The sequence below is a fragment of the Streptomyces sp. NRRL WC-3742 genome, assembly GCF_000720635.1.
Classification (GTDB): Bacteria; Actinomycetota; Actinomycetes; order Streptomycetales; family Streptomycetaceae; genus Kitasatospora.
The window spans coordinates 1-54173 of record NZ_JOCF01000002.1; the positions used below are offsets into that span (position 1 = coordinate 1).

General features: G+C 72.8%; 54 protein-coding genes (1 of these 54 running past the window's edge). 20 read left to right on the top strand and 34 right to left on the bottom strand.

Features of this window, described 5'->3' with window-relative positions; genetic code table 11:
- Window positions 1-436 precede the first annotated feature (436 nt).
- Together IH61_RS0101435 and IH61_RS0101440 are read right to left on the bottom strand one after the other, a co-directional pair.
- Window positions 437-1132, bottom strand: a complete 696-nt coding sequence (locus tag IH61_RS0101435; protein WP_031063615.1) for a response regulator — start codon at window positions 1130-1132, stop codon at window positions 437-439.
- On the bottom strand, window positions 1129-2250 hold the full coding sequence (locus tag IH61_RS0101440; RefSeq protein WP_158844510.1) for a sensor histidine kinase: 1122 nt from the start codon (window positions 2248-2250) through the stop codon (window positions 1129-1131). The genes IH61_RS0101435 and IH61_RS0101440 overlap by 4 nt, the downstream gene beginning before the upstream one ends.
- Before the next feature lie 398 nt (window positions 2251-2648).
- Between IH61_RS0101440 and IH61_RS0101445 the strand changes: the two genes are divergently transcribed.
- Window positions 2649-3227 carry a hypothetical protein gene (locus tag IH61_RS0101445; RefSeq protein WP_234326980.1) on the top strand — a complete coding sequence of 193 codons (579 nt, stop codon included), beginning with the start codon at window positions 2649-2651 and terminating at the stop codon, window positions 3225-3227.
- Window positions 3228-3242: 15 nt separating this feature from the next.
- Here the strand turns inward: IH61_RS0101445 and IH61_RS0101450 are convergent, their stop codons facing one another.
- The gene (locus tag IH61_RS0101450) at window positions 3243-4214 is read right to left on the bottom strand and encodes a DMT family transporter (protein WP_031063626.1); all 972 of its coding nucleotides are present in this window, start codon (window positions 4212-4214) and stop codon (window positions 3243-3245) included.
- Between the two features lie 517 nt (window positions 4215-4731).
- Here IH61_RS0101450 and IH61_RS0101455 point away from each other — a divergent pair.
- On the top strand, window positions 4732-5439 hold the full coding sequence (locus IH61_RS0101455; protein ID WP_234326981.1) for a peptidylprolyl isomerase: 708 nt from the start codon (window positions 4732-4734) through the stop codon (window positions 5437-5439).
- Window positions 5440-5606: 167 nt separating this feature from the next.
- The gene (locus IH61_RS0101460; RefSeq protein WP_031063632.1) at window positions 5607-5936 is read left to right on the top strand and encodes a MazG-like family protein; all 330 of its coding nucleotides are present in this window, start codon (window positions 5607-5609) and stop codon (window positions 5934-5936) included.
- 118 nt (window positions 5937-6054) lie between these two features.
- On the opposite strand, the gene IH61_RS0101465 is transcribed toward IH61_RS0101460, so the two are convergent.
- The 7 genes from IH61_RS0101465 to IH61_RS0101495 all read right to left on the bottom strand — a co-directional run bounded on the left by IH61_RS0101465 (window position 6055) and on the right by IH61_RS0101495 (window position 14077).
- Window positions 6055-7359, bottom strand: a complete 1305-nt coding sequence (locus IH61_RS0101465; RefSeq protein WP_051836126.1) for a geranylgeranyl reductase family protein — start codon at window positions 7357-7359, stop codon at window positions 6055-6057.
- Between the two features lie 141 nt (window positions 7360-7500).
- Window positions 7501-8196, bottom strand: coding sequence for a demethylmenaquinone methyltransferase (locus IH61_RS0101470; RefSeq protein ID WP_031063636.1), 696 nt, complete (start codon window positions 8194-8196; stop codon window positions 7501-7503).
- Window positions 8197-8386: 190 nt separating this feature from the next.
- Complete coding sequence (locus IH61_RS0101475; protein ID WP_031063639.1) at window positions 8387-8974, bottom strand: hypothetical protein; 588 nt, start codon at window positions 8972-8974, stop codon at window positions 8387-8389.
- A 285-nt stretch (window positions 8975-9259) separates the two neighbouring features.
- Window positions 9260-9967 carry an imidazolonepropionase-like domain-containing protein gene (locus tag IH61_RS0101480; protein ID WP_031063642.1) on the bottom strand — a complete coding sequence of 236 codons (708 nt, stop codon included), beginning with the start codon at window positions 9965-9967 and terminating at the stop codon, window positions 9260-9262.
- A gap of 14 nt (window positions 9968-9981) precedes the next feature.
- Window positions 9982-11202 (bottom strand): cyclic dehypoxanthinyl futalosine synthase, encoded by a 1221-nt coding sequence (gene mqnC, locus IH61_RS0101485; RefSeq protein ID WP_051836087.1) that lies wholly within the window; start codon window positions 11200-11202, stop codon window positions 9982-9984.
- Window positions 11203-11291: 89 nt separating this feature from the next.
- Window positions 11292-12959, bottom strand: a complete 1668-nt coding sequence (locus IH61_RS0101490; protein WP_031063650.1) for a serine/threonine-protein kinase — start codon at window positions 12957-12959, stop codon at window positions 11292-11294.
- Between the two features lie 215 nt (window positions 12960-13174).
- On the bottom strand, window positions 13175-14077 hold the full coding sequence (locus tag IH61_RS0101495; RefSeq protein WP_051836088.1) for a menaquinone biosynthetic enzyme MqnA/MqnD family protein: 903 nt from the start codon (window positions 14075-14077) through the stop codon (window positions 13175-13177).
- A 374-nt stretch (window positions 14078-14451) separates the two neighbouring features.
- Here IH61_RS0101495 and IH61_RS0101500 point away from each other — a divergent pair, with 374 nt between their 5' ends.
- Window positions 14452-14655, top strand: a complete 204-nt coding sequence (locus IH61_RS0101500) for a cold-shock protein (protein WP_031063656.1) — start codon at window positions 14452-14454, stop codon at window positions 14653-14655.
- A gap of 284 nt (window positions 14656-14939) precedes the next feature.
- On the opposite strand, the gene IH61_RS0101505 is transcribed toward IH61_RS0101500, so the two are convergent.
- Window positions 14940-16271 carry a dicarboxylate/amino acid:cation symporter gene (locus IH61_RS0101505; protein WP_037971322.1) on the bottom strand — a complete coding sequence of 444 codons (1332 nt, stop codon included), beginning with the start codon at window positions 16269-16271 and terminating at the stop codon, window positions 14940-14942.
- 397 nt (window positions 16272-16668) lie between these two features.
- Here IH61_RS0101505 and IH61_RS0101510 point away from each other — a divergent pair, with 397 nt between their 5' ends.
- Window positions 16669-17883 carry an MFS transporter gene (locus IH61_RS0101510; RefSeq protein WP_031063659.1) on the top strand — a complete coding sequence of 405 codons (1215 nt, stop codon included), beginning with the start codon at window positions 16669-16671 and terminating at the stop codon, window positions 17881-17883.
- A gap of 141 nt (window positions 17884-18024) precedes the next feature.
- On the opposite strand, the gene IH61_RS0101515 is transcribed toward IH61_RS0101510, so the two are convergent.
- The 4 genes from IH61_RS0101515 to IH61_RS0101530 form a co-directional block, all read right to left on the bottom strand.
- The gene (locus IH61_RS0101515; protein ID WP_051836089.1) at window positions 18025-19107 is read right to left on the bottom strand and encodes a LacI family DNA-binding transcriptional regulator; all 1083 of its coding nucleotides are present in this window, start codon (window positions 19105-19107) and stop codon (window positions 18025-18027) included.
- 17 nt (window positions 19108-19124) lie between these two features.
- Window positions 19125-19472, bottom strand: a complete 348-nt coding sequence (locus tag IH61_RS0101520; protein WP_031063663.1) for a DUF4229 domain-containing protein — start codon at window positions 19470-19472, stop codon at window positions 19125-19127.
- 120 nt (window positions 19473-19592) lie between these two features.
- The gene (locus IH61_RS0101525) at window positions 19593-20120 is read right to left on the bottom strand and encodes a GNAT family N-acetyltransferase (RefSeq protein WP_031063665.1); all 528 of its coding nucleotides are present in this window, start codon (window positions 20118-20120) and stop codon (window positions 19593-19595) included.
- 56 nt (window positions 20121-20176) lie between these two features.
- Window positions 20177-21502, bottom strand: a complete 1326-nt coding sequence (locus tag IH61_RS0101530; RefSeq protein ID WP_037971326.1) for an MFS transporter — start codon at window positions 21500-21502, stop codon at window positions 20177-20179.
- Window positions 21503-21684: 182 nt separating this feature from the next.
- Here IH61_RS0101530 and IH61_RS0101535 point away from each other — a divergent pair, with 182 nt between their 5' ends.
- A complete protein-coding gene (locus tag IH61_RS0101535) occupies window positions 21685-22656 on the top strand; it encodes a GlxA family transcriptional regulator (RefSeq protein WP_031063668.1) in 972 nt (323 codons plus the stop codon).
- Window positions 22657-23172: 516 nt separating this feature from the next.
- Here IH61_RS0101535 and IH61_RS0101540 read toward each other — a convergent pair.
- Window positions 23173-23646 carry an ATP-binding protein gene (locus IH61_RS0101540; RefSeq protein ID WP_063763112.1) on the bottom strand — a complete coding sequence of 158 codons (474 nt, stop codon included), beginning with the start codon at window positions 23644-23646 and terminating at the stop codon, window positions 23173-23175.
- A gap of 658 nt (window positions 23647-24304) precedes the next feature.
- Here IH61_RS0101540 and IH61_RS0101545 point away from each other — a divergent pair.
- Together IH61_RS0101545 and IH61_RS0101550 are read left to right on the top strand one after the other, a co-directional pair.
- Window positions 24305-24988: a sigma-70 family RNA polymerase sigma factor gene (locus tag IH61_RS0101545; RefSeq protein ID WP_063763113.1), complete on the top strand. Its 684-nt coding sequence runs from the start codon at window positions 24305-24307 to the stop codon at window positions 24986-24988.
- The gene (locus IH61_RS0101550) at window positions 24985-26184 is read left to right on the top strand and encodes a zf-HC2 domain-containing protein (protein WP_031063675.1); all 1200 of its coding nucleotides are present in this window, start codon (window positions 24985-24987) and stop codon (window positions 26182-26184) included. Before IH61_RS0101545 ends, IH61_RS0101550 begins: the two co-directional genes overlap by 4 nt.
- Window positions 26185-26233: 49 nt before the next feature.
- Here IH61_RS0101550 and purU read toward each other — a convergent pair whose 3' ends face one another.
- Together purU and IH61_RS0101560 are read right to left on the bottom strand one after the other, a co-directional pair.
- Complete coding sequence (purU, locus tag IH61_RS0101555; RefSeq protein WP_420713817.1) at window positions 26234-27100, bottom strand: formyltetrahydrofolate deformylase; 867 nt, start codon at window positions 27098-27100, stop codon at window positions 26234-26236.
- A gap of 176 nt (window positions 27101-27276) precedes the next feature.
- Window positions 27277-27711 (bottom strand): SCO4402 family protein, encoded by a 435-nt coding sequence (locus tag IH61_RS0101560; protein ID WP_420713818.1) that lies wholly within the window; start codon window positions 27709-27711, stop codon window positions 27277-27279.
- A 256-nt stretch (window positions 27712-27967) separates the two neighbouring features.
- Between IH61_RS0101560 and IH61_RS0101565 the strand changes: the two genes are divergently transcribed.
- Window positions 27968-29266 carry an ABC transporter substrate-binding protein gene (locus tag IH61_RS0101565; protein WP_051836090.1) on the top strand — a complete coding sequence of 433 codons (1299 nt, stop codon included), beginning with the start codon at window positions 27968-27970 and terminating at the stop codon, window positions 29264-29266.
- Between the two features lie 67 nt (window positions 29267-29333).
- Here IH61_RS0101565 and IH61_RS42370 read toward each other — a convergent pair whose 3' ends face one another.
- Window positions 29334-30473 carry a hypothetical protein gene (locus IH61_RS42370; protein ID WP_031063684.1) on the bottom strand — a complete coding sequence of 380 codons (1140 nt, stop codon included), beginning with the start codon at window positions 30471-30473 and terminating at the stop codon, window positions 29334-29336.
- 201 nt (window positions 30474-30674) lie between these two features.
- Complete coding sequence (locus tag IH61_RS0101575) at window positions 30675-32051, bottom strand: hypothetical protein (protein ID WP_031063686.1); 1377 nt, start codon at window positions 32049-32051, stop codon at window positions 30675-30677.
- Window positions 32052-32357: 306 nt separating this feature from the next.
- Here IH61_RS0101575 and IH61_RS0101580 point away from each other — a divergent pair, with 306 nt between their 5' ends.
- The gene (locus IH61_RS0101580; protein ID WP_037971329.1) at window positions 32358-33065 is read left to right on the top strand and encodes a bifunctional DNA primase/polymerase; all 708 of its coding nucleotides are present in this window, start codon (window positions 32358-32360) and stop codon (window positions 33063-33065) included.
- Window positions 33066-33442: 377 nt separating this feature from the next.
- On the opposite strand, the gene IH61_RS0101585 is transcribed toward IH61_RS0101580, so the two are convergent.
- Window positions 33443-34135, bottom strand: coding sequence for a metal-dependent transcriptional regulator (locus IH61_RS0101585; RefSeq protein ID WP_031063690.1), 693 nt, complete (start codon window positions 34133-34135; stop codon window positions 33443-33445).
- A gap of 220 nt (window positions 34136-34355) precedes the next feature.
- On the opposite strand from IH61_RS0101585, the gene IH61_RS0101590 reads away from it, so the two are divergent.
- Window positions 34356-35120: a sugar isomerase domain-containing protein gene (locus IH61_RS0101590; protein ID WP_031063692.1), complete on the top strand. Its 765-nt coding sequence runs from the start codon at window positions 34356-34358 to the stop codon at window positions 35118-35120.
- Here the strand turns inward: IH61_RS0101590 and IH61_RS46675 are convergent.
- Window positions 35114-36409: a glycosyltransferase 87 family protein gene (locus IH61_RS46675; RefSeq protein ID WP_051836091.1), complete on the bottom strand. Its 1296-nt coding sequence runs from the start codon at window positions 36407-36409 to the stop codon at window positions 35114-35116. The genes IH61_RS0101590 and IH61_RS46675 overlap by 7 nt on opposite strands.
- A 245-nt stretch (window positions 36410-36654) precedes the next feature.
- On the opposite strand from IH61_RS46675, the gene IH61_RS0101600 reads away from it, so the two are divergent.
- Complete coding sequence (locus IH61_RS0101600) at window positions 36655-37590, top strand: DUF4231 domain-containing protein (protein ID WP_158844513.1); 936 nt, start codon at window positions 36655-36657, stop codon at window positions 37588-37590.
- Window positions 37591-37614: 24 nt separating this feature from the next.
- Entirely contained in the window at window positions 37615-38469 is an 855-nt protein-coding gene (locus IH61_RS0101605; RefSeq protein ID WP_031063696.1) for an alpha/beta fold hydrolase, read from the top strand.
- Window positions 38470-38497: 28 nt separating this feature from the next.
- Here the strand turns inward: IH61_RS0101605 and IH61_RS0101610 are convergent, their stop codons facing one another.
- From IH61_RS0101610 to IH61_RS0101625, 4 genes are all read right to left on the bottom strand, one after another.
- Entirely contained in the window at window positions 38498-39466 is a 969-nt protein-coding gene (locus tag IH61_RS0101610; RefSeq protein ID WP_031063698.1) for a 2-hydroxyacid dehydrogenase, read from the bottom strand.
- A 28-nt stretch (window positions 39467-39494) separates the two neighbouring features.
- On the bottom strand, window positions 39495-43496 hold the full coding sequence (fxsT, locus tag IH61_RS0101615) for an FxSxx-COOH system tetratricopeptide repeat protein (RefSeq protein ID WP_078910748.1): 4002 nt from the start codon (window positions 43494-43496) through the stop codon (window positions 39495-39497).
- On the bottom strand, window positions 43493-44947 hold the full coding sequence (locus IH61_RS40220; protein ID WP_158844516.1) for a TIR-like protein FxsC: 1455 nt from the start codon (window positions 44945-44947) through the stop codon (window positions 43493-43495). The genes fxsT and IH61_RS40220 overlap by 4 nt, the downstream gene beginning before the upstream one ends.
- A gap of 138 nt (window positions 44948-45085) precedes the next feature.
- Window positions 45086-45625 carry a uridine kinase family protein gene (locus tag IH61_RS0101625; RefSeq protein ID WP_031063706.1) on the bottom strand — a complete coding sequence of 180 codons (540 nt, stop codon included), beginning with the start codon at window positions 45623-45625 and terminating at the stop codon, window positions 45086-45088.
- Window positions 45626-45688: 63 nt separating this feature from the next.
- On the opposite strand from IH61_RS0101625, the gene IH61_RS0101630 reads away from it, so the two are divergent.
- On the top strand, window positions 45689-45892 hold the full coding sequence (locus IH61_RS0101630; protein ID WP_031063708.1) for a DUF397 domain-containing protein: 204 nt from the start codon (window positions 45689-45691) through the stop codon (window positions 45890-45892).
- A 4-nt stretch (window positions 45893-45896) separates the two neighbouring features.
- On the opposite strand, the gene IH61_RS0101635 is transcribed toward IH61_RS0101630, so the two are convergent.
- The 3 genes from IH61_RS0101635 to IH61_RS46680 form a co-directional block, all read right to left on the bottom strand.
- On the bottom strand, window positions 45897-46925 hold the full coding sequence (locus IH61_RS0101635; RefSeq protein WP_031063710.1) for a glycoside hydrolase family 113: 1029 nt from the start codon (window positions 46923-46925) through the stop codon (window positions 45897-45899).
- Window positions 46926-47115: 190 nt separating this feature from the next.
- Window positions 47116-47346 carry a hypothetical protein gene (locus IH61_RS0101645; RefSeq protein ID WP_031063715.1) on the bottom strand — a complete coding sequence of 77 codons (231 nt, stop codon included), beginning with the start codon at window positions 47344-47346 and terminating at the stop codon, window positions 47116-47118.
- Window positions 47343-47645 carry an ATP-binding protein gene (locus IH61_RS46680; RefSeq protein WP_234326982.1) on the bottom strand — a complete coding sequence of 101 codons (303 nt, stop codon included), beginning with the start codon at window positions 47643-47645 and terminating at the stop codon, window positions 47343-47345. The genes IH61_RS0101645 and IH61_RS46680 overlap by 4 nt, the downstream gene beginning before the upstream one ends.
- On the opposite strand from IH61_RS46680, the gene IH61_RS46685 reads away from it, so the two are divergent.
- The 3 genes from IH61_RS46685 (at window position 47617) to IH61_RS0101670 (ending at window position 49728) form a co-directional block, all read left to right on the top strand.
- Complete coding sequence (locus IH61_RS46685; protein ID WP_234326983.1) at window positions 47617-48459, top strand: DUF397 domain-containing protein; 843 nt, start codon at window positions 47617-47619, stop codon at window positions 48457-48459. The genes IH61_RS46680 and IH61_RS46685 overlap by 29 nt on opposite strands.
- An 85-nt stretch (window positions 48460-48544) precedes the next feature.
- Complete coding sequence (locus tag IH61_RS0101665; RefSeq protein WP_031063722.1) at window positions 48545-49117, top strand: GNAT family N-acetyltransferase; 573 nt, start codon at window positions 48545-48547, stop codon at window positions 49115-49117.
- Window positions 49114-49728, top strand: coding sequence for a class I SAM-dependent methyltransferase (locus tag IH61_RS0101670; protein WP_031063725.1), 615 nt, complete (start codon window positions 49114-49116; stop codon window positions 49726-49728). Before IH61_RS0101665 ends, IH61_RS0101670 begins: the two co-directional genes overlap by 4 nt.
- Window positions 49729-49765: 37 nt before the next feature.
- Here the strand turns inward: IH61_RS0101670 and IH61_RS0101675 are convergent, their stop codons facing one another.
- The 5 genes from IH61_RS0101675 to IH61_RS0101695 all read right to left on the bottom strand — a co-directional run bounded on the left by IH61_RS0101675 (window position 49766) and on the right by IH61_RS0101695 (window position 52597).
- On the bottom strand, window positions 49766-50287 hold the full coding sequence (locus IH61_RS0101675; RefSeq protein ID WP_031063728.1) for an EF-hand domain-containing protein: 522 nt from the start codon (window positions 50285-50287) through the stop codon (window positions 49766-49768).
- A gap of 27 nt (window positions 50288-50314) precedes the next feature.
- On the bottom strand, window positions 50315-50866 hold the full coding sequence (locus tag IH61_RS0101680; protein ID WP_031063730.1) for a hypothetical protein: 552 nt from the start codon (window positions 50864-50866) through the stop codon (window positions 50315-50317).
- 157 nt (window positions 50867-51023) lie between these two features.
- On the bottom strand, window positions 51024-51458 hold the full coding sequence (locus tag IH61_RS0101685) for a VOC family protein (protein WP_031063733.1): 435 nt from the start codon (window positions 51456-51458) through the stop codon (window positions 51024-51026).
- A gap of 92 nt (window positions 51459-51550) precedes the next feature.
- Window positions 51551-52150 carry a cation transporter gene (locus tag IH61_RS0101690; RefSeq protein WP_031063737.1) on the bottom strand — a complete coding sequence of 200 codons (600 nt, stop codon included), beginning with the start codon at window positions 52148-52150 and terminating at the stop codon, window positions 51551-51553.
- Window positions 52151-52183: 33 nt separating this feature from the next.
- Window positions 52184-52597: an ArsI/CadI family heavy metal resistance metalloenzyme gene (locus IH61_RS0101695; protein WP_031063740.1), complete on the bottom strand. Its 414-nt coding sequence runs from the start codon at window positions 52595-52597 to the stop codon at window positions 52184-52186.
- Window positions 52598-52685: 88 nt separating this feature from the next.
- Here IH61_RS0101695 and IH61_RS0101700 point away from each other — a divergent pair, with 88 nt between their 5' ends.
- The 3 genes in view from IH61_RS0101700 to IH61_RS0101710 are tightly spaced (each overlapping or abutting the next) and all read left to right on the top strand, a layout consistent with a single transcriptional unit that may run on beyond the window.
- Window positions 52686-53057, top strand: coding sequence for an ArsR/SmtB family transcription factor (locus tag IH61_RS0101700; protein ID WP_037971334.1), 372 nt, complete (start codon window positions 52686-52688; stop codon window positions 53055-53057).
- On the top strand, window positions 53054-53818 hold the full coding sequence (locus IH61_RS0101705; protein WP_037971337.1) for an aquaporin: 765 nt from the start codon (window positions 53054-53056) through the stop codon (window positions 53816-53818). Before IH61_RS0101700 ends, IH61_RS0101705 begins: the two co-directional genes overlap by 4 nt.
- A protein-coding gene (locus tag IH61_RS0101710) for an arsenate reductase ArsC (protein WP_031063746.1) crosses the window boundary here: on the top strand, window positions 53815-54173 show its 5' portion. Its footprint extends 61 nt past the window's final position; 359 of the gene's 420 nt are visible here — the first part of the coding sequence; its start codon is at window positions 53815-53817; its stop codon lies off the right edge, out of view. The genes IH61_RS0101705 and IH61_RS0101710 overlap by 4 nt, the downstream gene beginning before the upstream one ends.

Consider the following 54173-nt stretch of genomic DNA (forward strand, 5'->3'; position numbering starts at 1 on the left):
CTGATGCCCTCGCGCCCTACCCTCTGTCCCTTGGCGGGAGCCCTTTTCCCTTCCCAAGGCCCGCCACATCTCGGCGGGACCCTCCTTTTCGGGCCGGCCGGTCCCAGCACGCGGCCATCGCGCGCTCATTCACTGGCGTCGTCGCGCTCCCGCGCGACCGCGCTCCCGCATCCCTTGGCGCCCACGCTCCCGCGTGCCCTGATGCCCTCGCGCCCTACCCTCTGTCCCTCGGCGGGAGCCCTTCTCCCTTCCCGGGGCCCGCCCCTTCTGGGCGGGCCGCTCCTTTTGGCGCGGCCCTCTGTCCCCGGCCCGCTTCTCGGGCCTGCGCTCGCGTTGCGGCGCTTCGCTCCCGCCTCTCCTATCCCTGTCTTCCCTGCGCCGCCTTTCCAGCGGGCCTGTCTTGAATCCGCCCTCGCTCCTGCGGGCCAGGGGCCGGCTACCGGTTGCCGACCGCCTGTTCCCACACCCAGGCCGCGATGCCCACCCGGTTACGGGCACCGAGCTTGCGCTGGATGTTGGCGAGGTGGTTCTTCACCGTCCCTGGTGAGATGAACAACCCGGTGCCGATCTCGGCGTTGGTCGCGCCGTCGGCCACCAGCTCAGCGATCTCCCTTTCTCTCGCGGTCAGTTCCTCCTCCGGGCCGGCTATCAAGGGCCCGGTCACAGCGGGACCCATGCCTGCCCCGGGCCGAGCGTCCTTCTCCGTCACCGCCATGTGCCGCAGCAGCCGCACCGTGACCTGCGGGCTGATCAACGCATCCCCGGCCATCGCCGCTCGGACCGCCTCGATCAGCAGCACCGGCCCCGAACGCTTGAGCAGGAACCCCGCCGCACCGTGCCGTAGAGCGGTGTGCACGTACTCGTCCAGGTCGAAGGTCGTCACCACGACGACCTTGCACTGGCCCTCCAACTGCCGCGTCACCTCCAACCCGTCGAGCTTCGGCATCCGGATGTCCGCGAGCACCACATCGGGTTTCAGCCGCTTCGCCTCCTGCACCGCCGTCTCCCCGTCCGCCGCCTCCGCCACCACCGTCATGTCCGGTTGGGCGTCCAGCATCATCCGGAACGCGCTGCGGACATCCGCCTGGTCGTCGGCGATCAGGACTCGGATCGGCCCCACACCAGTCCTCATACGTGCGTCTCCCTGCTACTCGCCTGATCTTGCTTCTGCGCCGGCCGCTCCCGGCCGCGGCGGGCTGCGCCCTCCATGGGGAGGGAGACCGAGACCCGCCAGGAGTCCCGCTCGTGCGGGCCGGCTTCGAGTGATCCCCCGAGGGCCTCCACCCGGGCCGTCAGCCCTGGCAGTCCGCTCCCGCCTCCCCGGCGTGGTCGCTCCGGGGCCTGGTCACGGCCGTCGTTGGTCACGGTCAGCTCCAGCCAGCCGCCCGTGTGCCGGGCCCGGACCTCCACGGTTCGGGCGACCGGGGCGTGCCGCCTGACGTTGGTCAGCGCCTCGACGACGATCCGGTGGACCGTCCCCTCGACCTCCCGGGGCACCGGTTCGTCCGGCAGCTCCAGTCGGACTTCGGTGCCGCCCGCCGCCGTGAACTGCTCGGCCAACTGGACGAGTTCGGCCAGACCGGGCTGCGGGCCGCGGTCGGCGCCGTCCTCGGTGCGCAGCAGCTGGACCGTCCGGTCCAGCGAGGCCAGGGCCCGCTGCCCGGCCTGCTCTATCCGCTCGAACATCTCGACCGCGCGGGCGGGGTCGATCGCCGCCAGGTAGGCCCCGGCCTGGGCCTGGGCGACCATGCCGCTCACGTCGTGGGCCACGAAGTCGTGGAGGTCGTGGGCCAGTTCGAGCCGCTGGGACCGCTTGGCCTCGGCCACCGCGCGGTGCCGGGCCTCCTCCAGGCCGCGCAGGTAGAGCCCGATGAGGATGGCCGGCAGCGACAGGAGGGACCCGAACCCGAAGAGGTCGAGCGCGTCGAGCGGCCCGTCGGCCAGGCCGAACCGGGAGGGCCAGAGCGCCACCGAGCCGCAGGCCGTCCAGACCGCCAGAGCGCAGCGCAACCCCTCCTCCGCCCGCAGGGTGAGGACCACCAGGAGTAGCAGGCCGGCCACCTCGGCCAGGCCGACCGCGCCCGGCCACCGCTGCGACTCCGACCAGCGGCCGGCGATCCAGACGCAGATCGTGACCACTGCGGAGACTGCGCCGAGCGTGGCCGTGACGGCCGTCATGCCGTATCGCTTGCTCGCCGGACGGGCGAGCAGCAGCAGGAGCGGAAGAACTGCCGACAGGATCTGAGACATGGTCACCACCTCTCTTCGTGTGCCGACAGATTACGACAGGCGTGAGGCGGTCCGCTTGTGCCGATCGGCATATTTCACAGGGGTGTTGAGCTGGGGTGATGGGCCGATCGGCACTGCCGGGAGGCTCTGGGCGGCGGCCGGTCTCGAGTCCTCGCGCCGGAACGCGGTGGCCGGCTCGGGAGGGGGTTCGGCCCGCGCGTGGCAGGACCACCCCTTCACGTCCTGTCGGCACACGCTACGCCGGTCTTGAGGCTGCTCCATGTGCCGATCGGCATATTCCGAGGGCTGGTTGAGCAGCGGGAACAGCCCGATCGGCACTGCCGAGGGAGCCTGATGAGCGGTCAATCTTTAGTCGTCGGACCGGCGGAAGGAGCTGGTCCAGGGAGGAGTCCACTGCGATGACGAAGCTCATGATCAAGGCCCGGGCCACTGACCACCTGCGCGGGACCGCTGCCGAGCTGCAGCCCGCGCCGCGCTGGGTCGAGGTGGCGGCCAGGGCGGCCGCGCTGACCGCCGTGCCCTCGGGGGTGTGGCGGACGTTGTTCGGGTTCGGTGTTCCGGTCGGTTTCAGCGGTGCCACGCTCGACGCCTTCGCCGAGCACCAGCCGGGTTGGGGAACGGTGTACTGCGTGGTGTTGAGCGCGCTGGCGGAGACGCTGGCGTTCCTGACCATGGGTCTGGTCCGACCCTGGGGGCAGGTGGTGCCCCGCTGGATACCGGTGCTCGGCGGTCGGCGGGTGCATCCCCTCGCCGCGATCGTCCCTGCCCTGGCGGGCTCGGTGATACTCACCGCGCTGGGGGCGCTGGCGCTGCTCGGCGGCTGGGCGCACAACATGGCGGATCCGGACTCGCCGCACGGCCTCGGCGGCGTGGTGATGACCCTGGCCTATCTGCCCCTGGTCTTCTGGGGGCCGCTGCTCGGCATCGTCGCCATCGACTACGCCCGGCGGGCTCGGCGGCGGCTGCAGCAGCGGTGACGGCGGTCTCGAGGGTCAGGCGGGGACGGACGCCGGTGCCGGCTCGGCCCCGGCTGCGGGGGCCGGGGCTCGGTCCGGGGCCGGGGCGGTACGGCGGCCCCACTCCGTCGCCACCAGCACCAGCGCCCCGCCGAGCAGTGCGAGCGGTCCCATCCGGTTGCCGGCGATGGTGATGCCGAAGACGGCCGCCCAGAGCGGTTCGGTGCCGAGCAGCAGGCTCACCCGGGACGGCGAGGTTGCGCGCACGGCCCAGGTCTGAACGAAGAAGGCGAAGAGCGTGCAGAACAGGGAGAGGTGGAGCAGCCAGGCCCACTGGCCGGGTCCGTACGAGCGGGCGAGGGTCCAGGGAGCGGGCCCGGCAGACAGGGCGACGACGGCGAACACGGAGGTTGCGGTCGCGAGTTGGACCCAGGTGATGGCGAGCGTGTCGGTGGCGCGGACGGCCCTGACCCGGGCCGTGGCGAGGACGTATGCCGAGCGGACGAGGGCGGCGCCCAGGATCAGCAGGTCGCCGAGGGTGGGCGGGCGCAGCCCGCCGTCCCCGGTCAGGAGGGCCACGCCGAGGACGGCGAGCCCGGCCGCCGCGAGGAAGGCGCGTGGTGGTGGGGTGCGGCGCAGGGCGCTCTCTCCGAGCGGGGTGAGCACCATCGCGAGGCTGATGATGAGCCCCGCGTTGGTGGCGGAGGTTTGCACCGCGCCGTAGGTCTCGAGCAGGAAGATTCCGCTGAGGCCGAGGCCCAGGCCGACGCCGCCGAGCCATTCGGCCCGGGTGAGGCGGCGCAGTGCGGGCCAGGCGACGGCGCCGAGGAGAGGCAGCACCAGGCCGAACCGCAGGACGAGCATCGCCACCACCGTCCCGGGCTCGGCGACGCGTTGGACCGCGAGGAAGCTCGACCCCCACACGACCGCCACGAGGAGGACGGGCAGGTCGCGCAGCATCGACGAGGACGACGAGGACGACGAGGGCACGGACAGGGAGGCAGGCATGAGGAAGAACCCTCCGAGCGGACGGAACCGGCGGGCGCGAGTACCGTACGGCGTCGGACGGACCCAGATGTCGGGCGGGAGGCCCGGTGGGGAGCGGGGCGGAGCGTGGAGTCGGGGTGCGCCATCTTCGCGCATGGGCCCGCCGGTGATCAATGCCCATTCCGGGCCGCTGCGGGTCAGGCAGCGGGCCGACCGTTCGCCTCGGCACTCCGTGAGGCTTCGGCAGGGGTGGCGGGCCTGAGGAGCGGGCGCGTCCGGTGAGGGGCGGGCAGGGCTGGACGGCGCCGGGCCGAGACGGGCGGCACCGGGCAGGACCGGCATCGCCGGGACGGGGCGCCGTTGGAGGGGACGGCGCCGCGCCCGGTGACGGCGGGTGGTGGTCGCTGCTGCGGCCGGAGCAGCGGCCGCCGTCCACCGGGAAGCCCACCGGGCGCTCCGGGCGCTCCGGGCAATCGGTTCACCAAGAGGCCCGTCCGGCCCTCTACCGGAGGATCATCCGGCCGTGGATGATGCCTCCATGACAATCCAGCCGTCCACCACCCCACGGAAGGCCCGTCACATGAAGCGCAAGCACTGGGCAGTGGTCGCAGTCGCCACTGTGCTCCCGCTCGCCGTGAGCACCGGTACGGCCGTCGCGGACGCACCCCGGTCCGCGGGCGCGCCCACCGCCTGTACCTACACGCCTGCCGTGCCCGCCGACAACTTCAAGGGCATCCCCGTCTTCGACCCCGAGGAGGCCGCGGAGCCGTACCACGCGACGCTGAGGACGAGCCAGGGTGCGATCACCTTCGAGGCCCTGACGGACAAGGCGCCGTGCACCACCTTCTCGTTCCGATTCCTGGCCGAGAACGACTACTTCGACCGCACCCACTGCCACCGCCTCACCACCCAGCGGCTGTTCGTGCTGCAGTGCGGGGACCCGACCGGGACGGGCAGCGGCGGCCCCGGCTACTCGTTCCCGGACGAGAACCTGACCGGCGCCACCTACCCGGCCGGCACGGTCGCGATGGCCAACGCCGGCCCGAACACCAACGGAAGCCAGTTCTTCTTCGTCTGGAAGGACACCAAACTCTCCCCTGCCTACACCCCGTTCGGCCGGGTCACGGCCGGACTGGACGTCCTGCAGAAGATCGCCGCCGGCGGCGAGGACGACCAGAACAACCCCGGCGACGGCTTCCCCAACCTGCCCGTGAACATCCGCCACGTGAAGATCCGCACCAACTGACGCGTCGCGGCCGACCGGAGCCGCAGCCCGGCACCCCGCCCCCGGTGCCGCGGCACCGCGGCTCACCGACACCGCGGCTCACCGGCACCGCGGCACACCGGCCGCCCTCTGACCGCCGCTCCCGTACGGTGGCAGCACCGACCACACCGCACGGGAGCAGCGTTCGCATGGACAGCCGGATCTGGGAGAGCGTCGACCACATGGTCGCCTGGCTCGACGAGGAGAGTACGCAGTCACCCCAGGAGGAGCGCCTGTTGCGGCTCCTCAAGCTCTCGGAGGAGGTGGGAGAGGTCGGTGCGGCGGTGATCGGTGCGACGGGCCAGAACCCGCGCAAGGGTGTCACCCACACCTGGGAGGACGTCCAGCACGAGCTCTGCGACGTCGTGTTCACCGCGCTGGTCGCGCTGCGGACGCTGACTCCCGACGCGGCCCGGGTGTTCGCCGAGCGCCTGGCCTACGTCGAACGGCGCTCGGCCGCCTCCCGCGACACCGCGTAGCCCACGCCCGAGGGCGCCCCACAGAGCGCGGGCCTGCCGACCAGGAACCGGCGGGCCCGCCCCTCCCCGTCCGACGACCGTCCGAGGACCAGTCGATGACCCGCCGACGACCGACCGCCTAGGCGTTCGGCGCGACCTTCGCCAGGCCGTTGATGATGCGGTCCATCGCGTCGCCGCCCTGCGGGTCGGTGAGGTTGGCGAGCAGCTTGAGGGTGAAGCGCATCAGCATCGGGTGGGTGAGCCCGCGCTGGGCGGCGAGCTGCATGACCTTCGGGTTGCCGATGAGCTTCACGAAGGCGCGGCCCATCGTGTAGTAGCCGCCGTACACGTCCTTGAGGATGCGCGGGTACGCCTGCAGGGCGCGCTCGCGTCCGGTGGCGGTGACCCGGGCGTGGGCCTGCACGATGACCCCGGCGGCGATCTGGCCGGATTCCATCGCGTAGGCGATGCCCTCGCCGTTGAACGGGTTGACCATGCCGCCGGCGTCGCCGACGAGCAGCAGTCCGCGGGTGTAGTGCGGCTGCCGGTTGAAGGCCATCGGCAGGGCGGCGCCACGGATCGGGTCGGTCATGTTCTCGGGCGTGTAGCCCCACTCCTCGGGCATGCCGGCGCACCACGCCTTGAGGACCTCGCGCCAGTCGAGTTCGCCGAAGGCGGGCGAGGAGTTGAGGATGCCGAGGCCGACGTTGGAGGTGCCGTCGCCCATACCGAAGACCCACCCGTACCCGGGCAGCAGCTTGCGCTGGCCGCCACGGGTGTCCCACAGCTCCAGCCAGGACTCCAGGTAGTCGTCGTCGTGCCGGGGCGAGGTGAAGTACGTCCGGTAGGCGACGCCCATCGGCCGGTCCTCGCGGCGGTGCAGGCCCATGGCGAGGGAGAGCCGGGTCGAGTTGCCGTCGGCGGCGACGACCAGCGGGGCCCGGAAGGTGACGGGCCGCTTCTCGTCACCGAGCTTGGCGGTGACGCCGACGATCCGCCCGGTGCGCTCGTCCAAAACCGGCCCGCTGACGTTGCAGCGCTCGTAGAGCCGGGCGCCGGCCTTCTCGGCCTGGCGGGCCAGCACCTCGTCGAAGTCGGCGCGCTTGCGCACCAGGCCGTAATCGGGGAAGGAGGCCAGCTCGGGCCAGTCCAGCTCCAGCCGGACGCCGCCGCCGATGATGCGCAGGCCCTTGTTGTGCAGCCAGCCGTTCTCGGTGGAGACATCGATGCCCATGTCCACCAGCTGCTTGGTGGCGCGCGGGGTCAGGCCGTCGCCGCAGACCTTCTCGCGCGGGAAGGCGGTCTTCTCCAGCAGCAGCACGTCCAGCCCGGCCTGTGCGAGGTAGTACGCGGTGGTGGACCCGGCCGGTCCCGCGCCGACCACGATCACGTCCGCGGTGCTCTCGACCGCGGCGCCCTCCCCCGAGGCGTCCGGCTTCGTCAGATCGGCTGCTGCGGTCTCGGACACGGTGGGTACTCTCCTGGAACTGCGGACGGAACTGCGGCGGGGGCGGACGAACACGGGGCGAACGAAGAACAGCGGGGGAAGGGAAGGGGGGTGTCGCGGGCAGTCTACGGCCGCTCGCTAGGCGACCTTGTACGCCCGGTGCACGGCCACGATGCCGCCGGTCAGGTTCCGCCAGGCGACCTTGGACCAGCCGGCCTCCTGCATCAGCGCGGCCAGCGAGGGCTGGTCGGGCCAGGCGCGGATGGACTCGGCGAGGTAGACGTACGCCTCCGGGTCGCTGCTGACGGCGGTGGCCAGCGGGGGCAGGGCGCGCATCAGGTACTCGGTGTAGACGGTGCGGAACGGCGTCCAGGTCGGCGTCGAGAACTCGCAGACCACCACCTTGCCGCCGGGCTTGGTGACCCGGAGCATCTCGCGCAGTCCGGCGACGGTGTCCTGCACGTTGCGCAGCGCGAAGGAGATGGTGACCAGGTCGAAGGTGTCGTCGGCGAAGGGCAGCCGGCCGGCGTCGCCGGCGGTGAAGGCCAGTTCGGGGTGGCGGCGCTTGCCCTCCGTCAGCATGCCGACGGAGAAGTCGCACGGGACGACCTTGGCCCCGGCCTCGACGAAGGGGATCGAGGAGGTGGCGGTGCCGGCTCCGAGGTCGAGCACGAGGTCGCCCGGTCCGGCGGACACCGCCTCGGTCACCGCCCGGCGCCAGGCGCGGGCCTGGCCGAGGGAGAGCACGTCGTTGGTGCGGTCGTACTTGGCTGCGACGTCGTCGAACATCGCGGCGACTTCACGCGGCTGCTTGTCCAGAGAGGCTCGGGTCACGACCCCATTGTTCACCCTGTGACGCGGAGCCCGACCAAGGGGGCACGCCAACGCGGCACACGAACCGAACGAGCGAAGCAACCCGAACGAGCAAACCGAACGAACGAACCGAACGAGCCACGCAAACGAACGACACGCACGAACGACACGAACGAAGCAAGCAGACGAAGCGACGGCCGGAGCCCCCGCCTCAGTGCAGCCCGCGCCGCCCGCCCGCCCGGCGGCGGCGCCGGGAGCGCTTGCCCTGCGTTATCGCGGGCATCCCCTCGGCCAGTGCCCCGGTCGCGAGCGCGAGGTTGGCGGCGAGCCGCCCCTGCCCGCTGCGGACGGCGACGGCCCGCCGGTGCCGCCGGATGCGCACCACGCAGATCAGGAAGGCCACGACGGCGACCGGCACGCTGAAGCGGGCCAGCCCCACGCCGACCGGCTGCGGGTAGGTGTCGCCGCAGATCCGCACCGCGCCGGGGTCGTCGGCGGCGTGCTCCAGGCAGATGGTGTCGCCGAGCCTGGTGCCGTCCGCGAGCGGCAGCGCGGCCGCGGTGTGCGGCTGGCCGGACGCGCGGTAGCTGACGGCGCTGTAGCTGCCGCCGCCGGTGGGCAGCTGGGTAACGACGCCTTCGACTCTCACCGGGTGGGCCTCGATCCGGTCGGCCTGGTCGGCCTGGCGCCAACCGAGCAGGCACATGCCGACGGCCAGCACGGCGCTGAGCACGGCGGCGAGGTACCAACCACGGCCCAACCGCGGGATGCGCGGCGGGGGGACGGTCGCGGTTCGCATGGTTCCTGTCCTGGCTTGCCTTCGGGGCCTGGGACGTGGCCCCGCCGCCCGCGGGCACGGGCGGTGGTGTGGTGAGGGTACGGGAGTGAGCTGTTCGGGATCGTATCCGCTGGCGGGCCCTCAGGTCACGGCGAAGCGGCAATCACCCCCCGCCCGGGAGACCGGAGTTCGGGAGCACACGAAGGAAGTGCCGTCCCCCGCAAGGGAATCCGACTACTGATGAGTACGTCACACTCGGGCCCGCAAGAACGTCCGAAGCCCGGGAGCAGACCCGCGCCGGGGGTCTCAGCGCCGCCGGTACACCAGTCGCCCGCCCAGCACCGTGGCCAGGCACCCGCCCGCCGCCGGCTCGGCCGAACCCTCCCCCGGGAACGAGCCTTCCCCCGCAGCCGCGCCATCCCCCAAGGACGCGCCCTCCCCCGTGGACGAGCCCTCCCCCACAACGGCGAACACCGCGAAGTCCGCCCGTCCGCCGACCTCCACCCGCCCGGACACGGCCTGCGGGAACGGCAGCCCCGCCAGCGGGTCCAAGGGTCCGGAACCATCGACCCCGACCGCAGGAACCACCACGACCCCCGACCGCGCCACCGCTGTGCGCACCGAGGCCCGCTCGAAGGGCCCGGCCACCGCCGTCACCCCGTACCCGAGCATCCGCTGCAGCCCGCGCCGCGCGCTGGCCCCGCACCGCACCTCGTCCGTGCAGCCGACCAGGCCGTCCGTCACTGGCTCGGCCCCGACGCCCTCGCGCGGGTCCGGGTGATAGTCGCGCTCCAGCAGCCGGTGCCCGTACGGCTGGAGCAGCCCGGGCGCGAGCACCGAGCCCGCACCCCAGTCCCGTACGCGCGCGCCGGGGTGCGCGCCCGCCATCGCGGTGTACGGCCCGAGCGCCACCACCGTCTCCCCATCGACCACCACCGCCCCGTCCACCACGACCGAGGAGGAGGAAGCACCCGGAGAGGGCAGCACGAACGCCGCCCGGTGCAGGGTCAACACAGCGGCACCGGCCCTCAGTTGTCCAGGATCTTGAGCTCCGGGTGCGCCGTGCCGCCCTCGATCGCCGTGGAGGCGATGTGCGAGGCGACGCGCGGGTCGACCGGGTCGTTCGCCGGGTCGTCCAGCACCCGCAGGTGCTCGTAGGTGGTGGAGCGCTGCGCCGGGACGCGGTCGGCGGCGCGGATCAGGTGGATCAGCTCGGTGAGGTTGGAGCGGTGCTTGGCGCCGGCCGCCGAGACGACGTTCTCCTCCAGCATCACCGAACCGAGGTCGTCCGCCCCGTAGTGCAGCGACAGCTGGCCCGCCTCCTTGCCGGTGGTGAGCCAGGAGCCCTGGATGTGGGCGATGTTGTCGAGGAAGAGCCGGGCGATGGCGATCATGCGCAGGTACTCGAAGACGGTGGCCTGCGTCGAGCCCTTGAGGTGGTTGTTCTGCGGCTGGTACGTGTACGGGATGAACGCGCGGAAGCCGCCGGTGCGGTCCTGCACGTCGCGGATCATCCGCAGGTGCTCGATCCGCTCGGCGTTGGTCTCGCCGGTGCCCATCAGCATGGTGGAGGTGGACTCCACGCCGAGGCCGTGGGCGGTCTCCATGATCTCCAGCCAGCGCTCGCCCGACTCCTTGAGCGGGGCGATGGCCTTGCGCGGCCGCTCCGGGAGCAGCTCGGCGCCGGCGCCGGCGAAGGAGTCGAGGCCGGCCTTGTTGATACGGGTGATGGCCTCCTCGACGGAGACTCCCGAGATCCGGGCCATGTGCTCGACCTCGGAGGCGCCCAGCGAGTGGATCACCAGCTGGGGGAAGTCGGCCTTGATCGCGGAGAAGGCGCGCTCGTAGTACTCCACGCCGTAGTCGGGGTGGTGCCCGCCCTGGAACATGATCTGGGTGCCGCCGAGTTCGACGGTCTCGGCGCACCGGCGCAGGATCTCGTCGAGCTCGCGGGACCAGCCCTTGTCGCTCTTCGGCGGCACGTAGAAGGCGCAGAACTTGCAGGCCGTCACGCACACGTTGGTGTAGTTGATGTTGCGCTCGATGATGTACGTCGCGATGTGCTCGGTGCCGGCGTAGCGGCGGCGGCGCACCGCGTCGGCGGCGGAGCCGAGCGCGTGCAGCGGCGCCGAGCGGTACAGGTCGAGCGCCTCCTCCGGGGTGATCCGGCCGCCGGCGGCGGCGCGGTCGAGCACGGCCTGCAGGTCGGTGCTGGACGCAACGAGGGCGGTGGCTGCGAGCTCGGTCACCTGGCGGCCTTCTCTCTTCTCGGGGGCGGACGACGGGGCGTCCGGGTACGGCCGAACCAGCCTACGCCAGCTCATTTCGGCCACCGGCGTCAGCCCGTCGCACCCTGCCCCGGCGTGGCTCCGTCCACCTTGTGCAGGGTGCCGGACGGGTTGCCGCCGGGAGGGTCGGCGGAGGTGAACCGGAGGGTGCCGTCGCTCTGGAGGGTGAGGGTCTCGGCGTTGGAGCCGCTGGTGCAGGCGCCGGGGATGGAGGAGTGGGTCAGCCGGGACTGGAAGACGATCTTGCTGTCGGAGACGGACTTGAGCGTCCACACGCCGTCGCAGCTGATCGAGATCAGTCCGGAGATGCCGTTGCGGCTGGTGGCGCCCTCCTGGCCGACGGCGACGGAGCGGACGGTGACCGTGGTGGTCCCGGCGGACAGGCCCTTCTCGGTGACCATGTCCCCGCGCCAGGTGCCCACGAACGCGGCCGGCACCGCCCCACCCGCCCCCGAAGCGGAAGCCGAAGGAGACGGGCTCACCGGAACCGGCTGCGGCGTCACCGTCGACGTCGGCCCCGCGACGGGCCCCACCGGGCCGTCCGTGTGCAGCCAGGCGTACAGCCCGTACCCGCCCCCGGCGAGCAGCACCGCCAGCACCCCCGCCGCGACCCCCGCCACGGCCCCGGTCCGTCTGCGCCCCCGCACCTCCCCGGAAGCCGCGTCCGCCACAGCCCCCGTCCCGGTCCTGGTCCCGAATCCCGCCCCGCCCCCGGCTCCTACGCCGCCCCCGACTCCTACTCCGCTCCCGACCCCGACTCCGCTCCCGACCGCCGGCTCCGAATCCGGAGGCCCCCCGGAGGGAGCCTCCTCCTCCCCTTCCAGGTCCAGCAGCCCCACCGCCGCCCGCCCCACCCCCGCCGACAGCGCGGGCGGCAGCCAGGCGCCCTGCGACAGCCGTCCGGCCGCGGAGCCGTCCGGGTCGAGCAGGATGCGCAGCTGCCGCGGGGTGGGCCGGTCGGCCGGGTCCTTGGCCAGGCACCGCAGGACGGTGGCGCGCAGCGGCCCGGTCAGCCCGGAGACGTCCGGTGCCTCGTGCAGGACGCGGTAGAGCAGGACGGCCGCGCTGACACCCTCCCCGAACGGGTGAATCCCGGTGGCGGCGAAGGCGAGGACGGCGCCGAGCGAGAAGACGTCCCCGGCGGGGCCGACGGTCACCCCGTTCGCCTGTTCGGGCGACATGAAGCCGGGCGAGCCGACCACGTACCCGGACTGGGTGAGCCCGCTGCTCGCGTCGAGGGCGCGGGCGATGCCGAAGTCGATGAGCCGGGGGCCGTCGAGGGTGAGCAGCACGTTGGACGGCTTGACGTCGCGGTGCACGAGGCCGAGCCCGTGGACGTGTCCGAGCGCCTCGGCGAGGCCGACGCCGAGGGCCCGTACGGAGGGTTCGGGCAGCGGCCCGGAGTCGCGGACGGCGGTGCCGAGGGCGGGGCCGGCGATGTAGCCGGTGGCGACCCAGGGCTGGGGGCCTTCGGTGTCGGCGTCGAGGACGGGCGCGGTCCAGGTGCCGCCGACGCGGCGGGCGGCGGCGACCTCCCGCCGGAACCGGTCGCGGAACTCGGCGTCGTCGGCGAGTTCGCCGCGCACCACCTTGACGGCGACGGTGCGCCCGCCGGCCGTGCGGCCGAGGTAGACGCGGCCCATCCCGCCCGCGCCCAGCCTCCGCAACAGCCGGTAGGCGCCCACCTGGCGGGGGTCGTCCGCTTCCAGAGCCCGCATGCCCTTACGCTCCCCTCGCTCGCGTCGCCCCACGGGCGCGCCGGGAGCAGGCCCCCCGCTCCCGGGGCAGACCGTACCGGGCCCGGGCGTCCTGGCACCGACCAACCCGCCACGTACCGCCGCACCAGCCCCGGCGCGAACCGGGCCCGAACCAGGCCCGAGCCCCGCCGGAGCCCCGCCCGAAACCAGGCCCGAACCCGGCTGGCAGCGCCCCGTCAGAGGGCCGGCGCCCCCACCGCAACCCCCATCGGACTCCCCACCGGCAGCGCCGCCGGCTCCAGCAGCCGCACCGCGACGTCCGGCGCGAACCCGCTGTCGTGCGCCACCCTCCGGGCGAACTCGGCGATCCCGGCGAGCTGCCGCTCCCCGAGCGAGAAGTCGAGGGCCTCGCTGAAGTAGCGCTCCAGCACGTCCGCCCCGAAGCTCTCCCAGCGGGCGGCCTGCTCGGCGACCTTGGCGGCCTCGACGAGCGACAGGTCGCGGGACTCCAGGAAGGCCCGGTGCACGGCCGCGGTCAGTTCGGGGCGGCGCTCGGCGAACTCGCGGCGCACGGCCCAGACGGCGAAGACGAACGGCAGGCCCGTCCATTCCTTCCACATCGCGCCGAGGTCGTGGACGGTCAGTCCGAGGTCGGCGGCCTGCCCGAGGTAGGCGCGCAGCGCCGGGTCGCCGATGAGGACGGCGGCGTCGGCCTCAGCAAGCATCTGGCCGAGTTCGGGCGGGCAGCTGAAGTAGTCGGGGCGCACGCCCTCGCGCTCCTCGAGCAGGAGGCGGGCGAGGCGCACGGAGGTGCGGCTGGTGGAGCCGAGGGCGACGCGGCGGCCGTCGAGGTCGGCGAGCGGGACCTTGCTCACGATGTGGCAGGACATGACGGGGCCGTCGCTGCCGACGGCGATGTCGGGCAGGACGAGCAGGTCCTCGGCGTTGCGCAGGTACTCCACGCAGGTGATGGGGCCGATGTCGAGGGAGCCGTCGACGAGCTGGTCGCTGAGCTTCTCGGGGGTGTCCTTGGTGAGGTCGAGGTCGAGGAGGTTCCCCGTCCTGGCGAGACCCCAGTAGAGGGGGACGCAGTTGAGGAACTGGATGTGGCCGACCCGCGGCCTGACCGGTGCTGTCACTGCGCCGCTCCCTTGCTGTTCGTACGCTCCATCGCAGGGTATGCCCGTGGTCGGCGGCGGCCCGCAGCGGGCCCGCGACACGCGCTGCCGGGCAGTTCAAACGCGCTCGAACACGCTCGCGCGCGCTTACGACACGCACTCCGTGCACCGCAAGTCACCCCTGGTCGTCACAGCGGCCGCATGCTAGCGTTGCCCTCAGTTGCAGTTTGATTCCCCTTGCAGTACTTGAAGCCTGCGGAGCATGTAACCGCGGGCTTTTTGTAGTTTTTCAGCAATATCGAAAAACTTCGGACTCGTCCGAAGGCAGGGCGATCAGCGCAGCGGACCGGGTGCCACACGGTGTGGCCCCCGACACGCCTCGCAAGGAGAACGGCATGGCCACGGGAACCGTCAAGTGGTTCAACGCTGAGAAGGGCTTCGGCTTCATCGCCCAGGAGGGCGGCGGCCCGGACGTCTTCGTTCACTACTCCGCCATCAACGCGAGCGGTTTCCGCTCGCTGGAGGAGAACCAGGCGGTCAGCTTCGACGTCACCCAGGGTCCGAAGGGCCCGCAGGCGGAGAACGTCGTCGCGATCTGACCTTCCTCATGATGTCCTGATCGCTCTGGACCCGCGCGGGTCCGTCGGCGGCTCCCGACAGCCGCCACGATGAGCTCAAGAGCAGTACCCAAGGGGGCCCGCCCATGCCGGCGGGCCCCCTGCCTTCTCTCCGTACGGAAACCACCGGTTCTCGGAAATCCGCGCGGAACGCCGCCCCGGAAGCACCACTCCGGAAACGGCGCTCCGGAAACGGCGCGAAAGGCGGAAAGGCCCGTCCCCGAACCGGTCACTCGGTTCGGGGACGGGCCTTTCGTGCAGCTGCGTCAGGCGGCCTTCGGCGCCACCGCGCCGGCCGCCGCGGGGGCGTCGTACAGCGGGTCGCCCGAGGGGTTGTTGTACGCCGCGACGTCGAGGATCTTCTCGCGGGAGGCGACCACGATCGGGACGACGACCTGGCCGGCGACGTTGGTCGCGGTGCGCATCATGTCGAGGATCGGGTCGATGGCGAGGAGCAGGCCCACGCCCTCCAGGGGCAGGCCCAGGGTGGAGAGGGTCAGCGTCAGCATGACGATGGCGCCGGTGAGGCCCGCGGTGGCGGCGGAGCCGACGACCGAGACGAAGGCGATCAGGATGTAGTCCTTGATCCCCAGGTCGATGTTGTAGACCTGGGCGACGAAGATCGCGGCGATGGCCGGGTAGACCGCGGCGCAGCCGTCCATCTTGGTGGTGGCGCCGAACGGGACGGAGAAGGACGCGTACTCGCTCGGGACGCCGAGGCTCTCGGTGACGCGGCGGGTGACGGGCAGGGTGCCGACCGAGGAGCGGGAGACGAAGGCCAGCTGGATGGCGGGCCAGGCGCCCTTGAAGAAGTGCAGCGGGTTGAGCCCGGCGGCGAAGCGCAGCACCAGCGTGTAGACGACGAACAGGACCAGCGCGCAGCCGACGTAGATGTCGAGGGTCAGCGTGGCGAAGGGCTTGAGCAGGTCCCAGCCGTACTTGGCGACGGACTTGCCGATGAGGCCGAGGGTGCCGAGCGGGGAGAGCCGGATGACCCACCACAGGGCGGTCTGGACCAGTTCGAGCACGGACTCGCTGAGCTTGAGGACGGGCTCGGCCTTGCTGCCGAGCTTGATGATCGCGGCGCCGACGACGACCGCCAGGAAGACGATCTGCAGGACGTTCACCTTGGTGAAGGCGTCGACGATGTTGGTGGGGAAGATCCCGGTCAGGAAGTCGATCCAGGAACCCTTGTCGTCGAGCGCCTTGAGGCCCTCGGTCTTGAGGTCGGTGCCCTTGCCGGGGTTGGTGAGCAGGCCCAGGCCCAGGCCGATCGCGACGGCGATCAGCGAGGTGATCATGAACCAGAGCAGGGTGCGGGTGGCGAGGCGGGCCGCGTTGGTGACGTTGCGCAGGTTGGCGACGCTCACCACGATCGCGGTGAAGACCAGCGGCGGGACGGCCAGCTTGAGCAGCTGGACGAAGATCTTGCCGATCGTCTCCAGGGTGGTCGCCAGCCAGGCGATGTCGGCGGCGCGGGCCAGGTAGCCGAGGCCGACGCCGAGCACGAGGCCGGCGACGATCTGCACCCAGAACGGCGTCTTGCGGATGCGGGCGAGCGTGGACGGCGACGAGGTCGCCTCGGGCGCTGTGGACATGGGGGTGCGGCTCCGGGGGAGGGCGTGACGGCGGGGTGTGGGGCGGGGCGAGGACGGCGGCACGGCGCTCGGGCCGGACGGGGAGGGTCTCGGCCCCGCTCAGGGGCGTGCCGCCTCGATACAGCTGAGGTCGGTGCAGCTCATGGCGCGACAACGGCGCGGGCTGTCCACAGCACCGGTCAGAACGCAGGGGCGGGCGGCGCCGGGCTGCGTGCCCGGGCCGTGCATCCGCGATGCGTCTGAGGCTGTCATGGCCGACACACTAGCAGTAAACGTTTGAGATGTTCAAAGTACTTGTTTGAGATGACCTTGACCGCTGAGCAGTTATACGTATAACTTCGTTCGCACAGCACTTCCGTTCCCACAGCACTGCCTGCCCACTGGAGAAGGACCACCGATGGGCTACCTCGCCCTGCTCCGCGCCCCGCACGTCACCCGGCTGCTGCTCGGCACCCTGCTCGGCCGACTGCCCGCCGGCATGACCGCCCTGGTCATCGCACTCGCCCTGCGCGACGCCGGGGTGCCGTTCGGCCGGATCGGGCTCGCCACCTCCGCCTACGCGATCTCCGCCGCCGTCGGCGGGCCCGTGCTCGGCCGCATCGTCGACCGCACCGGGCAGCCCCGCGTCCTGCTGGCCTCCGCGGTGGTCGCCGGCGGCGGGTACGCCCTGCTCGCCCTCGCCCCCGGCTCCGCGCTCGCCGCGCCGCTCGGGGCCGCGGTCGCGGGCCTCGCGATGCCCCCGCTCGAGCCCTGCCTGCGCTCCCTGTGGCCGGACGTCGTCGACGAGGACCGGCTCGACACCGCGTACGCCTTCGACTCCGCCTCCCAGCAGATCCTCTACGTGGCCGGGCCGCTGGCCGTCTCCACCATCTCCGGGCTGTTCAGCCCCGCCGCCGCGCTCTGGGTCGCCGCCGGGCTCGGACTGGCCGGCGCCCTGATCGTCGCCACCGCCGGACCCGCCCGGGCCTGGCGCGCCCCCGCCCGGGAGCACTCCGCCGGGCTGCTCGGGCCGCTGCGCTCCCCCGGGCTGGTGCTGCTGGTCGTCGGCCTCGCCGGGGCCGGCTGGGCCGTCGGCGCGCAGAACGTGCTGTTCATCGCCTACGCCGAGCAGCACCCGGGCGCGCTGCCCGGCGGCGCCGGCACCCTGCTGGCGCTGGCCGCCCTCGGCGGGCTGCTCGGGGCGCTCGCCTACGGGATGGTCTCCTGGCGCAGCACCACGGCCACCCGCACCTGGGTGATGGCGCTCGCGATGGCCGCCTCCTACCTGCCGCTGGTCGCCCTGCCCGGGCCGTACGCGATGGCGGCGCTGGCCTTCCTGTCGGGCATCGGGCTGGCCCCGCTGCTGGCGGCGGCGTTCGTCCTGGTCGCGGAGCTGGCCCCGGCCGGGACGGTGACGGAGGCGTTCGCCTGGCTGGTGACGCTGTTCGCCACCGGCAACTCGCTCGGCTACGCCGTCTCCGGCAAGCTCGCCGAGGGCTCGCTGCGCCCGGTGGCGCTGTGCGCGGTCGGCGGGATCGCCCTCGGCGCCCTGCTGCTGTTCGGCGCCCGCCGCTGGTTCCGCACGGCGCCCGCCCCGACGGCTCCCGCGCTGGCCCTCCCCCTGGCGGGCTGACCCGCCACCCCGCATACGACCGCGCCCGCCGGTGGTCTGGCCGACGGGCGCGGTTCCCCGCTCCCCTACTTCCCCGCTCCCCTGCTCCCCTACTTCCCCGCTCCACTGCTCCCCTACTTACCTGCTCCCCGACCCGCGGGTTCAGCCCGCCGCGGCCGTGGAGGCGCGCAGCACCAGCGAGGTGGCCAGCGGCGCGACCGGGGCGACGGGCTCGCCGCGCAGCAGCCCGGCCAGGGCGGCGGCACCGGCCCGGCCCAGTTCCTCCCCGGGCAGGTCGACGGTGGTCAGCGGCGGGGCGAGCAGGGCGGCGACCGTCACGTTGTCCATGCCGACCACCGACAGGTCGTCGGGCACCCTCAACCCCCGTTCCGCCGCGGCCTGGTAGACGCCGGAGGCGACCACGTCGTCGTCGCAGACCACCGCGCGCGGGTGGTCGGGGCGTTCCAGCATGACGCCGGCCGCGTGCCGGGCGGCGGCGTGGCCCTCGTTGAGGCGCACCCCGGACTCCACCACGTCCAGGCCGAGTTCGCGCACGGCCGCCTCGAAGGCGGCCTGCCGGACGCGGAAGGTGTAGGCGGAGTGGACGGAGCGCAGGTGGCCGATGCGGCGGTGGCCGAGGGCGGCGAGGTGTTCGACGGCGCGGCGCATGCCGCCGCCGACGTCGAGTTCGACGGTGGGGCGGGTGCGGTCGGTGCCGGGGTCGGCGTCGAGGTAGACGGCGGGGGTGTCGGCGGGCAGTTCGCCGAGCTGGCTGTCGTCGGGGGAGCAGATCAGCAGGCCGTCGAAGCGGCTGCTGGTGGCGGCCTCGGCGAGGGTGGCGCCGCCCCAGCCGGAGCTGACGACGACCTCCAGACCGTGCCGGGCGGCCTCCTCGTGGACGCCTTCGAGCACCCGGCCGAAGAAGGGGCCCTGGAGGTTGGGCACCGCCAGCATGATCATCCCGCTGCGGCCGAGGCGCAGTTGCCGGCCGGCGGCCTGCGGGCGGTAGCCGAGGCTGTGGGCGGCCTGGCGTACCCGTTCCCGGGTGGCCTCGGAGACCCGGCGGCCGGCCTCGGAGCCGGAGAAGACCAGCGAGACGGTGGCCTGGGAGACGCCGGCGAGCCGGGCGACGTCCCGTCCGGTGGGCCGGCGCGCGGGGGCCGGCCAGGTCCCGGCCGCGTGCTCGGGAGCCGAGGGGGGCGGGTCTGCGGGGCCGGAGGTGCCGGAGGAGTCGTTGGCGGGCAAGGGTGCCGGTGCCGGGGTCAGTTCCGGCGGACGGCGGCCGCGCGGGCGGCGTCGTCGGCCGCGTCCTCCTCGGCGTTCTGCGCGGCGATCCGCTCGGCGGTGCGGCTGCGCAGCCCGGTGACCTTGGTGCTGATCTGCTCGGACATCGCGTCGCGCTGCCTGCTCAGCAGCGCGTAGCTGATCGGCGCGGAGGCGATGGCGGCCAGCAGGAACAGGAAGATCACGCCCGCCTCACCGCTGACCGGGATGACCCCGAAGTGGCCGAGCAGCAGCGACACCAGCAGGCAGGCGAGGAAGATGCTGACCCGCAGCGAGGTGTAGCGGAGCGTGGCGTGCGACTTCTCCTGGCCGTTGCTGCTGCTCACGTCGGACACATCCTTCAAGCCGGTCGGGGGGCGAGGTCTCCCAGTGGTGTCTCCCAGTGGGTATCCCAGTGAAGCATGCCTGACGCCCGGCACCGAGGACGGGTCACCCGCCCGTGCCCGTCAGCGCAGGTCGAGCCACATGGTGATGTCGTCGCGGTCGTCGCCGGGGCCGACGCGGATCGCGGCGGGCACCCGGCCGACCTCGCGGTAGCCGCAGCGGGCGTAGAAGCGCTCCAGCCCCTGGCCGCCGCGGGCGCTGAGCCGCAGCGAGTCCAGGCCCCAGGCGCGGGCGACGCGCTCGGCCTCGGCGAGGAGCGCGGCGCCGTAGCCGTGGCCCTGGAAGTCGGGGTGGACCATGACGCGCTTGAGCATCCGCCAGTGCTCCATGAGGTCGAAGCGCATCGACTCGAAGAACAGCACCCCGACCAGCCGCCCGGTCGCCTCGTCGTGGGCGACCAGCAGCCGGTCGGGGCCCTCGGGGGCGATCCCGGCGAACTGGTGCTCGGCGGTCTCCCACACCTCGTCCTCGGTGACCGGGGCCACGAAGCCGACCGCTCCCCCGGCGTTGGTGACGTCGGTCCACAGCCCGACCACGGCGGTGCGCAGGTCGGAGTCGGGCTTGGGGTCCAGGGTGAAGGTGAGCGCCATGACGCGGAGCCTACGGCGTGCCCTGGACGTCCGATCCGACGGCTCCCCCACGGGGTCTAGACCATCGCCGCCGGAGCCGCCGGAGCCGCCGTACGACCGCCGCGCAGCGCCAGGCAGAGGCCGACCGCGACCGCGCACAGCGCGCCGGCGCCGTACCAGGTGAGGTCGTAGTCGCCGAGCGCGTCCCGGGCCGCGCCCGCCAGGCCCGCGACGACGGCGGCGCCGATCTGATGGGCGGCCAGCACCCAGCCGAAGACGATCGGCGCGTCCTCGCCGAAGTTGCGCCGGCACAGGGCGACGGTCGGCGGCACGGTGGCCACCCAGTCCAGGCCGTAGAAGACGACGAAGGCGAGGATCGGCGGCTCCAGCGAGCCGGCGAACAGCTGCGGCAGCAGGACCAGCGACAGGCCGCGCAGCCCGTAGTAGACGGTGAGCAGCAACCGGGAGTCGACGCGGTCGGTGAGCCAGCCGCTGAACACCGTGCCCGCCACGTCGAACAGGCCGATCAGGGCGAGCAGGCTCGCGGCGGCGGTGACGGGCATGCCGTGGTCGTGGGCGGCGGGGATGAAGTGGGTGCCGACCAGCCCGACGGTGGTGGCGCCGCAGATGGCGAAGGAGCCTGCCAGCAGCCAGAACGCCCGGGTGCGGGCCGCCTCGCGCAGCACCCGCAGGGAGCGGGCGAGCGCCCCGCCTCCCTGGACGGGTGCGGGCGGGGCCTCGGTGGCGCCGTACGGGAGCAGGCCGAGGTCGGCGGGTCGCTCGCGCATCAGCAGCAGGACGGGCACGGCGACGGCGCTGGCGGCGAGCGAGACCACGACGACGGCCGAGCGCCAGCCGTGCTCCTCGACCAGCCAGGCGCCGACCGGCAGGAAGACCAGGTTGCCCGCCGCGCCGGCGGCGGTGAGCACGCCGGTGACGAGTCCCTGGCGGGCCTGGAACCAGCGGCCGGAGATGGTGGTGGCGAAGGCGCCGGCCATGGAGCCGCTGCCGAGGCCGACCAGCACGCCCCAGCAGAGCATCAGCTGCCAGGGCTGGCGCATCAGCATGGTGAGGCCCGCGCCCGTGGAGATGGTGAGCAGGGCGCAGACGACGACCAGCCGGACGCCGAAGCGGTCCATGAGGGCGGCGGCGAAGGGGGCGGTGAGGCCGTAGAGGGTGAGGTTGACGGAGGTGGCGGCGGCGATCGTCCCGGTCGACCAGCCGAACTCGTTGTGCAGGGCGTCCATCATCAGGCTGGGCGTGGAGCGGAAGCCGGCCGAGCCGAGCAGCACGAGCAGGGCGACGCCGGCCACGATCCAGGCGTAGTGCACCCGGGGGCGGGAGGGTCGGCGGTCGGCGGGCGCGGGGGCCGAGGTGGGGGCGAGGGCGCTGCGTTCGGTCACGCCGTCGAGTCTCCCGAGGCTCCGCGGCGGCGACGAGTGGCCTGAACGACAGCTTTCGCAAGAATCGGGCCACCGCCGGGCGTACGCTGGCCCGGACCCCCAAGGATCCGGGCCCCAAGGACCCGGGCCCCACGGAGCCGAATCCCCGAGGACCCGGACCCCCCCCAACGAGGAGCGACGGCATGACGCACCTGGTCGCGGTGCTCGCCCTGGACGGCGTGATCGCGTTCGAACTCGGCATCCCCGCACGGATCTTCGGCTCCGCCCGGGACGCGGACGGCCGCCGGCCGTACCGGGTCGCCACCTGCACCCTGGACGGCGAACCGGTCGCCACCAGCGCGGACTTCCGCATCGCCGTCGACCACGGGCCCGAACTGCTGGAGCGGGCCGACACGGTGGTGATCCCCGCCTCCTCCGACTCCAGTCCGGAGACCGTGGACGCCGCCTTCACCCCCGAACTGGCCGCCGCCCTGGCCCGCATCCGGCCCGGCACCCGGCTGATGTCGATCTGCACCGGCTCCTTCCTGCTGGCCGCCGCCGGACTGCTGGACGGCCGACCGGCCACCACGCACTGGCGCTACACCCAGCTGTTCGCCGAGCGCTTCCCCGCGGTGCGACTCGACCCGGACGTGCTCTACACCGACGACGGGGACGTGCTCACCTCCGGCGGGGTCGCCGCCGGGGTGGACCTGTGCCTGCACGTGGTGCGCCGCGACCACGGCAGCGCGGTGGCCAACGCGGTGGCCCGCAACTGCCTGGTGCCGCCGTGGCGCGAGGGCGGCCAGAAGCAGTACGTCGAGGCGCCGAGCCCGCCGGAGGCGTCCGGGCAGGGCACGGCGGCGGTGCGCGCCTGGGCGCTGGAGCACCTGGACGAGCCGCTGGCGCTGCGGCAGTTGGCGGAGCTGGCGGGCATGAGCGTGCGCACCTTCACCCGGCGCTTCCGGGAGGAGACCGGCGCCAGCCCCGGCCAGTGGATCACCGTGCAGCGCACCGAGCGGGCACGGCAGTTGCTGGAGCGCACCGATCTGAGCATCGACCAGGTGGCCCGCGAGTCCGGTTTCGGCACCGCCGCCTCGCTGCGGCTGCAGCTGCGCGGGCGCCTCGACGTGGCGCCGAGCGCCTACCGGCGCACCTTCAGGGCCGTGGCGGGCTGAGGGCCGACCCCCGAGCGGGTGCCGCCCGTGCGAGCACTGCCCGTACGAACGCTGCCCGTACGAGCACTGCCCATACGAACGCTGCCCGTGTGAACGCCGGGAGAGGACTGGACGGTTGGCCGGAACCCGCCCCCTCGCCGCCACCGCCCGGTGCGGCGAACCGGACGGCGGCCGTCCACGGCGCTCCGCACGCGCCGCGGTCGGTCGCCGCCCGATCGCGGCACACGGGCCCTGATCCCGTGCCGGGTGCTCCGCACTCGCCGAGGAGCGGCCCGCCGCCGGCGTTCCACGGTCCCCCCTGCTGACGCGTTCCCCCTGGACAGCAGCACCGTGGCGGCGGCCGGACGGCCCCTCGGCGTCCCCTCGCAACGGAGAGCCGCACCCAAGCGTGATCAGTCGGATACGTCACGTCAATGGGTAGTCGGAAATTCGGAATGGTTGCGTCACCTTTCGGCCGGTGATCGGCCGCCGACCCGCCGGCCCGCCGACCCCGCCCACGGGCCGCCGCGGTAGCCGCTATTGCGCCAAAGCCGCCCAGTCGACACCCGCCAGCGGATCGGCGGGCCGGGCGTCCGCGCCGATCTCGCACCAGACCCGCTTGCCGCTGCCGTCCGGGTACCAGCCCCAGCGCTCGCAGAGCAGCTCGACCAGTTCCAGGCCCCGCCCGTTGGTGGCGTCCTGGTCCGCGCCCGCATGCCGGGGGGCCGGGGCGATCTGGCTGGCGTCGGCGACCTCCACCCGCAGCGGGACCGTCGCCCGCTCCTGTTCCGGGGAGTCCGGCACCGGCAGACAGAGCCGCAGCACGGCCGGACAGCCGGTGTGCACCACGGCGTTGGTGACGAGCTCGGAGACCACCAGCACCACCGTCTCGGCCATCGGCGCGTCCGGGTCCACCCCGTGGTTCAGCAGCCGCGAGCGCACCCACCGGCGGGCGCGGCCCACCTCGGCCGGGTCCGCCTGCACCGCCAGCTGCACCTGAAGAACCTGCACCGCTCCACCACCCGCACTCGCAGTTCGGCCATCGTCCCGATCGGGCCGGACGGGAGGACCGGCGGGCCCTCGCACCTCGCCCGCGGCCACCCGGCCCGTCGTCTCCGTGCACCCTCGTGAACCCCGGGTACGCGCCCGCCCGCTCCGCCCACGCGGACCCGGCCGTGCTGTCCCGACCACGCCGTCCCGACCGTCCGTCACGCACCGGCCGCGGCTCGAATACGCCCCAGGATGAGTGGGCGGGCGGCCCGCAGCAAGCGCTTCGGGCATATTCCAGCGATCGGGGGACACGGGGTGCATACTGTCCCGCTCACTCTCGCGAACCTCGCACCGGCACACGTCCGGCCCGGGCCGACCGGCCGGATTCCCGCATGCCGGGAACCTACCGCCGCACACCCCTCACACCGTCTCCGCCACTCGCGAACCACCCGTGCGACATATGTCCAGCACCTCTCGAACAGGGGCATCGACGGACCGTCCCACCAGCGGATCGTCCCATCGTCCGAAGAACCCTCCCCGCCCGCGCCCGAACACCGCGACCGCGCCCGCGGATCCGCGAGAGCGGGTTCCGTTCTTGACCGATTCACGCCCGTCGCGCCCCGGCCCCGGGATACCGTGGGAGTCGCCAGAGAACCCGGGCAGGAGAGGGTGGTTCCCGATGGCCGCCCCGGACGAGAACCCGCGCTGGGACGAACAGTTGCAGCGCCGGCTCGCACGGGGCGAGGAGACCGCGCTCGGCGAACTCTACGACCGGCTCTCGCCGATGGTGCACGGCCTGGCCGGGCGCGTCCTCGGCGACCAGGCCGCCGCCGCCCAGCTCACCCGCGAGATCTTCGCCCACGTCTGGGAGCACCCCGAGGAGTTCGACCCCGCCCAGGGCTCGCTGCGCTCCTGGCTCGGCGCCCTCACCCACCGCCGCGCCGTCGACCGCCTGCGGGCCGCCCGCGCCGCCGAGTTCGTCCCCGCCGGAGCCGCCCCGACGGGAGCGGCGGAGAGCGCCGCCGAGGAGGAGATCCGCACGGTCGCCACCGCCGCGCGCATGCAGTACGTGGTCGACTCCCTGCCCGGGCCGCTGCGTGAGACCATCGCCGTGACGTACTACGACGGCCGCACCTACCAGGAGACGGCCCGGCTGCTCGGCATCAGCGAGCAGGCCGCCAAGCAGCGGATGCGGCTCGGCCTGGACCTGCTGGCCACCGAACTGGCCGCCGAACTGGCCGAGGAGCGCGCCCGCCACGGCGACGACCCGGGCGGCACGGGCGGCACGGCGCACGGCGAGCCGGGGGACGCGCACGGGGACGGGACGGCGAACGACGGCACGACGGGGGACGGGGGCACGTGACGAGTACCGAGGAGCAGCACGACGCCCTGCGCTCGCTGCTCGGCGCCTTCGCCCTCGGCGCCTGCCCGCCGCACGAGGCGGCCGAGTTGGAGCGGCACCTGCGCGCCTGCCCGGAGTGCGCCGCCGAGGCTGCCCGGCTGCGCGAGGCCGCCGGCTGGCTCTCCCTGGAGGAGCCGCTGGACCAGCCCGGCTCGCTGCGCCAGCAGGTCCTCGACTGGTGCCTGGCCCGCCGCCCGGCCCAACTGCCCGTCCCCGCCTGGGGCGTTCCGTACACGGCGGAGACCGCCAAGCTGGACGCGCTGCTGCGCGACCTCGGCCCGCAGGAGTGGCAGGAGGTCGCCGAACTGCCCTGGCACGGCGGCACCGAGCAGCTGCGCCCGGCCGAGGTGCTGTGCCACCTGAGCGCGGTGGACGGCTACCTGGCACTGGCCCTGGGCCTGCCCGATCCGGTGCCCGCCGCACCGGGCGCGGGCACCGTGCCCGTCCCGCTCCCCCGGGTGCCGCCGCAGGACGCGCCCGCTCCCGTCCCGTACGCGGCGCCGCGGGTGCCGCCACAGGGCGGGCCGTACGCGGGGGTGTCCGGGCGCACGGCCCGGCTGATCGCCGACCAGGCCGGGCAGCCGCCGCAGTCGGTGCGCGCCCGGTGGCGCCGGCTCACCCACGACCTGGTGCGCAGCGCCGCGCTCGCCCCGCAGGGCAACACCCCGGTCGACTTCGGCTTCGCGGTGATGCCGCTGCGCGACGCCTTCGTGGACCGCGCCTTCGAGTGCTACGTGCACGGTGAGGACGTGGCCCGCGCGGTCGCCTACCCGTACGCGCCGCCGGCGCCGCAGCACCTGCGGCAGATGGTGGACCTGACGGTGCGGCTGCTGCCCTCGGCGCTGGCCGGGCTGCGGGCCGCCCGCCCCGAGCACGCCGGGGCCCCGGCCGCACGGGACGCGCGGGCGCGGGGCGGGCGCCGGCTGCGGCTGGTGGTGGACGGCCCGGCGGGCGGCGAGTGGCTGGTGCCGCTGGACGGCCCGCAGGCGGGGCCGCCGGCCGGGGAGCCGGTGGCGACGATGCTGATGGACGCCCTGGAGCTGTGCCAGCTGGCCGCCGCCCACCGCGACCCGGACCGGCTGCCGGTCGGCTCGCACGGGGACCGGGCCGCGGTCCGCGAGGTGCTGCACGCGCTGCCGCTGCTGTCGCGGCCGTAGAGGAACCGGCCGTAGAGGAACCGGCCGTGGAGGAACCGGCCGCGGAGGCTCAGGCGAAGACGACGGTGCGCGTGCCGTCGAGCAGCACCCGGTGCTCGCTGTGCCACTTGACCGCGCGGGCCAGCGCCTGGCACTCGACGTCCCGGCCGAGCGCCACCAGCTGGTCGGGGCTGACGTCGTGGGTGACGCGGGCCACCTCCTGCTCGATGATCGGGCCCTCGTCGAGGTCGGCGGTGACGTAGTGGGCGGTGGCGCCGATCAGCTTCACGCCGCGGGTGTGCGCCTGGTGGTAGGGCTTGGCGCCCTTGAAGCTCGGCAGGAAGGAGTGGTGGATGTTGATCACCCGGCCGGACAGCGCGGTGCACAGCTGGTCGGAGAGGACCTGCATGTAGCGGGCGAGCACGACGAGTTCGACGTTCTCCTTGGCCACGAGGTCGAGGAGCTGCTGCTCGGCCTCGGCCTTGGTGTCCCGGGTGACCGGGATGTGGTGGAAGGGGATGCCGTAGCTCTCGGTCAGGTCGCGCAGGTCGGTGTGGTTGGAGACCACGGCGGCGATCTCCACCGGCAGGGCGCCGATCCGGGTGCGGTAGAGCAGGTCGTTCAGGCAGTGCCCGAACTTGCTGACCATCAGGACGATCCGCATCTTCTCCTCGGTCGGGTGGATCTGCCAGTCCATCCCGAAGGAGGCGCCGATCGCGGCGAAGCTGGCGCGCAGCTTGTCGGCCGTGACGGGCTCGGCGGCGGAGAAGTGCACCCGCATGAAGAACAGCCCGCTGTCCCCGTCCCCGAACTGCTGGCTGTCGATGATGTTGCAGCCGGTCATGAAGAGGTAGCTGGAGACAGCGTGGACGATGCCCTGCTTGTCGGGGCAGGACAGCGTGAGGACGTACTGGGCGCTGGCCGGCTGCTGTTCCACTGGGGGTATCCCGTCCTGAGGTCGTCGGAGCTGTTCGGGGTTGTTCTGGGTTGTTCGGGGTTGTTCGGAGCTGTTCGGTTGTTCGGAGAGGTCGTGCGGCGCGGGGTGCGCGAGCGGTCCAGCCTGTCACACCCCGGGCGGCCGGTGAGCGCGCTGCTCGTACCGCAAGACGGGCTTCAGACGGAGGTGAGGATGCGCAGCACGTCGAGGGACTTGGGGGCGGCGTCGGGGTCGTCCCCGTCGCCGAGGGCCAGGGCGACGTGGGCCTCGCGGGCGGCGCGCACCGTCTCGGGCCAGCCGGGGTGGCCGAGGTAGGCGGCGGCGGGGGCGTCCGCGCCGACCTCGTGGAGCATCTGGACGGCCCTCAGCACGGCGGTGTCCACCAGGGACGCCTCGGCGGAGTCGCGCAGCATCGAGCCGACGTACTTCTCGGCGGACCAGCGGTCCAGCCAGGTGTCCTCGACGAGCCGGTAGACGGCGTCGGTGACGTCCCCGTAGCCGTCACGGCCGGTCAGCCAGGCTTCCTGCTGGAAGCCGGGGTCGGAGAGCATGTGCAGCGCCGAGCGCAGTCGGGCTCGCCAGCGCCACCAGGGCAGGTCGTTGAGCGGCATGCCGCCCATCGTGCTGGAGCGGTGGCCCGCGCGAGAAGGGTTTCGGGCAGACCGGTACGAAGATTCTGTGCCGACGGACATGAATGACGATCGTACGTTCCCCATCCGTTTCGACTCCACTCGCGATCTACACGCGTTCGGAACCGGAGTTCGGCTTCCGTTTCCCATCCGTTCGGTTTTCGGCCCTCTCGGCGTGTGACGCCGGGGCTTGGGTGGTTCCGGCGCGCCGAAGGGCGCTCCAGAGAGGGAAGCACCGATGACCAGCCGAAGGGACCCCAACCCGGGCCGCCGTCCCGCGATCGCGAGACGCTCCCGGCGCCGCCCGATCGCCGCCGCCGCGACCGCGGCGGTGCTGTTCCCCACCCTCTTCTCGGCCTCCGCGTGCGGCGGACCGGCCGATGCCTCCACCAGCGGCGACCTGACGGTGATGACCTGGGCACCGTCCGGCACCGGAGCCGACCGGCCCGGCATGACCGAACTCGCCGAGGCCGTCGGCAAGGACGTCAACCTCAAGGGCGGGCTGAACGGCCACCGCCTGCGGGTGCTCACCTGCAACGAGCACAACAGCGCCGACGGCGCCAAAGCCTGCGCCCAGCAGGCCGTGGACGCCAAGGCCGTCGCCGTGATCGGCTCCTACAGCCAGTTCGGCGACGACTTCATGCCCGTGCTGGAGCGCGCCGGCATCCCGCTGATCGGCGGCTACGGGCTCTCGCAGCCCGAGTTCTCCAGCCCCCTGTCCTACCCGGTGGACGGCGGCCTGCCCGCCCTGATCGGCGGCAGCGGACGCCAGCTGGTCGAGGCCGGCTGCAAGTCCATCTCGCTGGTGCGGCCGGACACCAGGGCCGGCGACAACCTGCTCGGCTACCTGGCCACCGCGCTCAAGCCGGCCGGGGTCAAGCTCCTGGACGTCAAGGCGCCCGAGCAGTCCAGCGACTACGCCCAGGTCGCCCGCAAGGCGATCGGCAAGGACGAGCCGGGCAACTGCGTCACCAGCGCCCTCGCCGCCCAGCCGACCGGCAACCTGCTCGACTCCTACCGCCGGCTCGCCCCGAGGAACACCCGGATCGCCTCGGTGATCGGCAGCGTCCAGCAGTCGGTGGTCGACTCCACCGGCGGCGACAGCGGCCCGCTCTCCGGCGCCATGGTCACCAGCTGGTACCCGCCGGAGTCCGCGAGGATCTGGGACGGGCTGCGCGCGGTGGTGCGCGCCGACACCACCGGCGGGCGCACCATCGACGTCTCCGACCCGGGCGTGCAGACCACCTGGGTCTCGTACGAGGTGTTCCGGGTCGTCTCGGAGAAGCTCTCGGCGGCCGGCAAGGAGGTCACCGCGAAGTCGGTGGCCGCGCTGCTGGACAGCGGCGAGGGTATCGACGTCGGGCTCATCCCGTCGCTGAACTGGGGACCCACCAACATGCTGCCCAGCACCGAGTCGCCCCGGCTGGTGAACACCTGGATCACCTACCAGGTGGTCAAGGGCGGCCGGATGACCCAGGCGCAGCCCGGCTTCGTCGACGTCCGCTGGGTGCTCACCAAGGGCCGCCCGCCGGCGTAGCGCATCCGTACCGGGTCGTACCGGGTCGTGGCGGGGGTCCTCTCCAGGGCCCCCGCCCTTCCTGTGTCTACAGGTCGCCGTCGGTGCGGGTGGGCAGGCCCGTCTGGCCGGCGACGGTGCCCCACAGCGTCGACGCCTGCTTCTTCGCCGTGGTCGCCGTGCCGCTGGAGGCCACCGCGTTCTTGTAGTGCTGGTTGTCGGTCTTCTTGGCGTCGCAGCCGCCCTGCATGTCGCCCGCCCAGGCCGCGTACTCGTCGTCGGCCGAGGCCGAGGCCGTCCAGGCCGCGTTCAGCTGGTCGACCAGCTGCTGGCCGCCGGGCAGCTTGTCCGTCTTGAGCTGGCCGAGCTTGGTCTGCAGCTCGCGCCGCTTGCCGGCCGCCGCGGTGAGCGCCTGCTGCGACTCGGGCAGCTTGTCGCACTTCTGCACCGAGGCCACGGCGGAGACCACCGAGGTGCGGCTGTCGCTGGCCGTGCCCAGCAGGTCCGAGAGGGCCTGGGCCTGCGCCTTCACAGCCGGGTCGACCGGGGCGCCCGAGCCGGTGCCGCTCGCCTGGCCGGCGGAGTTGCCGCTGGTGGCGGCCACCGGCGTCTTCTTGTCCGGAGTCGGGTCCTCCCCGCCGCCCATCAGCACGGCGACCAGGATGCCCGCCGCCGCGCAGCCGGCCACCACGCCGCCGGCGATCAGCCTCCCGGACGGGCGGTTCCTGCGGGCGGGCGGCTCCTCGCCCGGCTGCGCCTGCGCCTGCTGCGGGTAGGCGGGCTCGGGCTGGTAGGCGGGCTCCGACTGGTAGACGGACTCGGGCTGGTACGGCTGCGCCTGCTGCGGGTAGCCGGCCGGCGCCGCCGCGTAACCGCCCTGCTGGTGCGGGTCGCCGCTCGGGTACGGCGGCAGGTGCTGGGTCTCCGGCGCCGGATCGGCCTGCGGCGCCCAGCCGCCCTGCTGCTGGACCGGCGCCCCGTGGCCCGGCGGCAGGTACCCGCCCTCGCCGAAGTACTCCGGCTGCCCGGACGGCTGCTGCCCGTACGGGCCCGGCTGGGGCTGGTGGGGCGGCTGGGGCTGCTGGAACGGGGCCTGCTGGGGCTGTACGGGCTGTGGCGCGACGCCGTGCGGCGGCGTCGGCTGCGCCTGCTGCTGCCCGGGTTCGGGGCGGAACAGGTCGTCCAGGTTGAAGTCCCCCGAGTTGGGGTACGAGCGTCGCTGGCTCAACGCGATTCCTCACCTGGGCCGGACCGCGCGCTGACGGCGGACCACATCTCGTCGGTTCTTGGGAGCATCACAGTTCCTTGGACGTCGCGCCCACGCTACCGGTTCACCTCACCGGGTGACCACGTGGGCGGGACGATCCCACACGCTCCCTGCACGGACGGCGCTCCGCCTCCGAACGCCTCCAGGTGCTCCTTCCGCAGGTCAGGCCGCCTCGGCGTCCGCCCTGGCGTGGAACTCGCGCACCACCCGCTGCTCCCGGTAGGGCTCCAGACGGCGGCGGAACTCGTCCAGGTACTCCACGCCCCGGTTGGAGCGCAGCCCGCTCAGCAGCCGCACCGCCTGGGCGCCGGTCTCGCAGGCCCGCTCCAGGTCCCGCTGCTGGAGCTGGGCGGTGGCGAGCAGCACGAGGTCCACCGCGCGGCGGCGCACCCGGGTCGGCGGGTGCAGGTCGAGCGCCCGGCGGGCGTAGTGCTCGGCCTGGCCGGCCTGTTCCAGGTCCCGGTGGCAGTGGGCGAGTTCGTCGGCGAGGTAGGCGTCGTCGAAGTGGGCGATCCAGTCCGGGTCGTCCTCGGGGCGGCGCTTCTCCATCGCCTCCAGGGCCTTGGCGGAGACCGCCTCGCAGGAGCGGGTGTCGCCGAGCAGGGCGTGGCCGCGGGCCTCGGCGGCGTAGAACATGGCCATCGCGGTGGGGGTGGCGACGCTGCGGGCGCCCTCCTGGGCGGCGCGGGCGAGTTGGGCGATCTCCCGGGGGTTGCCGAGGGTCGCGGCGAGGTGGCTCATGGAGGCGGCGAGCACGTAGCCGCCGTAGCCGCGGTCGTCGGCGGCCTGGGCCAGGCGCAGCGCCTGGATGTAGTAGCGCTGGGCGAGGCCCGGCTGGCCGGTGTCCACCGCCATGTAGCCGGCCAGTTCGGTCAACCGGGCGACGGCGGCGAAGAGTTGGCGGCCGGTCTCCTCGCGGTAGGCGCCGCCGAGCAGGCCGGAGACCACGGAGTTGAGGTAGTGGACGACGACCGGGCGCACGTGGCCGCTGCCGAAGCGGTGGTCGAGGTCGACGAGCATGTCGGTGGTGGCCTTGATCGCGGCCACGTCGGTCGGGCCGACGCGGGGCCCTCCGGCGCGGGCGACCATCGGGTCGGGCGGGGTGATGAGCCAGTCGCGGCTGGGCTCGACGAGGGCGGAGGCGGCGACCGTCGCGCCGGTGAGGAAGTCGCGGCGGCCGACGTCGCTGCGCCACAGTTCGCAGACCTGCTCGAGGGCGGCGCCCAGCGTGGGCGCGAACTGGAGTCCTATGCCGGAGCTGAGGTTCTTGCCGTCGGCCATGCCGATCTCCTCGACCGACACGCTGCGGCCGAGCTTGCGGCCGAGGGCCTCGGCGATCACGGCCGGGGCCTGCCCGCGCGGCTGCTGGCCGCGCAGCCAGCGGGCGACGGAGGTCTTGTCGTAGCGCAGGTCCAGGCCGTGTTCGGCTCCGCAGAGGTTGACCCTGCGGGCGAGACCGGCGTTGGAGCAACTGGCCTCCTGGATCAGTTGCTGCAGACGCTCGTTGGGCTGTCGTGCGACGAGTGGTCTCGCGGCCATCTGGACTTCGCCTCCCCACACCCTCCGGCCCGGCCGGTGGGCGACGATTCTGCTGATCTGTTGCCGACTGTCCGACCGTCAAAGGAATCTGACACCAGGTTAGCGATCAGCAACGCCAGCGGGATACCCACGGTGACGAACCGCACCCCCCACGCGCCCTGGTGAATGCCCCTGTGCGCCCCCACTGCGCCCACCCCCGCCCGCGCCAACTCGGTCGAGTAACCGGATCGGGTGACATTGGCGGGATGCGGCCGACCGGGGGCCGCCGGGCCGTAACCCGCCTCACACACGGTAGTTGAGCAGCGCGTGGACGACACCCCCGACTCCCCCGCCCGACGCGAGAACGCCGGCCTGCCCCCGCTGCTGATCGAAGCCGTCAGCTACGCCGAGAACCGCCACTGGGAGGTCACCCCGGGCGCCTGGATCGTCGACGGAGACGGGCCCGCCCGCTGCTCCTGCGGCGACCTGCGCTGCGCGCTGCCGGGCGCCCACCCGCTGGACGCGGACTGGGCCGGCAGGGCGAGCGCGGGCCCCGGCGCGGTGCGGCGCTGGTGGACCGAGCGGCCCCGGGCCTCGATCCTGCTGCCCACCGGCCGCTCCTTCGACGTCCTGGACGTGCCGGAGACGGCCGGCTGCCTGGCGCTGGCGCGGATGGAGCGGATGGACCTCCAGCTCGGTCCGGTCGTGGTCCTGCCCTCCTCCCCCGGCCGGGCCGGGCGGCGGCTGCACTTCCTGGTGCTGCCCGGGGTGGCGGCGAAGCTGCCGGAGATGCTGCGCAAGCTCGGCTGGCCGCTCGGCCGGCTGGACCTGGTCGCCCGCGGCGAGGGGGACTGGACGGTCGCCCCGCCCTCGCGGATCGGCTCCACCGGCTACGCCCAGTGGGCGCGCTCGCCCTCCGAGTCCAACCGCTGGCTGCCGGACGCCGCCGAGCTGATCAGCCCACTGGCGTACGCCTGCGGCCGCGAGGCGCCCGCGCAGCACCCTCAGGCGGCCGCCCAGCCGGCCACGGTCTGACCCCCCGAGCGGACGCCCTGCGCCTATCCGGGTGAGGGCGTGCCCGGTGCGACACCACGCGCCGCGACTGACGGGCCCCGCCTCCCACCGGAGGCGGGGCCCGTCACACGCATGCGCGGATAAGGCCGGGAGATACCCGCTGGTCAGAGGGGGAAAGCCGCCCGTACGAGTGACAGCGCTCAAGGATTGCCATGATCGGCCGAGGGGAGGAATGGCTGTGCGAGGGGACGCCGGAGGGGCGCTCGGACGGGGAAGCCGGGCGCGGCGGTGGAGGGGACCGGGAGGGACGGAGGGGACGGGGAGGACGGGAAGGGCCCGCCGCACGGGGAGCGGCGGGCCCTTCCACATGTCCCGGAAAGCCGTCTTCCGGAAGGCCGTCAGGCTTGGGCGACGAACACGTGCTGGGCGATGTCCTTGCCCAGCTCCGCCGCGGTGTCCCCGCTGCCGACCAGCACGCCGCCCACACCGGCGCTCACCCGCACCGTGGAGCCCGGGCGCACCCCGGCCCGGCGCAGCGTGCTCATCAGCTCGGCGTCCGTCTGGATCGGCTCGCCGATCCGGCGCACGACCACGCTGGCGCCCGCCTCGCCCGGCCGGACGGTGTCCAGCGTGACGAGCGCGGCGTCGAAGCCCTCGCCCTCGGCCTTGGTGTCGCCGAGCTCGTCCAGGCCCGGGATCGGGTTGCCGTACGGGGACTGGGTGGGGTGGCCGAGCATGGCGAGCACCTTGCGCTCGACCGTCTCGCTCATCACGTGCTCCCAGCGGCAGGCTTCCTCGTGCACCTGCTCCCACTCGAGCCCGATCACGTCGACCAGCAGGCACTCGGCGATGCGGTGCTTGCGCATCACCCGCACCGCCAGCCGGCGCCCCTCCTCGGTGAGCTCGAGGTGGCGGTCGCCCGCGACCCGCAGCAGGCCGTCCCGTTCCATCCGGCCCACCGTCTGGCTGACCGTGGGGCCGCTCTGTTCCAGGCGTTCGGCGATGCGGGCACGCATCGGAACGATGCCCTCCTCCTCCAGCTCCAGGATGGTGCGCAGGTACATCTCAGTGGTGTCGATCAGCCCAGACATCGCCGCTGGCTCCCGTTCCTCGGTGTCCTCACCGCCAATTCTGACGTACCGCGCCGACAACCGGGTCCGCCCGGGCCCGCGGAGGGCCGTTTCACCGGCTGTTGACAGCGGTGCCGCCGGGAAGCCACGGTGCTCGCCGTACCTTTCTCCACCGGCGCCCGGGCCCTCCCGCGCGCCCCACCCGGCCGGCTCCCCCACCGGCAGAGAGCGAAGGCAACAGATGAACGACCTGGTCGGCCGGTACTTCGACGCCGCGATCGCCCACCTCCAGCGGGTCCGCGAGGAGGAGGCCGACACCATCGAGGCCGCCGCCGCGCTGCTGGCGGAGGCGGTCGCCGAGGGCCGCCGGGTGTTCACCTTCGGTGCCGGTCACTCCTCACTGCCGGCCCAGGACGTGGTGTACCGGGCGGGCGGGCTGGTGCCGGTCAACCTGCTGAACGTGCCGGGCATGTCCGGGGTGACGACGATGCCCGCGCCGCTGTCGAGCGCCCTGGAGCGGGTGTCCGGGCTGGCCACCACCACGCTGGACCTCACCCCGGCCACCTCCGGGGACCTGCTGTTCGTGATCTCGCTCTCCGGCCGCCAGGTCATGCCCGTGGAGCTGGCCCGCTACGCCCGCGACCGCGGGCTGAGGGTCGTCGGGCTGACCTCGCTGGCGTATCCGGAGGCGGTGCCCTCCGCGCACCCCTCGGGCACGTACCTGAAGGACAACTGCGACGTGGTGCTGGACAGCAAGATCGCGCCCGGCGATGCCGAGCTGAGCCACCCCGGCGCGGGCACCGGGTTCGGCCCGGTCTCCACGATCGTGACCAGCGCGATCATGCAGGCCGTGGTCGCCTCCGCGGTCGGCCGCCTCGCCGACCGCGCGGTGGCCGGCGAGCGCCCGGCCCCGCCGCTGTTCCGCTCCGGCAACGTCCCCGGCGGCACCGAGTGGAACGCCGAGCAGATGTCCGAGAACGCGGGACGCGTCTACTACAGCTACTGAGCGGCGGCCCGGACTTCCGGACCGGCACCGGGGACCGCGCCGGGGACCGCGCCCGGGACCGTGCCGGGGACCGCACCCTCGGGCGCCGGTCCGGGCCCGAACTCCCGGGCCGCGACGCGGAGCACCGCGATCAGCGCCAGCAGCATCAGGGCGCCGTGGGCCGGCATCGACAGGTACGGCGCCACCGAGGGCGCGATGAACTTGAGGTAGCTGCCGAAGGAGGCCAGCTGGACCAGCACCGGCAGGTACCACAGCTGCCGGGGCCGGTGGAAGGCGACGAGCACGCTGAGCACGTCCGCGACGTAGAAGTAGCGCTCGTGCATGGACGGCAGCAGGAACGGCACCGCGATCGCGAAGACGGCGGCCGGCAGCAGCACGGCGCTGGTCGCGTCCGCACCGCCCGCCCTGCCCGGTCGGCCCGCCCGGTCCGCGGCGCCGCGCACCGCCCGGACGGCCAGCGCGACCAGGGCCAGCACCAGCCCGCCCGCGACCAGGACGCCCGCCTTGCGCACCGGGTCCTCCTCCCCGGAGGGCACCGAGACGAACTGGTAGACGGAGGGCGCGTTGAGCGTGAGGTCCTGGTACGTCCCCGTCTGCCGGACGTACACCGTCAGCAGGCGCCAGGGGTCGGCGCCGAGCAGGATCGCGGGCAGGTCGAGCGCCACGTAGACGGCCGGGACCGCCAGCAGGCTCCGCCAGGTCACCCGCCGGGTCAGCACGGCGACGAGCAGCAGCGGGAACAGGAAGACCGCCTGGAGCTTGAAGGCCAGGGCCAGCCCGAAGAACGAGCAGGCCCACCAGGAGCGCCCGCGCAGCAGGTGGAGGACGCCGCCCAGCAGGAAGGCGGTGAAGATCCCGTCGGCCTGGGCCCACCAGCCGCTGTTGGTCACGACCGTGGGCAGGAACAGCACGGTCGCCGCCGCGCCGAACGCCCTCCCGGGCCGCTGCGGCCGCCAGGACGCGACGATCCGGTACGCGTAGGACGCCAGCAGCAGGTCGAAGAGGATCGACACGCACTTGACGGCGGTCATCGCCGGCACCGGCAGGTAGGAGAGCGCGGCCAACAGGTACAGGTAGGGGACGTTGTAGTCCGAGAAGTCGGCGCCGCCGAGGGCGTGGAACCCGCCGTTCTCCTCGAGGTACCGGTACCAGGGGCCGAGGAAGAAGTACCAGTCCGGCGACTCGTACTCCAGCAGCAGCGCCCGCACCAGGAGCGCGGCCGACACCACCGACACCCCCCACAGGACCCATTCCAGCCCCGGCCGTTCGGCCTCGGCCGATACCTCCACGGACCTGCCCCCCGCGCTCATGTCCCACCCGTTCCGATTGAATGACAGTACTTCCTGTCGTTCGACGGCCAACAGTCCCCTTCGGTTCACGCACCACGGCCGCCCGCCCGCCGTCACGCGGCGTACCGGACGAATCACCGCGCCATCCAGGCCAATTGCGCACGGCCCCCGGCATGCCCAGGCGTACCGCGCGGCCGCCCGGGGCAGGAGAGCGGTGCGACCGGAGCGACGGGTGGGGGCCGAGCATGGCGTCTGGGGCTGGACGGGCCGGATGGGTGGGCGAGCACGAACTCCTGCCGGACTTCTTCCGGACGGCCGACGCGGCCTCGCTGCACGGGCAGCGCCGCTCGGTGCTGCTCTCCGCCTGGGAGCTGGTCCTGCTGGTGGTCGCCGCCGCGACGGGCTCGGCGGACGGCGAGCCCTGGGCCTGGCCGGCCGCCGTCGCGTACCTGGGGGCGATCGTCCTCGCGGTGGTGATCAGCCGGCAGAACCCGCAGGGCCTCTGGTACGAGGGCCGGGCCGCCGCCGAGTCGGTCAAGACCCTCGCCTGGAAGTACGCGGTGCGGGCCGACGCGTACCGGCCGCCGCCGCGCGCCCTGCCCGACGCGGAGGGCCTGTACCGCTTCCAACTCGAGCGCGTGCTCGAGGCGTTCCGGGGCAGCCGGGTGATGCCCGAGCCCGGCTCGGAACCGGCCGGGATCACCGATGGCATGCGGACGCTGCGCGGACAGCCCCTCGCGGTGCGCCGCGAGGTGTACCTGCGTGAGCGCATCCGGGTGCAGCACGACTGGTACCGCTCCAAGTCCCGCTACTGCGCCCGCGCCGGGCACTGGGCCGGGGTGCTGGGCGTCCTGCTGCCCGCGCTCGGCCTGGTGCTGGCCCTCGCCCGGGCGCTGGGGGCGTACACCTACGACGCGCTGGGCACCGTCTCGGCGGTGGCCGCCTCGGTCACGGCCTGGGCGCAGCTGCGCCAGTACCGCCCGCTGGCCGCCGCGTACGGCCTGGCGGCCGACGAGCTCGAACTGATCAGACGTCAACTGGAGGCGCTGGACCTCGGATCGCCGGAGGCCGAGGAACTGTGGGCGCGCCTGGCCCGGGACGCGGAGGACGCCGTCTCCCGCGAGCACACCACCTGGCAGGCCCGCCGGGAGGTCCGCACCACCACCGAACGGGAACACTGAGGAGGCGAGCGCGTGGCGTTACGGATGGTCACTGCGACGGACGGCCGGACCCTCGCCGTCGAGTGCCTGGGCGACCCGCGCGGCCGGCCGGTGTTCCTGCTGCACGGCATGCCCGGCAGCAGGGTCGGCCCGCACCCGCGCAGCACCGTGCTGTACCGCCTGGGCGTGCGGCTGGTCTCCTACGACCGCCCCGGCTACGGCGACTCGACGCGGCTGTTCGGCCGCCGGGTCTCGGCGGCGGCCGAGGACGTGCGCACCATCGCGGACCACCTCGGGCTGGACGGCTTCGCGGTGCTCGGCCGCTCCGGCGGCGGCCCGCACGCGCTGGCCTGCGCGGCGCTGCTGCCGGAACGGGTCAGCCGGGTCGCGGTGCTGGTGGGCCTGGCGCCCCGGGACGCGGCCGGGCTGGACTGGTACGCGGGAATGACGCCCTCCAACGTGCGCGCCTACCGGGAGGCGGAGCGCGGGCGCGAGCAGATCGCCGACGCGATGGAGTTCCGCTCCCTCCAGATCAAGGACGACCCGGTGCGGCTGCTGAACGGGCTGCGCACCGAACTCTCCCCCGCCGACCGGGAGGTGGTCGCCGACAGCGGGTTGCGGCGGATGCTGCAGAGCAACTACCGGGAGGCGTTCCGGCACGGCGCGGACGGCTGGATCGACGACGTGCTGGCGTTCACCGCCGACTGGGGCTTCGACGTCGGCACGATCCGGGTGCCGACCTGGCTCTGGCACGGCGCGGACGACCAGTTCTCGCCGGTCGACCACTCCCGCTGGCTGGCCGACCGCATCCCCGGCGCCGAACTGTTCGTGGAGCCCGGCGCCGCGCACTTCGGCGCGTTCCGGGTGATGACCACCGCCCTGGCCTGGGCGGCCGGTTAGCGCTTCACGGAGTCAGCGCTTCACGGGGTCAGCGCCGTACGGGCGTGAGCGCCCGCCCGCCGCCGAGGACGGCGAGGATGTTGTCCACGGCGAGCCCGCCCATCGCCTGCCGCGTGCGCACGGTGGCGCTGCCCAGGTGCGGGGCGAGCACCGCCCGCTCCTGGGCGAGCAGGGAGGCCGGGACGGCGGGCTCGTGCTCGAAGTTGTCGACGGCGGCGGCGAACAGCGCCCCGGAGTCCAGGGCGGCGGCGAGGGCCTCCTCGTCCACCACGCCGGCGGTCATGCTGACCACCACCGCGCCGTGCGGCAGCAGGGCGAGCCGGCGAGCGTCCAGCAGGTGGCGGGTCTCGGCGCTGAACGGGCAGGTGACGACCAGCACGGTGGAGGTGGCGAGCAGTTCCTCCAGCGGCTTCCAGTCGGCGCCCTCGGCCTCCTCGATGGGCAGCGGGCGGCGGTTGTAGTAGCTGACGGGCATGTCGAAGGCCCGGGCCCGGCGGGCGACGGCCTGCCCGATGCGGCCCATGCCGAGGACGCCGAGCGGGGTGCCGGCCAGCTCCAGGCCGAGCAGGAAGTTCGGGCCCCAGGTCCAGGGGGTGCCGGAGCGCAGCAGCCGCTCGCCCTCGCCGAGGCGCCGGGTGGCGGCGAGCAGCAGCGCCCAGGCCATGTCGGCGGTGGCGGCGGTGAGCACGCCGGGGGTGTGGGTGACGCGCACGCCCCGGGCGGCGCAGGCGGCGACGTCGACGTTGTGGTAGCCGACGGCGTGGTTGGCGACGATCTCCAGCTGCGGGCCGGCGGCGTCGAGGAACTCCTCGTCCACGCGGTCGTCGAGGGTGGTGAGCACGGCCCTGCGGCCGGGCGCGGCCGCGAGCAGGGCGGCGCGGTCCATCGCCCGGTCGTCGTCGTGCAGGGTCGCCTCGTACTGCGCGGTGAGCCGTTCGATCACCCCGGGCGCGAGCCGGCGGGTGACCAGGACGGGGGGCTGCTGCGAAGCGGTCATGGCTCCGCAGCGTACCCGTCCTGATCGACTACACCGGCTGCGGCTCCAGGTCCCGGTTGATGCGCTTCCAGCCGCGCGCCGAGACGGTGTTGGGGTGCTCCTCGCCGAACTGCCGGATCAGTTCGGCGATCGCCCGGGTGCGCAGTTCGGCCGCCTGGGTGTGCCGCCCGTCGGAGCGCAGGGTGATGGCGAGGTTGGCCTCGCAGGCGACGGCGTCCGGGTGCTCGGCCGAGTAGCGCTCGCAGAGCCCGTCGTAGGCGGTGCGCCCGAGTTCCTCGGCGAGGCGGAGCTGCCCGTCGTCGCCGTAGGCGTTGGCGAGGTTGATGATCGCGTTGAGGGTGTACGGGTGGTCCCGCCCGACGGAGGCGGTCAGGCCCTCGACGGTGAGCCGGCCGCGTTCGATGGCGCCGGCGACGTCGCCGCTGCCGCGCAGGTAGATGCCGAGGTTGTTGGCGCAGGCGAGGGTGAAGGGGTGCTCGTCGCCGAAGAGGCGCCGGTGGCCCTCGAAGACGGTGGCGCACAGGTCCCGGGCGGCCTCCTTGTCGCCGGAGGCGCTGTGGTCGGCGGCGAGGTTGAGCGCGCAGGCGAGCGCGTCGGGGGCGTCGGCGCCGTAGCGCTCCAGGTAGCGCTCGTACGTCTCCTTGGTGATCCGGCGGGCCTCGGCGAGCTGGCCGATGCGGCGCAGGGAGACGGCGAGGGACTTGGCGTTGCGCAGGTTCTCGGGCAGGTCGGGGTCGAGGACGTCGCCGAGGTCGGAGGTGACCTCCTGGAGGAGGTCCACCGAGCCTCGGTAGTCGCCGAGTTCGCGTAGGTCGCGGGCGAGGTTGGACTTGGTGGAGAGGGTGTAGGGGTGCTTGGGGCCGAGGACGGCGGTGCGCCGGTCGAGGGTCTCCTGGTCGAGTTCGCGGGCGGCCTCGCTGTTGCCGACGAGCCGGTAGTCGATGGCCAGGTTGTTGGCCATCGACAGGGTGCGCGGGTTGTCGTCGCCGAACAACTCGCGGAACTGGTCGAGGATTTCGCGGTCGAGGTCGAGGGCGGCCTGGAAGCGGCCGAGCGCGCGGCGGTCGGCGCCGAGGGAGCCGGCCGTCATCAGGGTGTACGGGTGGTGCTCGCCGAGCAGGGCGCGCTGGCGCTCCAGGGTGGACTCGTCCAGGGCCAGGGCCTCGGCGTAGTTGCCCTGGGAGCGCAGGACGTTGGCGAGCTGGAAGCGCAGCAGCAGGGTCTGGCGGTCGTCGTCTCCGAGCTTGCTGGTCCATTCGGCGTCGAGGGCGTGGCCGAGGTCGCGGGCGCGGTCGAGTTCGCCGCGCTTCCACAGGTAGCGGACGCGGTCGATGAGCAGCTGGCGGGTGTCGGCCTCGTCGCAGTTGTGCGCCTTGGACGGGGACAGGTGGGGCCAGATCTCGTCGAAGGCGGGCCAGTTGGCCGGGTCGTCGGTGTCGCCGAGGACGGGCCGGGCGCCGGTGAGGATGCGGTGCACCTCGTGGACGGCGATCTCCTGCTCCTCGTCGCTCATGCCGGCCCGGATGACGGCCTGGACGAGCCGGTGCACCTGGAAGCTGTTGCTGCCGGCGTCGACCTTGGCGAGGGCGTAGCGGCCGATCGCCTGGATGACCTTGCCGAGCATGAACTTGTCGCTGAGGTCGGCGTCGTACTTCACCAGCGCCCGGATCATCTGGTCGCTGTAGAAGAGGTTCATGGAGATCGGCTCGGGCGCGAAGAACGCGCAGAGCTGGAGCAGGCGCACGGCGGCCGGGGACTGCTGGCGCAGCCGTCCGATGGAGACGTTCCAGGTGGCGGCGACGGGGGTCGGGTAGTCGACGGGCCGGCCGACGGCGAGGGCGCGGGCGGCCTCGGCGTGCAGCTGGCTGACGTAGGTGTCGACGGGCGTGCCGGTGGTGTCGAGCCAGGCGGCGGCGACCTCGACGGCCAGCGGCAGGTCGCCGACGGCCTCGGCGACGCGGTCGGCGTCGGCGCGGGAGAGGCTGCGGGCGCGCCGGGACAGGTGCTCGACGCTCTCGCCACGGGTGAAGACGTCGACCTCCAGCGCCTCGGCGTGACCGGTCCACGCCTGGTTGCGGGAGGTGACGAGGATGTGGCCGGAGCCGCCGGGGAAGAAGCGGCGGATCTCGGCGGGCTCGTCGGCGTTGTCGAAGATCAGCAGCCAGCGGGAGGTGGGCACGCCCCGGCGCAGCGCCTCGCGGGCGGCCTCGGCGGCCTCGGTGACGGAGTCGCCGACGCGCAGTCCGGGCAGGCGGCGGGCGAGGTCGGCGAGGGCGGGGGCGACGAGTTCGGTCTGCTCGGCGTCGATCCACCAGACCAGGTCGTAGTCGGACATGAAGCGGTGGGCGTACTCCAGCGCCACCTGGGTCTTGCCGACGCCGCCGAGCCCGTACAGGGTCTGCGGGGTGGGCAGGACGGCCGCCATGCCGCCGCGCAGCTGGTTGCGCAGCTGCTCCAGGACGGCGGAGCGGCCGGTGAAGGAGGGGTTGCGCGGCGGGACGTCCCAGATGGAGGGCTTGGAGCCGGGGAAGCGGGGCCCGCCGGCGGGGGCCTCGGCGAGCGCGCTCTCGCCCCGGCCGAGGGCGCGCAGCAGGCTCTGGACGGACTGGTTCTCGTCGCGGCCGACGAGGTCCACGGGGTTGCGGTTGCTGAACGGCGCGGTCAGGCGCACGTCGCCGACGCGCACGGGCAGCAGCTGGCGCCGGGTGCCGGACGGGTCGGAGCTGACCACGGACTCCCACAGCGCCCGGGCCTGCGGGGAGCGCTGGTAGGCGGGTGAGAGGACGGCGACGGTGCGGTAGGCGGAATCGATGCCGCGCTCGGTCTCCTCGCGCGGGTCGGTGCCGGCGGACAGGTCGCGGGGAAGGACGCGGAAGCCGGCCCGGGTGAGCACGGACTCGATCCAGTCCGCCCACATCCGGTCCTCGGGGACGTAGGAGAGGTAGAGGTCGGCGGGCACGGACGGGCGGCGGCGGGTGAACGCGTCGACGAAGCGCAGCCGCACCTCCTCGTCCATGGGCGGCAGCCCGGTGGCGCGGCCCTCGGTGATGACGGAGGTGAGGCGCTCGCAGGCGGCGAGCATGGAGGTGGGCGCGCCGGGCTGGTCGCCGAAGGTGGCGAGGATCTCCTCGTAGGCGTAGAAGGGCCGGTAGGGGATCTCCACCGAGCCCCAGTAGGCGGCCAGTTCCTCGCCGCCGAAGCCGACCGGCAGGCCGTCGAAGCGGACGCGGGCGAGGGCGCGGCCGGCGTCGGCCTTCTCCTTCTCGCCCTCGTCGATGCGCATGGGGACGGGCAGGATGCGGATGCCCCGGTCGCGGTAGCGGTCGTGGATGTGCTGGGCGATGCGGGAGGCGCCGTCGATGGACTGGTCGCTGAGGGTGAAGCAGACGACGAGGTCGTCGGGCATCTGGACGGTGCAGATCTCGGCGATGTCGGACAGACCGGTGCGGGAGTCGATCAGCACGTAGTCGTACCGCTTGGCCATGTCGGCCTTGAGCGCGTCGAAGAACTGCCCGCCGTCGAAGCGGTCGTAGAAGATGTCCCAGTCGAGGTGGGTGACGGCCTCGGAGTAGTCGCGGTTGAACTGGCCGGCGGAGAGGAAGTCGAGGCTGCCGCCGTCGGGGAAGTACGGCCAGGAGAGGGACAGCGCGTGCGGGTGCACCCGGGCGAAGTCCAGGTGCCAGCCCTCGGCGTGCTCGACGGGGCGCAGCGCCTCCTCGCGGTACTCGGCGATGAGGTCCATCATGCCGGTGGTCCCGGCGAGGGAGGCCGGATCGAGGAAGGGGTGGAAGAACTTGGCGAGGCCCGGCGCCTCCAGGTCCCAGTCGACGGTGAGGACGCGGAAGCCGTTGGCGGCGAGGATCCAGGCGGTGTTGGCGAGTGCCATGGTGCGGCCGGTGCCGCCCTTGTACGAGTAGAAGGTGATGATCCGGCCGTTGCGGTCGCGGGCGGCGGCCTCCCGTTCGGCCTCGCGCTGGGCGAGGAGTTCGGCGGCGCCGATGCGGAAGTTCCTGGTGCGGTTCTCGCTCATCGGGGTCCTCGTCCTCCCAGGGGCGCCGTCCCGTGGTGGGGGTCATCGCCGTCGTCGCGGTACGGGTCGTCGTCGTGTCCGTCGGGGCGTTGCTGACCTTGTCGGCCTTGTTGGCCTGGCAGGCCCTGTGGGCTTTCTGGGCCTTGTGGGCCTTGTTCGCCTTGTGGGCCGAAGGGATCGTCTCCGGGAGGCCGGAAGGCCCCCCGCAGGTCGGGGCGACGGGTGGGCGGTTCCTCCGGTTCGGCCCGGGCCCGCACCTCGAAGGCGTACTTGGCCTTCATCGCGGCCCGGGGCATCGCTTCGTCGAAGTCGTCGAGGGAGTTGAGGCCGATGGAGGCTGCGGGGCCGCCCGCTCCGGTCACGCCGAGGAAGCTCGGCCGGCCGGCCCGCCGGGTGATGCGCAGCACCTGGTCACTCAACTCCCCGAGCTCGCCCCCGCGTTCGGCGCACTCCGGGTCGTCGGCGTTCCAGGGCTCGAGGACGCTGACCCAGGTGGCGTCGGAGCGGTCGAAGCGGCGGACGAGTTCGCACCGGCCCGGGTCGCGCAGCGCCCAGCGGTCGAGCAGCAGCAGGCCGGGCGCCTCGGCGTTGCCGTCGATGATCGACTCGACCTCGTCGTCGAACTCGTGCACCGTCGGCTGGAAGCCCAACTGCCGCGCCAGGCGCACCGCGTGCTGCGCGATCGGCGAGCCGGACGGGCGGTACGGGTGCCAGTCGGTGCGCCGAGCGCCGTAGAAGTCGGGGTTGCGGTCGGGCGGCAACTCGCCCTGGTGGTAGGAGAGTACGGATATGCGCAGCTGCTTGGTCGGGGCGCTGACGTCGAAGGCGGAGGGCAGGGAGTTGAAGTCGAGCCGCCGCCCGACCGGGATCACCGTCTCCTCGGCCACCTGGACGATCCGGCGGGCCAGGCGGTGCACGGCCAGTTCGTAGGCGGAGCGGAAGTAGGTGAGCTTCATCAGCGCGTACAGGCCCTCGGTGGCGTAGTCCGGGCCGAATCCGGCGTGGTTGAACTGCAGTTCGCTGGCCACCGTGGGCAGCCGGTAGCGGGACATCGGCGCCCAGAGCACCGGGACGATGCCGCTGGTCCGCTCCACGTCCATGGTCGCCGGATAGACGGGCCGGCGGGTGAAGGCGTGCCACTCCTGGCCGCACGGAACGCTGTTGAAGTACCGGGGCGAGTAGAGCGGCACGAACACCCTGCAGGTCGCCAGCTCCTCCGAGAGCCGCTCCGCCCACAACTCCCCCTGGTGCATGGACTCGTCCATGAACCCGACCGGCGCCCCGGAAGGCACCGTGGTGAGCTGGAGCACCGCCTCGCACAGATCCCGGTACAGCTGCCGCACCCAGTGGTTGGGATCACCCGCGCCTCGCGCACCTGCCTTCGGGGTGTGCGCATAGGAGAGGAAGAAATACGGCCGGGCGTCCTCCTCTTCCCAGCCACGGTCGTTCACACGCGCCTCCCCCGGGCCCGTAGGCACCCTGGTCCCCGCAGCCCCCGTGCGGCGGGGCTCCAGTGTAGGAACGACTGATACCCCAATGGAATAGCACATCGCCTCGTACGAATTGACATGACCGAAACGACGTGCTGGTCACCGCCCGTGGTTCTCAGCCATCACTCCCCGTACCTGCCCAGCCAGTTCGGAAGCACTCCTCAGCCCGTCCAGCACCAGATCACTTCCGGCCCTCAGCGGCTCGACGAACCGGTCGTGCGCCGCGCGGCGGTGCTGCACGTAGTTGCGCAGCAGCACATGGAGGGGGAAGCCGCCCTGGACGCACTTGCGGTCGATCTTGCGGGCCAGGCGGAGGTCGGGGGCGAGGTCGACGAACACGTCGAGCCTGGGGATTCCGGGCGGCGCGGTGATCCGCCGGGCGAACAGGCCCTCGACGATCACCACGCCCGCGCCCAGGGCTGCCCGCACGTCCGTCGCCAGCCGGGCTTCGTCGACGGACCGGGGATCGCCGACATCCAGCCGGGGCACGCCGTTCTCGTCGGGTGCCCAGACGCCCCGGCTTTCGTCTGCGTAGTAGTAGTCGTCCGCGTGCAGCACGGTCGTCGATCCGTGCTTGGCCAGTTCGCGCGCCAGCGTCGTCTTTCCCGCACCCGCGCCACCGGTCAACGTCACCAGCATCCGGTCCCCCTCGCCATCACCCATCATGGAACCCCACACCTGAACGGAAGGGCCACGAATTCCATGAGCCGCCTCGACCACCTCGACTGGCAGCGCCCCGCCCTCAGCGAGGGCCAGGAGCTGTACCTGGAGATCGCCTCCGACGAGGAACACGTCTACATCCGGCAGTCGGACGACCTGGACCACATCGTCACCACCACGCGGAAGAAGTTCGACGCGTGGGTCAAGGGCGCCAAGGCGGGCGAGTTCGACCACTTCATCGCCTGAACATCTATGTTGCGTGGGCCCACCGCTGCTTCAGGACCTGCTCGGCGGGCTTCCCGTGGGGCGTGTACGCCAGGTTCCTCGGCGTCTCGCCCGTGTCGGGCCAGTCGTCCCACATCCACCAGCAGACGCCGGCCCACCAGGGCCTGCCGTCGAAGGCCGTCAGCAACGCCTCGTAGCCGGCGGCCTGTTCTGCGGTGTCCTCGGCCTTGCTGACCGTCCAGGAGTAGGGGGCGGTGGTCGAGCCGCGCTGGCTCACGTAACCGGCCTCGGTGAAGAGGATCCGCTTCTGCTGCCGGGCGGAGAAGGCGGCAAGCTGGTCCACGATCGGCTTCCAGCCCTGGCGAAGCCGGGCCGGGTCGGTGGTGGGCCGGTCGGAGAGCGGGAAGTAGGCGTCGATGCCGATGAGGTCGAGGTCTCTCCAGAACGGGATGTTCTGGTACTCGTCGTAGTTCGCGGCGTAGGTCAGCGGGCCTTTGTATGTCGCGCGGACGGCGGCGATCACTTTGGTCCAGTGGCCGCCGTCCTGGGAGGTGCCGGCGAGTTCGGTACCCACGGAGAGCTGCTCGACGCCGGTTTCGGTGGCGAGTTGGGCGTAGTGGGTAATGAAGGCTTCGTAGGCGGTGAACCAGGCGTCGGGGTCGGCGGGCTTGATGGCGGCACGGTCGCCGCCCTTGGCGAGGTCGACGTGGGGTTTGACCATCGTCCTGAGACCGGCATCGTGGGCCTGCTTGATGATGCGGCGCAGGCTGTCGTCGGTGGCGCTCTCCCCGGTGGCACGCATCAAGGAGTCGGTGACGGTGTCCTGGTACCAGGTGGGGGTGAAGGTCACCCAGCGCGCGCCGGTGGCGGCGATGTCCCGTAAATACGCCCCGGCTTGCGGGTTGTCGTAGTCGCTCGCGTTCCAGGCGGGGAGGGTCACGCCGCGTAGTTCGGCACCGGCCGTGGGCGGCGATTCCCCGCCGCTGTCGGAGGACGAGCATCCGGCCACCCCGAACACCAGGGCCACCGAGAGGGCGACTGCCTTCTTCACCATGATTCGGAGCGTAGGCACACTACCCCGCGCCGGTGCGGTGAACTCGCGAAACCTCCGCTCGCGCAGGAAGTCGGACGGGCCGACTTCCTGTGCGCGGGAGGCCGGTTAGCGGTTGAGGTGGAGTTCTCGGAGTCGGCAGATGCCGCCCATCAGGGATTCGAGAAGGATGAGGAGCAGGAGAGCCTTCACCCTAGAACTCCCGCAGGACCGCGAGGAGGTTGATCACGGTGCTGACGGGAACGTTGCCGAGGTTGACGAGCACCCGGCCGTCGAGGGAGCGCTCACCGGGCTTGGCGGACGGCCAGAGGAGGCCGAACTCGCGTCCTGCGGCTCGGAGTTCCACGAGAAGTTCGCGGATCTCGGAGCGGCCGAGGTGGTTGAGCGCAGGGTCCATCGGCTGGACGGGGTGGTGGGCGTTCACGCGGCACCGTCCAGCTCGAACCAGACGCGCTTGCCCAGCTTCTGGGGTTCGGCGCCCCAGCGGTGGGTGAGGCCCGCGACGAGCTGGAGGCCACGGCCGGACTCCGAGAGGGAGTTGGGCTTCCTCTGCTCGGGGAGGGAGGGGCTGCGGTCGGCGACGGTGACGCGGAGGGTGCCGCCGGTGATGACGACCAGGACGACGGGCGAGGCCGTCAGCCCGTGCCGCCAGGCGTTCACGATCAGCTCGACGAGCGCGAGTTCGGCGTCGCCGATGGAGGACGCGGGCGAGAGCAGTGGCAAGGGGTGGTGGACGGAGTTCAGGCACGACACCACGCGCAGCGCGCTCGACCTGGCTGAAGCAGAGGCGCACGCAACCGCCCTGGACAACTACGAATCCCTGCTGATCCCAGGACTCTTGCAAACCAGGGCTTACAGCGAAGTCATCCAGGGGTTCAACGAGAAGAAGGTCGAGTTCCGCCACGAGCGCCACAAGATCCTCACCGGCAACAACGCGCCTCCGTACCGCGCCGTGATCCACGAGGCAGCCCTGCACATGATGTACGGAGGCCCGACCGTCATTCGCGACCAGCTGAATCACCTGATCGAGATGAGCAGGCTGCCGAACGTGACGATTCAGATCCTCCCGTTCGACTGCACCACGTACGCTTCGAATGACACGCCGTTCCTCCTCATTCGCGGAGCCCACACCCGCCTTGACACCGTTCTTCTCGAGCACCCGCACGGGTCCGACTTCATCGGCGATTCTGAGGTCGTGACAACATTTGATCGGAAGTTCGACCGGCTCAGGGGCTTGGCGCTGCCCTCCCCTGTCGGCAGCGACGTCCGAGTCATCGCCAGCCCAACGCGATTCGCTGGGTGTGCTCCAGCACATCCGCTACAAGGTCCAAGGAAGATAGCCATGCACCAGCTCAACTGGCAGAAGTCCAGCTTCAGCAGCGACCAGGCCAACTGCGTCGAAATCGCTTCTGCCGATGAGCTGGTTTACATCCGTGAGTCCGATGACCCGGCCGTCATCCTCACCACCACACCCGCCAAGCTCAACGCCTGGATCGCCAGCGCCAAGGCCGGCGAGTTCGACCACTTCATCGCCTGAACCCTCGTGCCCACTCGGGGTGCGTTGCCGGGGGCAGGGGGATATCCGGTGGCATCCCCCTGCTCCCACGGCGAAGATCGCGCCCATGCACGTCTTCCTCGAGACCGAGCGGCTCGTCCTCCGCCCCTTCACCGAAGCCGACGCCGACGGCCTCCTCACACTCGACAGCGACCCCGAGGTGATGCGCTTCATCAACGGCGGCGAGCCGACCACCCTCGAAGCCGTCCGAGCCCGCGTCCTCCCCCGGCTCCTCCACGACCACCCCTGCACCGGCACCCGGGGCTTCTGGGCCGCCGAAGAGCGAGCCACCGGCACCTTCCTCGGCTGGTTCGAGTTCCGCCCCCTCGACGACCAGGACCCCACCGTCGTCGAACTCGGCTACCGCCTCAACCGAGCCTCCTGGGGCAAGGGTTACGCCACCGAAGGCTCCCTCGCCCTCGTCCGCAAGGGCTTCACCGACCTCGGCACCACCCGCGTCACCGCCAACACCATGGCCGTGAACTCCCGTTCCCGCCGCGCGATGGAGAAGTCCGGCCTGGTCTTCCTCCGCAACTTCACCGGCGACTGGCCCGACGCCATCCCCGGCTCCGAGCACGGCGAGGTCGAGTACGACCTCACCCGCGCCCAGTGGGAACAGCGGCATACCGTAGGCCAATGACCTCGGACTACTGGAACCACAACGTCCACTACCACCCGCTGGTCCTCAACGCCGTGCCGGACGGCTGCCGTTCGGCACTGGACGTCGGCTGCGGCGAGGGGCTGCTGGTGCGCAAGCTGACCCAACGAGCCCAGTCGGTGACCGGCGTGGACACCTCCGGCGCGATGATCCGCCTGGCCCGCGAACGCAGCGCAGGTCTCGGCGGAGTGACCTTCTCCGAGGCGGACTTCCTCGACGCGGCTTCGGGCGGCCCGGGTACGTACGACTTCATCAGCGCCGTAGCGGTGGTCCATCACGTCGAGTTCGAGCAGGCGGTCAGTTCCATGGTCCGCCTGCTCGCCCCCGGCGGACGCCTGGTGATCATCGGCCTGGCCAACAACCGGACACCCCAGGACTGGATCATCGGCGCCGCAGGAGTCCCGGCCGCCCGGTTCCGCGCCCGCCGTCACGGGGGCAAGACCGACCCGGACGGCATGCCCCTCCGGATGCCGGACATGGCCTGGGGCGAGGTCCGCAGGGAGGCGAAACGGCTGCTCCCCGGCTGCCGCTTCCGCCGCCATCTGCTGTGGCGCTACTCGCTCGTGTGGGACAAGCCCGCCGACGGCGCGTAGGAAGTCGGCCCCGCCGACTTCCTACGCAGCACACCGCTCAGTAGAGGGCGTGCCCCATGGGGGAATCCTCGCCCGTGACGTACGCGCGGATCGCCGCCAGGTACTCGGCGCGGCCCACCCGGCCGTCACCGTCCCCGTCCAGCGCCTCGAAGGCTGCGTCGGCGTTGCCCGCCCGGTTCCCCAGTGCTTGCCGCAGCAGCGTGAACTGGGCGCGGTCCAGGGCGCCGTCGGCGTCGGCATCGGCCAGGTCGAACAGGGCGCCCAGGGCGTACCGGCAGACGGTGTCGAACTTCTCGGCATCCACCCAGGCCGCGTACTCCTCGTACGTCACCACCCCGTCGCCGTTGGCGTCCATCGCGGCCCAGGCCCGTTCTCCCGTGGCACGGGCAATGGCGACCAGGGGGTCGTCCTCGTCGCGCCCGGTCGCCTGCCGGGCCCGTTCGATCCGGACGAAGTAGTCGTGCCTGGAGGCGACTCCGTCCCCGTCCGTGTCGAGCATCGCGTAGATGCGGGCCTTCGGAGCAACGGCGGCCTGCGCTTCGGTCTGTGGAAGTGGCATGTCGGTTCAGTGCCCTCGCGTTCGGGTTCAGTGGGTGAGGCGGAGTACGAGGGTCGAGTCGAGGGCGGTCTCCCCGGCCGGGGTGCCGCAGCCGACGCCGGTGCTGGTGCCGATCGCGTTGACGGTGTCACCGGCGAACCGTGCGCTGTCGGCGGTGACGCCTCCGGTGACGACCAGCGAGGCGGTGCCGTTGACCTTGACGACGTCGGTCCTGTCGAACCTGAAGGTGGAGGCGGTTCCGCCCGTCCAGTTGACGGTGGTGGTCGAGGTGTCCTGGTGCTCGTCCCCGGTGCATTCGGTGGCGGGCATGGTGACCGTCCGCGTGAAGGTCCCGTCGGCCAGCGGCGCCCCGGCCGCGTCCACGCAGGACACGGTGCCGGTCATCGCCAGCGTGTCGGGCAGGGGCACGTTGACGCCGCCGGGGTCGACCGCCGAGGCGAAGACACCGTGGCCGTTCATCACACAGGTGGCATCGGTCACGGGCGCGGCGGAACCGGCCGCCGACGAACCGGCGATCGGCGCCACGACAGTGAGCAGCGAGGTGGCGACCAGCAGGGCGCCGCGAGCAGCGATCTTCATCAGGTGAGTTCTCCCGTAGTCCCTGAACGCCGGAGGTCGGCCCGGCCGAACGCGCACAGCGTGTCGTGGTCGGCCGGGGTCGTCGACGACATTGCTCCGTACGCGGCGTGTCGGCCCGGGCGTACAAGGCGGGGAGCATTCCCGTCCGCCGACGGCCTCAGGCCGAGGCTGCGGCGACGCAGAACTCGTTGCCCTCCGGGTCGGCCATCACCACGTGGTGCCCGTCGAACTCCTGCAGGACGGCGCCGCCCGCCTTCACCAGCCGCTCGGACTCCGCCTTGATCCGCGCCCACCGCTCACCGGGGCTGCCGTGTCCCGGCACCCGGACGTCGATGTGGAGCCGGTTCTTCGCCGTCTTCGGTTCGGGGACCTTGAGGATGGAGAGACGGGGGCCGACGCCGTCGGGATCGCAGAGCCACGCCCCGTCGTCCTCGGAGTCGTCCTCCGGCAGGTCGAACTGCGCGAGCCACTCCGCGCGGGTGGTGAAGGGGGCAGGCGGCGGCTCGTCGATGTAGCCCAGTGCCGTCTTCCAGAATGCGGCGAGGAGTTGTGCGTCCGCGCAGTCGAGGGTCAGATCGATTTTGGCTGCCATGACGGGACCGTACTGCGCACCGCTGACGGCTGCCGACCGTCAGCAGTGCTCGTGATCACCGTCGGCAGGCCGCCCGGCGGCGTCTCGGCCGTTCAGTGCTCGCCGAGGAAGATCTCGCGGACCTCGCGCGCCGCGTAGTGGACCAGCACGTACCCGGCCGCCGGGTCCGCCCACCACCAACCGAGGGTCGCGTTGAGGACCAGGCCGAGCAGAACGGCTACGGCGAGCAGGCCGTCGATGAGGGTGACCCGGCCCTCGGTCCTGAGGACGGGGTTGTCCAGGGCGGCGCCGGTGCGGGCCTTGCCGAAGGCGAGGGCGAACATGACCGCGGCGGTGACAGCGGTCCAGGCGATCCCGAGTGGCGAGTGCTGCGGGTGGAAGCCGCTGACCAGGACGAACGTCGACTGCGCGAGCAGGTAGAGCCCGAGAAGCGCGAAGCCGATCCCGATCAGTCTCAGCGCCCGCTTCTGCCGTTCCTCGCCGCTACCGGAGAGCTCCCGGACGACGACGGTGGAGGCGCCGATCTCGATCAGGGAGTCCAGGCCGAAGCCGGCCAGCGCCACCGAACGGGCCCCGATCGCGGCCACGGCCAGGACCACGATGCCGACCACGTTCCAGCCCAGTGTCGTGTACTCCAGGGCGAAACCCCGGCGGAGCAGGGTCTGACGGGAGGTTCCGTTCACATCGGCCATCCGGGGATTCTCCCAGCCCGCCCCACGACGCGTTCAGGAACCGGTGCAACACGTGCTGCCTTCCTGCCTGGCCAGCGTGGCCGCGTCCGACTTGACCACGTAGACCTCCCACGGCTCGCGGCCGGGGCCGTGGACCCACACCTTGTCCTGCAGGGCGTAGCAGCAGCTGGTGTCGTTCTCCTCGACCGTCGCCAGCCCGGCCCCGGCCAGGCGCGACGCCGCCGCGGCGACCTGCTCGGTGCTCTCGACCTCGACGCCGAGGTGGTCGAGGCGGGTGTCCTCGCCGGCCTCGCCCTCGATGAGGACGAGCTTGAGCGGCGGCTCGGCGATGGCGAAGTTCGCGTATCCGGGGCGGCGCTTGGCGGGCTCGGCTCCGAAGAGCTTGGAGTAGAAGGCGATGGAGCCTTCGAGGTCGGCGACGCGCAGGGCGAGCTGAACGCGGGACATGGCGGTCTCCCCGATCCGAGGTCTTGTATCGACGACCGTCGATACAGCCGAGCTTGCCAGTGGAATAGATGAGCGTCAACATAGACGCATGTCGAATCCGGAGCTGAAGCTGCTCGACCAGGACGAGGCGGCGGCCTGCTGCTCGCCGATGGTCCGCGAGCCGCTCGACGAGGTAGCCGCCGCCGACCTGGCCCGCATGTTCAAGGCCCTCTCGGACCCGGTACGGCTGCGCCTGCTGTCGCTGATCGCCTCGCACGAGGGCGGCGAGGCGTGCGTCTGCGACCTGACCGGCCCGTTCGACGTGTCCCAGCCGACCATCTCCCACCACCTCAAGGTGCTCCGGGACGCCGGCCTGGTCGACTCCGAGCGGCGCGGAACCTGGGTCTACTACTGGGTGCTGCCCGCCGCCCTGGCCAAGCTGTCCTCTCTGCTCCAAGCTCCCCTGGGGGACTCCAGATGACCGAGACGGCTCCGCTGGGCCGCCGAGCGGCCGTCGAGTTCGTCGGCACCGGCGCGCTGGTCGCCGTTGTGGTCGGCTCCGGCATCCAGGCCGCCGAGCTCTCCCAGGACGTCGGCGTCCAACTGCTGGCCAACTCCCTGGCCACGGTCTTCGGCCTCGGCGTACTGATCACCCTGCTCGGCCCGGTGTCCGGCGCGCACTTCAACCCGGCCGTCACCCTCGCCGCCTGGTGGACCGGTCGCCGCGACGGCGACGGCCCCACGCTCCGCGAGGTCGCCGCCTACGTGCCCGCCCAGATCGCCGGGGCGATCGGCGGCGCCGTCCTGGCGGACGCGATGTTCGCCGAGCCGCTCGTCCGCTGGTCCGGGCACGACCGCTCGGCCGGGCACCTGTGGCTGGGCGAGGTCGTCGCCACCGCCGGGCTGCTCCTGCTGATCTTCGGCCTCGGCCGGACGGGCCGCGCCCACCAGGCGCCGGTCGCCGTCGCCTCGTACATCGGCGCCGCCTACTGGTTCACCTCCTCCACCAGCTTCGCCAACCCGGCCGTCACGATCGGCCGGGCCTTCACCGACACCTTCGCCGGCATCGCCCCCGCCTCCGTCCTGCCGTTCGTCGCCGCCCAGTCGGCCGGCCTGGTGGCCGGACTCGCCCTGGTGGCCGCCCTGTTCGGCCGTCCGGCTCCGACGCCCGACACGCCCGGCACGCCCGTACGACCCCGACAGCTGACCGTCCCCGCGACCGAGGAAGCCCCCCTGCCGTGAGCGCACCCGCCGTCCCGTCCGTCCTGTTCGTCTGCGTGCACAACGCCGGCCGCTCCCAGATGGCCGCCGCCCTCCTCGCCCGCCTCGGCGGCGACCGGGTCGAGGTCCGCTCGGCCGGCTCCGCCCCGGCCGACACCGTGAACCCGGCGGCTCTGGAGGCCCTGGCCGAGGTCGGGATCGACATCTCCGCCGAGACCCCGAAGGTGCTCACCACCGAGGCCGTCCAGGCGTCCGACGTGGTGATCACCATGGGCTGCGGCGACGCCTGCCCGTACTTCCCCGGCAAGCGGTACCTGGACTGGAAGCTCGACGACCCGGCCGGCCAGGGCGTGGACGCCGTCCGCCCGATCCGCGA

What these genes read in the sequence shown, in the direction of transcription:
- IH61_RS0101435 (WP_031063615.1), bottom strand. Translation starts at nt 1,132, where the DNA reads ATGAGGACTGGTGTGGGGCCGATCCGAGTCCTGATCGCCGACGACCAG.
- IH61_RS0101440 (WP_158844510.1), bottom strand. Translation starts at nt 2,250, where the DNA reads ATGTCTCAGATCCTGTCGGCAGTTCTTCCGCTCCTGCTGCTGCTCGCC.
- IH61_RS0101445 (WP_234326980.1), top strand. Translation starts at nt 2,649, where the DNA reads ATGACGAAGCTCATGATCAAGGCCCGGGCCACTGACCACCTGCGCGGG.
- IH61_RS0101450 (WP_031063626.1), bottom strand. Translation starts at nt 4,214, where the DNA reads ATGCCTGCCTCCCTGTCCGTGCCCTCGTCGTCCTCGTCGTCCTCGTCG.
- IH61_RS0101455 (WP_234326981.1), top strand. Translation starts at nt 4,732, where the DNA reads ATGACAATCCAGCCGTCCACCACCCCACGGAAGGCCCGTCACATGAAG.
- IH61_RS0101460 (WP_031063632.1), top strand. Translation starts at nt 5,607, where the DNA reads ATGGACAGCCGGATCTGGGAGAGCGTCGACCACATGGTCGCCTGGCTC.
- IH61_RS0101475 (WP_031063639.1), bottom strand. Translation starts at nt 8,974, where the DNA reads ATGCGAACCGCGACCGTCCCCCCGCCGCGCATCCCGCGGTTGGGCCGT.
- IH61_RS0101490 (WP_031063650.1), bottom strand. Translation starts at nt 12,959, where the DNA reads ATGCGGGCTCTGGAAGCGGACGACCCCCGCCAGGTGGGCGCCTACCGG.
- IH61_RS0101500 (WP_031063656.1), top strand. Translation starts at nt 14,452, where the DNA reads ATGGCCACGGGAACCGTCAAGTGGTTCAACGCTGAGAAGGGCTTCGGC.
- IH61_RS0101505 (WP_037971322.1), bottom strand. Translation starts at nt 16,271, where the DNA reads ATGTCCACAGCGCCCGAGGCGACCTCGTCGCCGTCCACGCTCGCCCGC.
- IH61_RS0101510 (WP_031063659.1), top strand. Translation starts at nt 16,669, where the DNA reads ATGGGCTACCTCGCCCTGCTCCGCGCCCCGCACGTCACCCGGCTGCTG.
- IH61_RS0101525 (WP_031063665.1), bottom strand. Translation starts at nt 20,120, where the DNA reads ATGGCGCTCACCTTCACCCTGGACCCCAAGCCCGACTCCGACCTGCGC.
- IH61_RS0101535 (WP_031063668.1), top strand. Translation starts at nt 21,685, where the DNA reads ATGACGCACCTGGTCGCGGTGCTCGCCCTGGACGGCGTGATCGCGTTC.
- IH61_RS0101545 (WP_063763113.1), top strand. Translation starts at nt 24,305, where the DNA reads ATGGCCGCCCCGGACGAGAACCCGCGCTGGGACGAACAGTTGCAGCGC.
- IH61_RS0101560 (WP_420713818.1), bottom strand. Translation starts at nt 27,711, where the DNA reads ATGCCGCTCAACGACCTGCCCTGGTGGCGCTGGCGAGCCCGACTGCGC.
- IH61_RS0101565 (WP_051836090.1), top strand. Translation starts at nt 27,968, where the DNA reads ATGACCAGCCGAAGGGACCCCAACCCGGGCCGCCGTCCCGCGATCGCG.
- IH61_RS0101575 (WP_031063686.1), bottom strand. Translation starts at nt 32,051, where the DNA reads ATGGCCGCGAGACCACTCGTCGCACGACAGCCCAACGAGCGTCTGCAG.
- IH61_RS0101585 (WP_031063690.1), bottom strand. Translation starts at nt 34,135, where the DNA reads ATGTCTGGGCTGATCGACACCACTGAGATGTACCTGCGCACCATCCTG.
- IH61_RS0101590 (WP_031063692.1), top strand. Translation starts at nt 34,356, where the DNA reads ATGAACGACCTGGTCGGCCGGTACTTCGACGCCGCGATCGCCCACCTC.
- IH61_RS0101600 (WP_158844513.1), top strand. Translation starts at nt 36,655, where the DNA reads ATGGCGTCTGGGGCTGGACGGGCCGGATGGGTGGGCGAGCACGAACTC.
- IH61_RS0101605 (WP_031063696.1), top strand. Translation starts at nt 37,615, where the DNA reads ATGGTCACTGCGACGGACGGCCGGACCCTCGCCGTCGAGTGCCTGGGC.
- IH61_RS0101610 (WP_031063698.1), bottom strand. Translation starts at nt 39,466, where the DNA reads ATGACCGCTTCGCAGCAGCCCCCCGTCCTGGTCACCCGCCGGCTCGCG.
- fxsT (WP_078910748.1), bottom strand. Translation starts at nt 43,496, where the DNA reads ATGAGCGAGAACCGCACCAGGAACTTCCGCATCGGCGCCGCCGAACTC.
- IH61_RS0101625 (WP_031063706.1), bottom strand. Translation starts at nt 45,625, where the DNA reads ATGCTGGTGACGTTGACCGGTGGCGCGGGTGCGGGAAAGACGACGCTG.
- IH61_RS0101630 (WP_031063708.1), top strand. Translation starts at nt 45,689, where the DNA reads ATGAGCCGCCTCGACCACCTCGACTGGCAGCGCCCCGCCCTCAGCGAG.
- IH61_RS0101635 (WP_031063710.1), bottom strand. Translation starts at nt 46,925, where the DNA reads ATGGTGAAGAAGGCAGTCGCCCTCTCGGTGGCCCTGGTGTTCGGGGTG.
- IH61_RS46685 (WP_234326983.1), top strand. Translation starts at nt 47,617, where the DNA reads ATGGAGGACGCGGGCGAGAGCAGTGGCAAGGGGTGGTGGACGGAGTTC.
- IH61_RS0101665 (WP_031063722.1), top strand. Translation starts at nt 48,545, where the DNA reads ATGCACGTCTTCCTCGAGACCGAGCGGCTCGTCCTCCGCCCCTTCACC.
- IH61_RS0101670 (WP_031063725.1), top strand. Translation starts at nt 49,114, where the DNA reads ATGACCTCGGACTACTGGAACCACAACGTCCACTACCACCCGCTGGTC.
- IH61_RS0101675 (WP_031063728.1), bottom strand. Translation starts at nt 50,287, where the DNA reads ATGCCACTTCCACAGACCGAAGCGCAGGCCGCCGTTGCTCCGAAGGCC.
- IH61_RS0101680 (WP_031063730.1), bottom strand. Translation starts at nt 50,866, where the DNA reads ATGAAGATCGCTGCTCGCGGCGCCCTGCTGGTCGCCACCTCGCTGCTC.
- IH61_RS0101685 (WP_031063733.1), bottom strand. Translation starts at nt 51,458, where the DNA reads ATGGCAGCCAAAATCGATCTGACCCTCGACTGCGCGGACGCACAACTC.
- IH61_RS0101690 (WP_031063737.1), bottom strand. Translation starts at nt 52,150, where the DNA reads ATGGCCGATGTGAACGGAACCTCCCGTCAGACCCTGCTCCGCCGGGGT.
- IH61_RS0101695 (WP_031063740.1), bottom strand. Translation starts at nt 52,597, where the DNA reads ATGTCCCGCGTTCAGCTCGCCCTGCGCGTCGCCGACCTCGAAGGCTCC.
- IH61_RS0101700 (WP_037971334.1), top strand. Translation starts at nt 52,686, where the DNA reads ATGTCGAATCCGGAGCTGAAGCTGCTCGACCAGGACGAGGCGGCGGCC.
- IH61_RS0101705 (WP_037971337.1), top strand. Translation starts at nt 53,054, where the DNA reads ATGACCGAGACGGCTCCGCTGGGCCGCCGAGCGGCCGTCGAGTTCGTC.